Consider the following 57,671-nt stretch of genomic DNA (forward strand, 5'->3'; position numbering starts at 1 on the left):
GAGTAGGGGAGTAGGGGAGTAGGGGAGTAGGGGAGTAGGGGAGTAGGGGAGTAGGGGAGTAGGAACGAATGGCCGAAAAAACAGGCTCCTACAAGGACTTGCTGGTTTGGCAGCAGGCGATGGACCTTGTAGTGGCTATTTACGGCGCAACGAAATCTTGGCCAAAGGAAGAACTTTATGGACTGACCAGCCAAGCGCGACGCGCTGCAAGCTCGGTGCCGGCAAACATAGCGGAGGGGTATGGCAGAGAAATTCGAGGCTCTTATCTGCAGTTTCTCCGTATTGCCCAAGGATCATTGAAGGAACTGGAAACTCAGCTTCTGATTGCTGAACGCACCGGCATCGCGCCGAAAGCGACGACGGCCTCGTTGTTGGCGAACACCGAAAGTGTGGGAAAGCTTCTTCGACTTCTCATCCGTAGACTTGCAACCGGATAGCCTCCCCTACTCCCCTACTCCCCTACTCCCTGCGAGCATCATGCCCTACCAATCCCCGATCTCCCCCGGCCGGTCCTGGTATGAGGACACAGCCGGTCCGAGACCTGAATACCCGGCGCTGGATGGCGACCGGGCATGCGATGTCGTCATCGTCGGCGGCGGCTTTACCGGTTTGTCGGCGGCGGCGCATCTGGCCAAGGCAGGCACCAATGTCGTGCTGATCGACGCTTACCGCTTCGGCGATGGCGCCTCCGGGCGCAATGGCGGGCAGCTCGGCACCGGCCAGCGCGTCTGGGCCGAGGACCTGGAAGCCGAGTATGGCTTGGCCCGCGCCAAGGCGCTGTTTGATCTTGCCGAAGAGGCCAAGGCGCATCTCCTCGAATTCACTGCCGCCAACCAGATCGATATCGACTATATGCCGGGCCAGCTCTCGGTGGCGCACAAGCCGCGCTATGTCGACGACTACAAGGCGCATGCCGAGATCATGGCGAGCCGTTTTTCCTACCCGCATATCTCGTTCATGGATGCCAGGGAGACGGCGGAGCGGTTGGGCTCGACCGCCTATTTCGGCGGCACGCGCGACACCGGCACCGGCCACATCCATCCGATGAAGCTGGTGATCGGCACGGCGCGGGTGGCAGCGCTTGCAGGCGCGCAGCTGTTCGAGGGGACGCCGTCGACCGGCATCATCTCCAGCGGCGGCAAGGTCAAGGTTTCGACACCGAGGGGGACGGTGACGGCGCAGAAATGCCTGATAGCGGTCAACGCCTATGGCGGCGCGCTCGAGCCGGTTAGTGCGGCGCACATCATGCCGATCGGTTCCTTCATCGGTGCGACCGTGCCTCTGGGAGCGGACTCGAACGTTTTGCCGGGCGGCGAGGCGGTCGACGATTCCCGCTTCGTCGTGCGCTATTTCCGCAGATCGAAGGACGGACGGCTGCTGTTTGGCGGACGCGAGGTCTATGGCGTCAACGATCCGAAGGATATCCACATTCACATCCGCCGCCAGATCGCGGAACTCTATCCGGCGCTCGGGGATGTCGAGATCACGCATGGCTGGGGCGGCTATGTCGGCATCACGGTGCCGAGAAAGCCTTTCGTGCGCGAAGTGATGCCCAATGTGATCTCGGCCGGCGGCTATTCCGGCCACGGCGTCATGCTGTCGAACTACTTCGGTAAACTCTATGCCGAAACCGTTGCCGGCAACCGCGACCGGCTGAAGCTGATCGAGGATCTGAAAATCCCGCCGTTCCCCGGCGGTCGGCGCTTCCGCACGCCGCTGCTGTTCCTGGCGCTCAACTGGTTTGCGTTGCGGGACAGGATCTAGCCGACCGACCTGGTGTAATATTGTAATATTCATTGTAACATTTGTTGCCCGTGCGACGCATTGCGCAATTTCCCGCAAAGGCGCAGAATCCCCTATAATGGCGTACTGATGCCACAATCGCAGGCGAAAGCTGCCGGTTCTGGGCGATTGTTCGGGGATTGTTGCGGGACTGCCCGCGTTGTTTTTTTGACCTATGCGGATCAGACGCCGGACTTCCGGCACCGACCGATAGAACGTCGGCCCGCTTATGGAGGTGGCAAGAGTGAGAGAGCCCTTCAGTTTCGGTACGCCGGAACGTCGGCGCTTTGCCATGCAGTTCGGATACGACATGCGGCCGTCCTTCTGGCAGGAAATCCGTTCGAACTCGCATCTGGTGATCGCCGCGATCGGCACCGCCGCACTGCTTGGCGTCGCCGCCGTGGCGCTGTGGCTGGCATTGCCGGCCAGCGACAGACAAGCGGCAGCGAGCCCCGAGCAGACCATTCCAACGGTTCCGGTGAAGACGACGAAAATAACCCCGGTTGGGGCCGCGGTCGCCGCGGCAGCCGTGCCGCAGGCGCGCAAGTCCGACGCTATTCCGACAACCGTGGCGGCCGCGCAAGCCAACATCCCCGCACTCGCCGCCAACGATCCGCGCTGGACCGGTTCGCAGCCGAAGGACGCCGCCACTTCCGATTCGACTGCTCCCAGCCAGGCAGCGGACAAGCAAGCTGCGGCATTCGCACAGCCGGCAGCCGATACCGATGCCGCCACCGAACTTGCCAAGGTAGCCGCGCCCAGCGCAGCCGCGGGCAACCACCCCGACGGCGCACAAACCGCCGCCATCCCCGCGGTGCAGCCGCAAGTGCCAGCGGCGGAAGGCGATGACAGCCAGGCCAAGGCGAAGCCCAGGAAAGCCGCAGCCGCCGGAACAGGGCGCATCCTGAGGGCCGTGACCATGCGAAGCGGCCCGAAGAAAAATGCCGCCGCCATCGGTACGGTGCCAGCCAAAACCTCGGTGCAGGTGATGAGCTGCAAGAAATGGTGCCAGATCACCTACAACGGCAAGACCGGCTGGATCTACAAGAGTTACATCAAGACTGGCGCGTGACGTACCCCGCTCTGCGTGAGGCAGGCCTGTTGTTCTGATGCATGTCGTTCTCCCAAACCGGGGCCGCTTTCGAGCGACATACATCAGGCTTTCAGATGCAGCGGCCGCCATCGACCTCCAGCGCCACGCCGGTGATGAAGGCGGCCTCGTCCGAGGCCAGCCAGAGTGCGGCGTTGGCGATGTCGAGCGGCGTCGAAAGCCGGCCGAGTGGGATCGATGCGCGGAACTTCTCGCGGATCTCGGGCGTGTCGGCGCCCATGAATTTCTCCAGCATGCCGGTCTCGCCGGCAACCGGGCAGAGGCAGTTGACGCGGATGTTCTTCGGCGCCAGTTCCACCGCCATCGATTTGGTGGCGGTGATCGCCCAGCCTTTCGACGCATTGTACCAGGTGAGGCCGGGGCGCGGCCGCAGACCCGCGGTGGAGGCCGTGGTCAGGATGACGCCGCCGCCCTGCCGCTCCATGATCGGCACCACGGCAAGTGCCGCGTGATAGATCGCCTTCATGTTGACGGCGGTTATCAGGTCGAAGGTGTCCTCGTCGACGTTGAGCATGTCGCCGTTGCGATGGGTGTAGCCGGCATTGTTGACCATGATGTCGATGCGGCCGAAGGCGCTTTTCGCGGCATAGATCATCTCGTCGAATTCGGAGCGTAGCGAGACATCCGTCTGGGTCCAGATCGCCGCTTCTCCGATCTCGCCGGCGACGCGCTCCGCGCCCCTGGCGTTGAGATCGGCGACAACGACCCTGGCGCCCTCCTGCGCAAAACGCCTGGCAATGCCCTCGCCAAAGCCCGACGCAGCGCCGGTGATGATCGCAACCTTGTTTTCCAGACGCATTTTTTTCCGCTCACTATTGGTGACGATCAACGGGCACGTCATTGGCGCTCATCCGCGCAAGCCACGGCTTCTGACCGGATTGGCCGAAAGATGTGGGTCCATCGCCGATTTCTCCTTTGGCTTTCGCGTCGATCCCGCTCTATGCTGCAACTGCGAAGGCTTCCGGAGCCGCGCCTTCGACAAGCCTCCGGGTCATCGGACTGTCAAGGGGCAGGCGCATACACCCAGATGTGACACCATGGCACTGGAAAATTTAAATCGATTAGATTATATCAGCCGCGTCACAGCGACCGGCGTCAAAGCGGACAGACCATGACCAGCCAGATCATCCCCGTCGAGCCTTTCGACTTCATCATTTTCGGCGGCACCGGCGATCTGTCGGAACGCAAGCTTCTGCCGTCGCTCTATTATCGCCAGCGCGACCATCAGTTTTCGGAGCCGACACGCATCATCGGCACGTCGCGCTCGAAAATGAGCGACGAAGAATTCCAGGCCTTCGCCAAACAGGCGATCTCCGAGCACGTCAAACCGGCCGACATCGACGCCAAGGAACTGAAGACTTTTCTGGCGCGGCTGTCCTACGTCTCCGCCGATGCGACGAGCGGCGCCGGCTTCGACAAGCTTAAGAAGGCGATCGGAGACAGCGACCGCATCCGAGCCTTCTACCTGGCGGTGGCGCCGGCGCTGTTCGGCGACATCTCGCACAAGCTGAAAGAGCACAATCTGATCACGCCGAACTCGCGCATCGTGCTGGAAAAGCCGATCGGCCGCGATCTCGATTCGGCACGCAAGCTCAACGACCTGGTCGGCGACGACTTCCACGAAAGCCAGATCTTCCGCATCGACCATTATCTAGGCAAGGAGACGGTGCAGAACCTGATGGCGCTGCGCTTCGCCAACGCGCTCTACGAGCCGTTGTGGAATTCAGCCCACATCGACCATGTCCAGATCACAGTGGCCGAGACCGTCGGTCTGGAAGACCGCGTCACCTATTACGACAAGGCCGGCGCGCTGCGCGACATGGTGCAGAACCATATGCTGCAGCTGCTGTGTCTCGTCGCCATGGAAGCGCCGTCATCGATGGATGCCGACGCCGTGCGCGACGAGAAGCTGAAGGTGCTGCGGGCGCTGAAGCGCATCAACGGCAACGAGGCGCCAAAGCACACCGTGCGCGGCCAGTACCGCGCAGGCGCCTCGGCCAGCGGAGCTGTAAAGGGCTATGTCGAGGAGCTTTCCCACGACAGCAATACCGAGACCTTCGTCGCCATCAAGGCCGAGATCGGCACCTGGCGCTGGGCGGGCGTTCCGTTCTACCTCAGGACCGGCAAGCGGCTGGCAACCCGGGTTTCGGAAATCGTCATCGAATTCAAGCCGATCCCGCATTCGATCTTCGGCGACAGCGCTGGTCCGATCTTCGCCAACCAGCTGGTCATCCGGCTGCAGCCCGACGAAGGCGTCAAGCAGTTCATCATGATCAAGGATCCGGGTCCGGGCGGCATGCGGTTGCGCCAGATCTCGCTCGACATGAGTTTTGCGCAGTCCTTCGATGGCCGCGCGCCGGACGCCTATGAGCGGCTGATCATGGACGTCATCCGTGGCAACCAGACCCTGTTCATGCGCCGTGACGAAGTCGAGGCGGCGTGGAAATGGATCGACCCGATCCAGAATGCCTGGGAAAGTGCCAGGCAGGAGGCGCAGGGCTACACGGCGGGCACCTGGGGCCCATCGGCCTCGATAGCACTGATCGAACGTGACGGGCGGACATGGCACGAGAGCAATTGAACAGCGCCGCCTATAGCTGGAACGGCTTCGCTGAGCGCCAGGAACTGGCGGCAGCCCTTGCCGGCCATGTTGCAGGCAGACTGACCAAGGCGATCGCCGAGCGCGGCACGGGGCTGCTCGCCGTCTCCGGCGGCACCACGCCGGCAAAATTCTTCGCCGCCCTTTCGGCGATACCCATCGCTTGGGACAAGGTGATCGTGACGCTGGTCGACGAGCGTTTCGTGCCGGCCTCTTCGCCACGCTCCAATGCCGGGCTGGTAGCCGCCAATCTGTTGCAGAACGCGGCCAAGGCGGCTCGTTTCGTGCCGCTCTATCACGAAGCCACCAGCATCGAGGATGCGGCCTCGTCCGACGATGCAGCGCTCCGGTCCTTGCCATGGCCGCTCGATGTCGTCGTGCTCGGCATGGGGCCGGACGGCCACACCGCCTCGTTCTTTCCCGATGCCGACGATCTGGCAACGCTGCTCGACCCGTCTTGCGACAGGATCGTGCTGCCGGTTCATGCGGCAAGTGCGGGCGAGCCGCGGCTGACCCTGTCGCTGGCGCGCATCGTCGAAGCCGGCTTCATCGCGCTGCACATAGAGGGTGAGGACAAGCGTGTCGCCTTCGACGGCGCGGTTGCGCCCGGGCCGCGAAAGCCAATCCGTGCCGTGCTCGACGCAGCACATAAGCCCGTAGAGGTTTTCTGGGCCCCCTGAATCTCGATTTACTCTGGTCCCGGCAAACGGCGGGAGGATGTTTCCGGGACCTCGCCTGAAAGGACCGACCGCCATGACCGCCAGACGCGACATCGAAGCCATCACCGAACGCATCCGCCAGCGCTCAAAGCCAGGCCGCGAGCGTTATCTCGGCCGCATCGCCGAGGCATCGAACCGCACCGCCAACCGGGCCGTTTTGTCGTGCGGCAACCTCGCCCATGGCTTTGCGGTGTGCAGCCCCTCGGAAAAGCTCGCGCTGGGCGCCGACAAGGTGCCGAACCTCGGCATCATCACCTCCTACAACGACATGCTGTCGGCGCATCAGCCGTTCGAGACCTTCCCCGCGCTGATCAAGGATGCGGCCCGCGAAGCCGGCGGCATTGCCCAGGTGGCAGGCGGCGTGCCGGCGATGTGCGACGGCGTCACCCAGGGCCAGCCCGGCATGGAGCTGTCGCTGTTTTCGCGCGATGTCATCGCCATGGCCGCCGCGATCGGCCTGTCGCACAACATGTTCGACGCTGCCGTCTATCTCGGCGTCTGCGACAAGATCGTGCCGGGCCTGGTGATCGCAGCACTGACCTTCGGCCATCTGCCGGCGGTGTTCATTCCGGCCGGACCGATGACGACCGGCCTGGCCAATGACGAAAAGGCCAAGGTCCGCCAGCTCTACGCCGAGGGCAAGGCCGGACGCGCCGAACTGCTGGAGGCCGAGTCCAAATCCTATCATGGGCCGGGCACCTGCACCTTCTACGGCACGGCGAATTCCAACCAGATGCTGATGGAGATCATGGGCCTGCACACGCCGGGCGCTTCCTTCGTCAACCCCGGCACGCCGCTGCGCGAGGCGTTGACCCGCGAGGCGACGAAGCGGGCGCTGGCGATCACCGCGCTCGGCAACGCCTATACGCCCGTCGGCCGGATGATCGACGAGCGCTCGATCGTCAACGGCGTCGTCGGCCTGCACGCCACCGGCGGCTCGACCAATCACACCATCCACCTGATCGCCATGGCGGCGGCGGCCGGCATAGCCATCACCTGGCAGGATATTTCCGACCTGTCGGAAGCGGTGCCGCTGCTGGCGCGGGTCTATCCGAACGGCCTCGCCGACGTGAACCATTTCCACGCCGCCGGCGGGCTCGGCTTCCTGATCCGCGAACTGCTCGACGAAGGCATCCTGCATGAGGATGTGCAGACGGTGTGGGGCGAAGGCCTGCGGCCCTATGCGGTCGAGGCAAAGCTCGGCGCCGACGGAGGCGTGGTGCGCGAGGCCTCGCCGAAGGCAAGCGGCGACGAAAAGGTGCTGGCGCCGTTCAGCAAGGCATTCCAGGCGACCGGCGGCCTGAAGGTGCTATCAGGCAATCTCGGCCACGCCGTCATCAAGACTTCCGCGGTGAAGCCGGAGCGGCGTATCATCGAGGCGCCGGCCAGGGTCTTCGACAGCCAGCAAGGGCTGAACGATGCGTTCAAGGCGGGCACGCTGACCGGCGATTTCATCGCCGTCATCCGCTTCCAGGGGCCGAAGGCCAATGGCATGCCGGAACTGCACAAGCTGACCACGGTGCTCGGCATCCTGCAGGATCGTGGCCAGCGCGTGGCGCTGGTCACCGACGGGCGCATGTCGGGAGCCTCCGGCAAGGTGCCGGCGGCTATCCATGTCACACCGGAAGCGGTCGAGGAGGGTCCTATCGCCAGGATCCATGAAGGCGACATCATCCGGCTCGACGCCGAAGCCGGAACGCTGGAAGTGCTGGTGCCGGCCGGGGAGTTCGCTTTGCGCCGGACGGCGGATGCCGATCTCATCGGCAACGAGTTCGGCTTCGGCCGCGAGCTGTTTGCCGGCTTCCGGCAACTGGTCGGCCGCGCCGATCATGGCGCCAGCGCCTTCGGCACGACATGACGGCAATTCTGCGTAGTTCATGAAAAAGGGCGGCACATGGCCGCCCTCTGGCGGTTGTGCATACGCTTCTAGTGCACGGTTAGCTCCGCTCGCTCGCCGGCCTTGACCGTCACGTTGCCTTCTTTGGAACTGTTATCGGATTTCTCCGAGACGACGGCATAGTCACCCGCCGGGATCGCTGCCTGATACTTCTGGTCGAATGCATAGCCAAGCGACTTGCGGTTGCCGTTGATGTCCTTCTTGGCCTCGAAAATCTCGATCTTCGAGGCTCCGGGCGCGGTGATCGCCAGCACGCCGGCATTCATTGCGACCTTCAGATCCTGAAATTCGCCCACCTTGACAGTGAACGGCTGCTCGACGACGGCGAGATCAACCGCCGCAATCAACACATAGTCATCGGGTGGCAGATCGAATTTGCTGTCGGGTCCGTAGGCATAGGTCACCTCGTCCCTGGTTCCATCGATCTTCTTTTTTGCCTTGAGCACCTTGAAGCCGATGCCTGAACCGTCCGCCTTGTCGCCGCCGGCAGCATAGTAAGCATTGGCAACGACATGGCCGACACCGGCAATCATGTCCTTTTCCACGGTCTTGCCGGCAGCCAGCGGAATCGTCTCGGTAGCCGCGCCCTGCCCGATCGTGACAGTCACCTTCTGGTCGCCGGCCGGCAACACGGCTTTCGTCGTCCCATAAAAGGTCGCGGGCATGTCTGCACCCGGATAATCGATGACGACAGCCGCGCCATCGACGACATCCGCCCCCGCGCTCGGTCGCGGGTGGATGATGAGCGTGCCGGCATTCAAGTTGAAAAGCGGCTTGTAGACCTGGCCGGCCTCGATCTTGACCTTCTGCTCGGTTTTCGCCTGGCCGTCACTGGCCACGACGATATAGTCGCCCGGTTCCAGATTGGCCTTATAGGCACCGTATTCGGTGCTGACGTAGTCGCCGCGCGTACCGTCGGGTTTGGCCTTGTAGATTTCCCAGGCGTTGCCGTCAGTGACGGGATCGCCGCCCTCGGCAAGCACCGCTATCGGCAGGAAATTGAATTCCGCTTTGGCCGGCTCCGGCGCGGGCGCAGGTGCCGGAGCCGGTTCAGGAGCAGGCGCCGCCACTGTCTCGACAAGCGCCTCCTGCAACGCCTTCTCGTCGGAGGCCTGGATGTATTTGCCGCCGGTGTTGTCGGCGAGGCAGGCGATCTGCTTGCCCTCGTCGGCGGTGAGGCCGAAACCGACGACATCGGCGGTGAAGTCGACGCCGGATGCCTCGAGCTCCTTGCCAAGCGCGCAGGGATCGCCGCCGCATGTTTCGAGCCCGTCGGTGATGAGCACGACGGTCGCCTTGTCCTCGGTGTATTTCAACGCCTCGGCCGCCTGCTTGACGGCAGCGGTCAGCGGTGTCTTGCCGAGGAATTTCAGGCTGTCGGCGGCGGCCGAAATGGCGCTGCCCGAACCTGCCTGCGGCGGCACGATCAGCTGGATGTCGTCGCAGCTGCCCTTTTCACGATGGCCATAGGCCATGAAGCCGATCTCGTCGTCGGTGGGGACCGATTGAAGCACGGTTCGAAGCGACTCTCGGGCGATTTCGAGCTTGGGCTTGCCGTCGATCTGCGCCCACATCGAGCCGGACGCATCGAGAATGATGATGACCTTGTTTGCGGCGAAGCCTAACGTCGTCATCGACAAAAGGAGGATCGCCGCAGCGACGCCCCGTGCAAGTCCCGCCATCGAAATCTCCTAAATCCGCCCCTGATCCGGGCGGCAAGCTATTTGACGCGGCGCCGGGACACAAGTCCGGGCGCCCGGTGCGTAGGGCTGCGGACCCAGCTTAACAAAAATACTGGCGACAGCCAGTTCGGCGGTGTCGGCAGCCTTTTTCCCCGGTAATAGGAATTTTTTCTTGACACCATGCCCTCAGCTAAGGTACATATTTGGCTATGGTGCTGATTTGCACCGGTGGCCCGCCGCAATAGGCGGGTTTTTTCGTTTGATGCACCCGTCAGCCTACGCGCGGCGAAGGCTCCGAAAGAACCCATTAACCCGAATTCATGGCCCTGGCCCAATGCGCCGGGGCCGAATGCCGCACTTTTCAACGAAAACGAAACCCGCTCAGTAAGTCGTGCGGCGCTCTTCCGAGGGCGGCCTGCCGAATTGCAGCCGGTAGCTCTGGGCGAAGTAGGAATGCGAGGTGAAGCCGGTCGCGATCGCCACGTCGAGGATCGGCATGTTGGTCTGGCGCAGCAGTTCGCGCGCCCGCTCCAGCCGCAACCGCATGTAATAACGGCCGGGCGTGACGCTGAGATGGCGCAGGAACAGGCGCTCGACCTGGCGCACCGAAAGGCCGGCGGATTTGGCCAGCTGTACCGCCGACAGCGGCTCGTCGAGGTGGTCGGCCATCAGTTCGACGATACGCCTAAGCTTCTCCGACTTGCCGGTCAGGTCGCGTTCCGGCCCGACGCGCTGACGGTCGCCGGCCGAGCGGATGCGTTCGTGCTGGAACTGGTTGGCGACGCCATTGGCGAGGTTCGAGCCGAAATCGCCGCGCACGATCTCCAGCATCAGGTCGATCGAAGTGGTGCCGCCGGCACAGGTGTAGCGCTTGCGATCGATCTCGAAGACGTTGCCGGTGCAGTTGATGTCGGGGAAGCGTTCGACGAAGCCGGCACGGTTTTCCCAATGGATGGTGCAGCGATAGCCTTCGAGCTGGCCGGCCTCGGCCAGCAGATAGGAGCCGACCGACAGGGCACCCAGCGCATTGCCGCGCCGGCCCCAGCTTCGCAAAGCCGCCAGCACCTTGCTCTTGCCGGGGAATTCCGTCGTCAGCCCAACCGAGACGAACAGGATATCGACCGGCGGCAGGTCGGCAACGGCATAGTCGATCTTGAGCGGCAGGCCGTTGGAAGCCATCACCGGATCGCCATCGGCCGACACCGTCGTCCAGCCGTAGAAGTCACGGCCGAGCAACCGGTTCGCCGACCGGAACGTATCGATCGCGGCAGCCAGCGAGAACATGGAGAACTTGTCGACCAGCAGGAATGCGAACTGCCGGCCACCTTGAACGGGGTCCGCGATGACCGGCCGTTCTGAGGGAACACTGGGGTTCGGCAAAGCTGCGGCTTTCTGGCGGGTCAGAAGGACGGCCGTTTCAATCCGGCCGCAAGGTAGGCCGAGGCTAACGTATTGGCCATCAGCATGGCAATGGTCATAGGCCCGACACCGCCAGGCACCGGCGTGATGGCGCCGGCGGCCTTGGCCGCTTCGGCATAGGCGACATCGCCGACGAGGCGGGACTTGCCCTCGCCCTTCTCGGGTGCGGGAATGCGGTTGATGCCGACATCGATGACGGTAGCGCCTGGCTTCACCCAATCGCCCCTGATCATCTCCGGCCGGCCGACGGCCGCGACCAGAATGTCGGCGGTGCGGGCAAGTGCCGGCAGGTCTTTGGTACGGCTGTGAGCGATGGTGACGGTGCAGTTGGCGGCGAGCAGAAGATTGGCCATCGGCTTGCCGACGATGTTGGAGCGACCGACGACGACGGCATTGAGGCCGGACAAATCCTTGCCGCGCACACGTTCGATCAAAAGCATCGAGCCGGCCGGTGTACAGGGCACGAAGGCAGTCTCGAGTTCACCGGTGCCGAGCTTGCCGACATTGATGAAGTGGAAGCCGTCGACGTCCTTTTCCGGCGCGATGGTCTGGATGATCTTGCCGGCGTCGATATGGGCAGGCAGCGGAAGCTGCACGAGGATGCCGTTGATGGCGGGATCGGCGTTGAGGTCGCCGATGATCTTCAGCAATGCCGGTTCCGAGGTTTCGGCCGGCAGCGTGTGCTGGACGGAATGAAAGCCGCATTCCTTGGCGGTGCGCGACTTGGACGCGACATAGACCTGGCTGGCGGGATCCTCGCCGACGATGACCACGGCAAGACCGGGCTTGGGCTTGCCCTTGGCGACAAGCTCGGCCGTCAGGGACTTGACCGTCCCCACAACGTCCCCGGCAACGCTCTTGCCATCAATCACTTCAGCCATGGACCACCCTCAACACCAGAATGCCCAAGCGCGTCGCTTCCGGAAGCGCCGCGCTTTTCGATCTTTCACCGCGTGGCATTTTCACGAAAATTCCATCATGCAATCCCGCCAAAGCGCCGTCCCATGCCGTTTACGCGAAACCGGCATGTTTTTGTACGGCACCGCGCAGATTTTTGTGGCTCAGAAGTAGCGGCGGCGCGCGCGGCTCTCGGTCAGTTCGCGAACCGCTTCGCGGAATTCGCGCAGGCTGGCGCGGATTTCCTCGATTGGCGCTTGCTGCTCGGCATCCTCCGCGGCCCGCGACGGCTCCGCCGATTGCTGATGAGGCTGAGGCGCCTGTTGCTGCTGGAGGGGCGGTTGTGGATAGGACTCGGAAGCAGGCTGAGCCGGATCGGGCTGCTGCCCGGCGTTGGCGGCCGGCATCGATGGCAAATAGGGATAGCCCGGCGGCTGCGCGTAGCCCAATGGCTGCGCGTAGGGATAGAGCTGCGGCCCGGAATATGGCCGCTGCGTCACCATGGGAGGCGGCAGTGGCGGCTGCGCCGTCTGCTGCGGATGGCCGCCGGGCTGGAAAGGCGGCGCCGGGTATGCTGTCGCGGCCGCCTGCCGAGGCTCGAAGGCCGGCGCCGACTGGGGATAAGCGCGGTATTGCGGATCCTGCATTGGTTTCGCGTTTTCGGCAGAGGCCCATTCAACGGTATCGAACGGCTCCTCCCGGGATGGCCTGCGGGAGACGGACTTATGCAGTCTCGACAGCAAGGCACCGATCCGGCCGGGACCTTCGGCCGGCGAGACCTCGGCTTGCTGGACAGGCGGTGGCGCGGCCGGCGGTGGTGATGCAGGCGGGGGTGTCGATGGCTGCGGCGCTGGTGTTTGTGGCGGCGCCGGCGGCGCTGCCCGATATGCCTTGTCTTCGTAAGGCGTCCGGCGTTCGTCCGTGCCATGGTCGCGGCGCGAGCGCGAATTGGCGGTGTCACGCAGGCTCTCATAGGCGCCACGCATGGCTCCGAGGCCAATGCCGGAGGCAAAGCCCAGCAACAGGCCGCCGAGCGCGACCACGACCCGCGACGGCCCGTTTGCCTCGAGCGGCGCGAAGGCCTTCGAGATCACGTTGATGTTGGCTGTGTTGATGTCCTTCTGCTCGCCGGTTTCCTTGGCGCGCAGCAGATACTGTTCGTAGACGGAACGCTTGGCGGTCGCCTCGCGCTCCAGTTCGCGCATCGACACCAGGTCGCTGTTGACGTCGCCGCTGCGGACCTTCAGCTGCGCCAGGCGAGAGGCAAGGTCCTGTTCGAGCTGGACCGCGCGCTTGAGGTCGACCTGCAGCGACGAGCCTATACGGCGCAGCTCCGCGGCGATGCGGTCGCGTGCGCCGGCAATCTGGGCATTGAGCGCCTGGAGTTCGGGATGACGCGGGCCGAACCGGATGGCGGCGCGGTCAGCCTCCTGCTTGAGCGACGCATATTGCGAACGCAGATCGCTCATCGTGTTGGAGTTGATCTCCTCCGGCAAGGTGCCGGTGAGGACCGAATTGACGTCGACCGACCGCGCCGAAGCGGCCCGGGCATTCAGCTCCAGCGTGCGGGCGCGGGCAATCGACAGTTGCTCGTTGAGCTTCAGCATCTCGTCATCGCTGATGAGATGGCCCTGCGCGTCGACAAGGTCGTGCGTGGCCCTGAAATCTTCGACCTTGCGCTCGGCGGCCTCGACTCCCTTGCGCAACTCGTCAAGCCGGGCCGTCAGTTCGTCGGTGGCGCGGCCTGCGGTGTCCGACTGTATCTGGCCGAAAGTCTGCAGAAAGACATCCGTCATCGTGTTGGCGATGAGGGCCGATTTCTCGCCATTCTGCGTGGTGGCACTGACGGTGATGACGAAGGTCTTGCCGCCGCGCTCGACCGAAAGGCTCTCGGCCAGATTGCCGACAGCAAGCGCGCGGCGGCGGGCGTCGTCGACACCGCCCGGCCCGTCATTGCGGGACAGGACGGAGCGGATGAGCGACATGACGCTGAGGCCGCCGCCGTCTTGCCCATTGAATTCCGGATCATTGACCAGATTGAGCTTGTCCACGACCTTGTTGAGAACGGTGCCTGATGTCAGCACCCGGACCTGGTTCTCGACGATGGCCAGCGTTGCATCGGAAGCCACGACCGACTGGGTGAGGTCGCGATCGGTGAGCTTCAGGTCGCGTGGGTCGACGATCAGTTCGGTGGTGGCTTCGTATTTCTTCGGCGTCGACAGCGCGATGGTGATGCCGAGCGCGGCGCCCAGTATCGTCGTCGTCACGATCAGCAGCTTCGACTTGCCGACACCGCGCACGACCTGCATCGGGTCGATCAGCGGCTTCCACTGCTGGCTGTCCATGCCGTCGTTTCGGGATACCGACGCGTCGCCTGCAGCGTAAGGGTCCGATGCACGATCGGCGCGACGGGCGCCAGCGGTTTCGGCGGCACCAATTTGTGTCCGTGGCGTGGTTTGCGCGCGGTGCGGCGATGAAGCCCGCTCCTGATGCCCGTCGGTCGCGACCGGATCCGACAGTTTCGGGTTGCGCGCCTCGCGCTGCGAACGGGCGAGGCGATGACGTGTGGCGGCATCCTCGCGCCATGACGGGTCTGCCCGGTCGCCTATCGAGACCAGCGACGCGTCGGGTTCGTCGCCGCGCACAGCCTGGCCAAGCGCCAGCAATGAGCGCTCGCGCTTCCAGTCTTCGCGGTTTTCCCTGTCGACCATCGTCTGGAACTTTACCTTTGGCGACCTGCAAACGGCGATTGGCCATTCGTTAAGCCACGCTAAACAGGCATGGAAAACAAAAGGTTAATTTTCCCGCGCCGAAGCGTCGGTTTCTCGCTTCGGTTGCATCTATTTTCGACACAAGCCCAAGCTCCAGAACGGCACGTTAAGTTTTCCGGCCTAGGCTCTCCTCGAGACATGACGCAGGCCAGTGACATACCGCAAAGGCGGCCCCTCGCCCGGATCGGCAGCTTTTTGGCCGAACGACGGGGGCTGCTTCGCGACTATTTCTCGGCGATCAGCGGCGCCGGCGGGCGACTGGTGTTTTCGCTGGCCTATTTCATCGCGTTGGCCAACACGCTGTCCATTTCCGAATTCGGCATGTTCGCCACCGCATCGGCGGCCGGTGTCATGCTGTCGCGCATCCTCGCTTTCGGGTTCATCTCGGCGCTCTACCGCACCGCCACCATCCGCCCCAATCTGATCGGCACCTTCTCCGCCGGCTTCCTGCTGCTCGGCGTGCTGTCGCTGCCGCTGCTGGCCGCGGCCTCGTTCGGCGTCTATCTGCTTTTCTTCGCCGACACCGTGCCGCTGTCGGTGTTTGCGGCAATCGTCTTTGCCGAAGCGCTGTTGTGGCGGCCGGTCGAGGTAGCACTGATCGTCAACAACGGCCTGGGCAAATTCGGCCGCGCCGCGCTGCTGGCCATCCTGGCGACCGCGCTGCGGGCGCTCGGCGCGGTGCTGTTCATGTTCTCAGCACAACACAGCGTCTGGATATGGTCTTGGTTCTATATCGGCGCCAATGCCGCCTCGCTGCTGATTGCCTTCGGCTTCTTCTACCCGCGCCAGAGGCTGCGGCTGCGGGTCGCTCTGTATCTTCGGCGATTGGCCGATTCCATCTATGTGGCCGGCGCCGAAGTGCTGTTCTACCTGCAGATGGAGTTCGACAAGCTGCTGGTGCTGGCGATCGGCGGCCCGCGTCTGGCTGGCATCTACGCCATCATCATGCGGCTGGTAGACCTGACGGCCATTCCGATCCGCACCTTCTCGATGATGCTGGTGCAGCGCATGATGCGCGCACCGGAACTGTTGTCACGGCTGGCGGTCAAGAGCGGCATCGAAGGCGGTGTGTTCGCGGTCTCCACGGCAGCGCTGCTGACGCTTGGCATCGTGCTGCACTTCTTCCCCAACGCACTCGGCAAGAATGTCGCCGAGGCTGCCCCGCTGGTGGTGCTGGCGATCTGCGTGCCGGGACTGCGCAATCTTGTCGAATACCAGGCCGAACTTTTGTTCGCGCGCGGCCAGACGCTGGTACGGGCGCTCAATCTCGGCCTGCTCGCCGCGCTGAAGGCACTGTTGCTGACCTATGTGCTGACGACCATCCTCGACACGCCGAATCTGGTGCTATCGCTCAATGTCGTCTTCCTGCTTCTGTATCTCGCCTCGACGCTGCTCACCTATTCGGCGATGCGCAAGCCGGCGAAGGCGATTTAGCACTAAGAGCGGTCTAGCCCGATCAGACGGCGGATGCGGCCGATGTCGGTGCCGATGAAGGACTGCATGCCGATCGCCACCTGCTCCGGCGCCATGGCGGCAACGAAGCGGCGGAACTCGTCATCCGAAAGCGCTTCGCCGGTCCAGTGCACACGGCAGAACTCTTCGGAACCGTGGAAGTGGCCGGCTCCGTCCAGCAGATCATCGACATAGCGGCCGTAGATCATGCATTCGGAGAATTTGCGCGCCCAGCCGACGACCTCGACCCAGTCGCGGCCATGGACCTTCTCGATCTCGCCGCACATGGCCAGCACGCTGTCGCGCCGCCACGCGATCAGCGTCGAGATATAATCATGGATCGACGTCCGGGACGGGTCGATGCCGAGTGCCGATCCCGCATTGCGCGACCAGATGCGATGCTCCTCATGACCTTCGTCCGCCAGGACACCGTCGCGGCGAAACAGGCGCACCTTGCCGTCGCGCCAGAAGGCGCCGCAGTCGAAAGGTTTGAGGAAAGCGACGTCTGAATCGCAGAAGATGAGCACGTCTTGAGATGCATGCCCCGAGATGGCGATGCGGCGCAATTGCTGCACATGCCAGCCGCGCAGCGGCTGGGTCTTCAGGCTGAGCCAGACGCGCCGGCGAAACAGGCTGAGCGGATCGTCGACGGCGTGCAGCCAGCGCGGCAGCAATTCACGCTCGTCGACGACCGTGCGGCGGCCGGTTTCCAATTGGCGAAACAGACTGACGTCGCGATGTTCGACCAGGATGTAATGGTGCGCCGCGCCCGAAACGTGGCGATCAAGTGTCTCGCACAGCAGGCGGCAGCGCTCGAAGTCGGGCGCGTAGCTTGCCGTCACGATTGCCGCCGTCGGTGTCTGCCGCAGCGGGCTTGGCTCGACAGCGGCACCTGGCACGAACCTGCTGTTCACTTGATATCCCTCGCTGCTTCGGGTGTCCGCGAGAATTTCTGCCTGACGACGCGCAGCAGGAACAGGGGGTTGCCGACCACATAGCGGCGCCACAGGCGGCTCGGTTCGACAGCCAACCGGAACAGCCATTCGAGCCGCAGCCGGCGCATCCACAAGGGCGCGCGGGGCACCGCGCCGCTCAGGAAATCAAGCAACGCGCCGACGGCGATCGGCAGCGTGCAATGGCGCGCGTCGATGTGGCGTTCGATCCACAATTCCTGGCGTGGCACGCCCATGGCGACGAGCAGCACGTCGGGCCGAAGCGCGGCGATCCGGTCGACGATTTCCTGCTCCTGCGAAGCAGGGAAATAGCCGTCATGGATCACCACGAAGCTGTGCTGCACCGCCAATGCGGCCAGCTTGACCGACGCCGCTTCGGCATTGACGCGCGTCGCGCCGAGCAGGCCGACGGTGAGCGGCGTCGTTGAGGCCTGCAGGAAGGCCGGGACGAAATCGGTACCGTTCAGATTGTCGGGAAATGGCGCCCCGTAGAGGAGTCTCGCCGCCAGATCGATACCGATGCCGTCGGGCAGGATGAGGAAATCATCGAGTGCCTCGGCGAACACCGGGTCGGTATAGGCGATGTTGGCGTTGTGGGCGTTGAGGAAACTGACCTTGGTGAAGCGCCGCTCGGCAATCAACCGGTTCAGCAGGGCGATGGCATCGTTCCAGCGGACCGCAACCACCGGGATGCCAAGGATCGTCTTCAGCTTGTCGAGCCCGGACGCGGCGCGGGCGGAATGCATGTTCACGCAAACGCCTCCTGCCTGACGGGAGCGAGTTTTTCGAGGCCGAGCCGGATGGCGGCGTCGAGCGCCTTGACCTGCGAGCCCCGGAACGCGCTGCCGTCAACGTCGCGGATGTCGGCCGCCGCGGCCTCGAGTGCCCTGGCGAAGGCGGCGGGATCGTCGGTGACGACGCAATTGGACGGACGGTGGTCGATGCCGCGCAGCGAACGGCTGGTGGCGACGGAAGGCAGGCCGAGCTCGAAGGTTTCGATTGTCTTCAACTGGACGCCGCTGCCTGCGGTGCTGATCAGCGGAATGACGGCAGCACCGCGCACGAACGCCTGCGCGTCGGGCACGCGGCCGACAAATTCAACACCCGGATGCTTCGACGTGACGCCCGAAGGCATGTGGCCGGCGATGCGGATGCGAAAGTCGGGCCGCAGATGCGGCACGACTTTGCCCAGGAACCAGTCGAGGCCGATGCGGTTCGGCTGCCAGGTCCAGGTGCCGATCAGGGCGGCGTCGCAGTCGATGCGGCGCGGGCCTTTCAGGGTTGGCGCGTGGGCACCGGTCACCAGTGGCAGCACCGCCGAGCGGTCGTGCGAGGCGACACCGAGGGCGGCGCGGTCTTCTTCGGCCAGGGTGAAGACGAAGCGCGCCCGGCGGCAGAGACGCTCTTCGACGATCTTGAGCAGCCTCGCCTCGCGGCGAAACAGCAGGCGCTGGAAGAGGCTGCCAGCGGCAGCGGCATTCTCCCGCGCCGAAAGATGCTCGACATTGTGGGCAACGAAGATCGAAGGCCGGTCGGTGAACAGTTTTTCGAAGGCACCGGCGAACTGCACGGAATTCAGGACATAGCCATCAACCGGTCCAGCGCGCTCAATGGCAGCGAGAACATCGCTGTCGGACACGGCGCGCAGCTTGGCCGAGGCGAAGGTGAGGCCCGAAAGCAGCGCCTTGCCGACCCAGGCCAGCTTTTGCCGCGCGGAGGCATTGTCCGTGCGCACGTCGATGGCACCCAGAACCACGGTGTTTTCGGGGTCGGCCGCGGGTTTTCCCGGCCAGGTGAAGCCGATGACGGTTACGCGCGCGCCAGCGCGCCGCAAGGCAGCGATGATCGCAGCGTTGGCGATCTCGTAGCCCGAGGCGAGAGCGCCGTCAGGCACGATCGATGTGGCGAACAGCAGATGCATCTCACCTATCCTGTGGTGTAGCCGGTAGCAAAGTGCGGTGAACCCTTGATTAAGCCAGCACATTCGACGGCCGAAAGTCCCTGTCTGGCGGGCTTCTCCGTGGAAGGTGATTAACGAAACCTTATCAACCGTGGTGCTACCAGAGCCCAACTCACCATGTGGCTGGACGCGGATGATCCCTTTGCCATCGGACGGTTCGGTATCGATCGCTGGACGCACGCCGCGGCTCGACGTCGAGGCCGTCGAAGCCGTCGTCACCTTGCCGACCTTCAAGCGCCCCGAGCAGGTGCTGGAAACGCTGGCGTCGCTGCGCGCGCAGCAAACCGGCAGGCGCTTTGCCGTGATCGTCATGGAAAACGAAGCCGAGGCGCGGGCCGGCGCCAAGGCAGCGCTGCCGCTGTTCGAGCGGGGCGAAATGTCGGGCCTGGTGATCATCGCGCATGAGCGCGGCAATTGCAGCGCCTACAATGCCGGCTGGCAGACGGCCATCCTGCAATTCCCGAACTTCAGGCATCTGCTGGTCATCGACGATGACGAGATCGCCGATCCGCAATGGCTGGAACGGATGTGCCAGGCTGCCGAAACGCTTGGCGCCGATATTGTCGGCGGCCCGCAGGTGCCCATGTTTGCCGACCCTGCCCATGCGCGATGGGCCGAGCATCCGGTGTTCGCGCCGCCTTATCGGGAAACCGGACGCGTGCCGGCGCTCTATTCGTCCGGCAATCTTCTGGTCGGGCGCAACGTGCTGATCGCCATGGGTCCGCCCTTTCTCGATCTCAGATTCAACTTCATGGGCGGCGGCGATTCCGACTTTCTCAGCCGGTCGGCGCAAAAGGGCTTTGTTCTGGGTTGGTGCGCCGAGGCCAAGGTGCTGGAAACCGTTCCGGCGCGGCGTATCGAAGCCGACTGGATCCGTGCCCGCAGCCTGCGCAACGGCGTGATCTCGACACTGGTCGAAAAGAAGAAGCGTGCCGGCACGCCAATGGCCGGCGCCAAAGTGTTGCTGAAGAGCCTGGCACTGCTTGCCGCTTCGCCCTTTCGCGGCCTGATCCGGCTGGCGCGGACCGGATCGCCTGATATCGCCATCTACCCCGTCCATGTGGCGCTGGGCCGCGTGCTGGCCGAATTCGGATATGCCAATGAGCAATACCGCCAGCCTGAGAAAAACTGAGCACGCGCCGCTCAGCGCCGCGTTCACGCGCGAAGGCGTGGCCACCGCCATTGCCGCGCTGCTGTTCACCGTCATCATGGTGTCCTTCCGGCCGTTCCAGCCGGGCGGCGCAGAACTTACCGGTCAAGGCGGCGACATCGTCAACCAGCTTGGCTTCGGCTCGCTCGGCGCCATGTCGATCTTCTCGCTGATGGCCTTTGCCGATCCGCGCGTCGTGCGCTCGCTGCTCAGCCCATCCTGGGTGCTGATGCTGGGCTTCTTTTTCCTGTCGGTGGTCCTGTCGACCGATCCGCCTTCGGCGATGCGCGCCGCCTCCTTCACCCTGATCGGCATCCTGACGATGGCGACGATCCTGGTGCTGCCGCGCGACGCCGAAGCCTTCTCGAAGGTGATCATCTTCACCGCCGTCGTGGTCATGGGCCTTTCCTATCTCGCCCTCATCGTCTTTCCGCACGAGGCGATGCACACCGCCGACTCGCAGGAGCCCGAGCATGCCGGCCTGTGGCGCGGCGTGTTTACCCACAAGAACATCGCCGGGCCGATCATGGCCTGCCTCAGCTTCGCAGGCCTCTATCTCTACCGGCGCGGACAGCGCTACTGGGGCGCCGGGATCTTCCTCGCAGCGATGATCTTCATGCTGCACACCGGCTCCAAGACGACTGCCGGCCTGGTGCCGTTCTCGATCCTGATCGTGATGTTCCCGAGCCTGATAGGCATGCGGCTCGGCACGCCGATCCTGTTTGCGCTGGCGATCGTCGCGACAGCGGTCGGCACGCTGGGCATCGTCTTCCTGCCGCCTGTAAAACATCTGGCGGCGATCTATTTCCCCGGCATGACCTATACCGGCCGCACGACGCTGTGGGAGTTCGCCGGCAGCATGCTGGCGAGGAAGCCATGGACCGGCTACGGCTATGAAAGCTTCTGGGGCACGCCGCTCTTGCTCAACCAGGACCAGCCCTTCGACCGGCCGTGGGACATCAGGACCATCGTGCACGGCCATGACGGCTATCTCGACATCGCCGTGCTGATGGGCATTCCGGCACTGTGCGTGGCGGTCTACACTTTCCTCATCGCGCCGCTGCGCGACTACATGCGCATTCCGTTGCGCAGGGAAAACATCTTTCTCGGCGACTTCTTCATGATGGTGGTGCTGTTCACGGCGCTGAACGCCTTCCTCGAAAGCTTCTTCTTCCATCGCGGCGACCCGGTCTGGCTGTTCTTCGTGCTCGGCGTGCTTGGCCTCAGGCAAGTGTCGCTGCGGCCAATCGCGGTACGCGATCCCGATCGTGGCTCGCGATCCTGACAGGGCTTCCCCAGGGAAGCGCCAGCGTCTATGTGATGGCTTCCTTCGGAGGGCTTTCGATGACGATCAGACTTGTTCTCGCCGGCTGCGGCAATATGGGCTACGCCATGCTCTCGGGCTGGCTGAAATCCGGCAAGCTTGCGCCGTCGGCGGTCTTCGTGGTCGAGCCCAATGCCGATCTGCGCAATCGCGCGGCAGCGCTGGGCTGCGCGACATCAGCCGATGCCGATGGCATACCGGCCGATGCCGTGCCCGATCTCGTCGTCATCGCGGTGAAGCCGCAAGTGATCCGCAACGTGATTGCCGCCTACAAGCGCTTCGGCGACGGCCGCACCACCTTCGTCAGCATCGCCGCCGGCACGCCTGCCGCCACCTTCGAGGAAATCCTCGGCAACCGCGCGCCGGTCGTGCGCTGCATGCCCAACACGCCCGCGGCGATCGGCAAGGGGATGATGGTGGTGTTCTCCAACAGACTGGTGTCCGACGATACCAAGCGTTTCGTCGCCGACCTTTTGTCGGCGAGCGGCGAAGTGGCCACCATCGACGACGAGGGCTTGATGGATGCGGTGACCGCCGTGTCCGGATCGGGGCCGGCCTATATCTTCCATTTCATCGAGGCGCTGACCGTGGCCGCCGAGAAGGCCGGGCTGCCAGCCAAAACCGCCAAGCTGCTCGCCATGCAGACCGTCTACGGCGCTGCCTCGCTTGCCGCAGAAAGCAGCGAAGAGCCGGGCGTGCTGCGCCAGCAGGTGACCAGCCCCAAAGGGACGACGGCCGCGGCGCTGGAGGTGCTGATGGGCGAGGACCGGCTGACAAATCTGCTGACGCAGGCGGTGGAGGCGGCGCGGTTGCGGTCTGTCGAGCTGGGGAAATAATCCTCAGCTTGCCCCGTACAGCATCTCGTCCTGCAGCCGGCGCAAGGCGAACAGCCTCGTCGTCTGGTCGGGCGATGCATTGTCGGCGGTCAGCAACTCGCCTTTCCTGACCGGTTTCAGCACCCTGCCGCCCTCGAGCAGACCGACCGGCACGGCGCGCTGGGCACGGGCTTCGCCGACGGTCATGGTCCAGGAACGGTAGCAGGTCTCGCCGATCGCATCGAAGGTCTCGGCGGCGGCAAGGTCGCGCTTGGCGACGGCGCACACTTCGGCCACCGGCCTCGGCAACGGCACCATGTCGGGCTTGCCGAAAAGCACGATGCGGGCGGCGGTCAGCGGCACCTCCAGCGACGTCAGATGATAGGGCCGGAACAGGCTGTAATAGGGGCCGTGGCCGATATGCAGATCGTCCATGCGCTCGATGATGCGCGGATGCGTCGCCTCGACGATGACGAAGACGCCAGGCGCGACGCCTTTGCCGACCGTGTAGTCGACGACGCCTTTCTTCAACAGCAGACCGCCATCCTCGCGCGGAATGAGCACCTTGGCGAGGTCGTCGCGGTCGGCCTTGGGGCCGTGCATGCCGGGCACATCGGGCACCAGCCCGGTGGCGTTGGCGATGGCGCACATCTCGACCATGGTCTTGGAGCCGTCGACGAACTCGACCAGCATGCGCGGGTTCATGTTGCGGCGGATCGCTTCGGCGCGATAGTCGTCCGGCACGGCATCGTGGTTGAGCGGGTTGTTCTTGCCCTTGCCGGCCGAGACGATGGTCAGCCCGAGTGCCGACGCAAACTCGATCAGTTCCATGCAGCTCGACGGCTCGTCGCCCGCACCCACCGAATAGACGACGCCAAGCCGGTCGGCCTGCTGCTTCAGATAGCAACCGATGGTGACGTCGGCCTCGACGTTCATCATCACAAGATGCTTGCCGTGCTCCATCGCCATGAGGTCGAAGTCGGCGGCGACACCCGGCTTGCCGGTGGCGTCGATGACGACGTCGATCAGCGGATTGGTGACCAGCATCTCGTTCGAGGTGATGGCGATCTTGCCGCTCTCGATGGCGCCGGTGACTTTCGACGCGGTGTCGGCTTCGACCGCCATGGCTTCATCGCCATAGGCGATGCGGATGGCATCGCGCGCGGTGTGCGGGCGGCGCGTCGAGACGGCGCAGATCGAAATGCCTGGCATCAGCATGCCTTGCGTGACCAGATCGGTGCCCATTTCGCCCGAGCCGATGACACCAATGCGCACCGGGCGGCCTTCGGCGGCACGCCTGGCGAGATCACGGGCAAGGCCGGTCAGGGCGACGTTGATCATGCAGGAATGTCCACAGCTTCGTGATTTGGGATCGGATAGCAGGGAACGGGTTCTATTTGCCAACGAAACCCGGTCGCGACCGGCAATTTCCACGAAATCGTCTCGGAAGGGACGTCCTTCGGGGCTCGATTGGCCGAAGCGCAACCAATTGACATCGCAGCGAACAACCCCAATAAAACATTCGTTTGTCAACAAAGGCAAATGTTCACCGACGCGACAGTCGGGAAGCATTCGCCTCTGGCGCAAATTGGGGAGTGTCTTTGCGCCACGGCGTCAAAGGCTGGATGGAGCATCATTGCGAGGCGTCGAGCGAAGGCTCGCGGCTCCAGGGGAGGAAAAATGGATACTGTTCTCGCGGGCCTCAAAGGGGCCATCGATACGCTTGGCCCGACGATCCTGCTGCCAATTGTCATTTTCATCATCGCCGTGGCTCTGGGCGCCAAGGTCAGCAAGGCTTTTCGCGCCGCCGTCACCATCGGCGTCGCCTTCATCGGCATCAATCTGGTGCTTGGCCTGATGTTCACGTCGATTGGCGATGTCGCCAAGGCCATCGTCACCAACACCGGCATTCATCGCGACATCATCGATGTCGGCTGGCCCTCCGCGGCCGCGATCGCCTTCGGCTCGTCGGTCGGCCTCTGGGTCATTCCGGTCGGCATCCTGGTCAATATCGTGCTGTTGCTGACACGCATGACGCGCACGCTCAATGTCGACGTCTGGAATTTCTGGCACTTTGCCTTTGTCGGCTCGCTGGTGGTCGCCGCAACCGACAATCTGGCCTATGGCATCGCGGTCGCAGCACTTGTCGCAGCACTCTCGCTGCTGTTCGCCGACTGGTCCGCGCGCGCGGTACAGCAGTTCTACGGCGTGCCCGGCATTTCGGTGCCGCATCTCGCCTCGGCACAGATTCTGCCGATCGCCATTGTGCTCAACTGGATCATGGACCGCATTCCCGGGATCAACCGCATCAACATCAACACGGACACGATCGAGCGCAGGTTCGGCGTGTTCGGCGAACCTGTCGTGATGGGCCTGATCATCGGCCTCGTGCTTGGTGCGATCGCCTTCTACAATGCGGGTGATCTCAGTGTGGTGCTGGCAAAGGTTCTGGGCACCGGCATGACGCTGGCCGCGGTGATGCTGCTGCTGCCGCGGATGGTCAAGATCCTGATGGAGGGGCTGATCCCCGTTTCCGACGCCGCACAGGCGTTCGTGCGCAAGCGCACCGGTGACCGAGAGCTTCTCGTTGGTCTAGATTCGGCGATCCTGATCGGCCATCCGGCCGCGATCTCGTCGTCGCTGATCCTTGTGCCGATCGCGATCATCCTGTCCATCATACTGCCGGGCAACCGCGTCATCCTGTTCGCCGACCTCGCGGTCATCCCCTTCATCGTCGCGATGACCGCGCCGCTGGTCAAAGGCAACGTGTTCCGCATGGTGGTGATCGGCACGGTGACGCTGGCCATCGGCTTCTACGTCGCCAACGCGCTGGCGCCGCTGTTCACAAGCGCTGCTGTCGCATCGGGCTTCAAGTTGCCGGCGGACGCGCTGCAGATCACCTCGGTGGTCGACGGCTTCCTGTGGGTGCCTTACGTGGTCATCGAGGCGATCCAGGGGATGGGGCTTGTCGGCATCATCGTGATCGCGGTGGTCATCGCGGCATTGTTTGTCCTCTACCGCCGCAATCCGCTCGGCTGGGAGCGGGCCGCGGGCGCCGAGGACGAGCCGGCCGAAGAGACGGCCTGACCTGATAGCGTCCACCCTTTAAACCGATCGTGCGCCCTTTCCGGGGCGCACGATTTCATCGACGGAGCAAAGAATGTCCGACGGCCTCATGCAGCTTCTGGACCCCGACGCGATCGTGCTCGGATCCGATGCCTCGACCAATGAGGAGATCATCCGCATCCTGGCGGGCCGGCTGGAGAGACTTGGCTATGTCAAAAGCAGCTATGCCGACGCGGTCGTGCGCCGCGAATTGACCATCCCGACCGGACTGCCGCTGGAACGCTCCGACAATGTCGCGGTGCCGCACACCGATCCGGAGCATGTGCTGAAGCCTGGCATCGCGATGGGCACATTGAAGCAACCAGTCACCTTCGCCAACATGGAGGATCCCGACGAGATGCTGCCGGTCGGCTTCGTCTTCCTGCTTGCCATCAACGACAAGGACAAGCAGATTGAGGCGCTGCAGGCCGTCATGGCCACCATCCAGAACCCGCAAGCCTTGGATGATTTGAGGTCGGCCAGAACCCTCGAAGACGTGCGAGCCGTACTCGGCTGAAACAAGGAGAAGCAGAGATGTCCAGACAGAAAACCATTCTCTTTGCCTGCGGCACGGGCATCGCCACCTCGACCGCGGTCAATGTCGCCGTCACCGAGGAAATGAAGAAACGCGGCCTCACCTTCAACGCCCAGCAGGCAAAGGCCACCGAAGTGCCTGGACTGGCCGACAATGTCGACTTCATCGTCGCAACCACACCGATCTCCGCTTCGGTGACCAAGCCGGTGATCAAGGGCCTCGCCTTCCTCACCGGCATCGGCAAGGACAAGGTGCTGGACGAGATCGAGGCGCAGTTGCGCAAATGACGGCACAGACGCTACGCGCAGGCTGACGCGGCTTCACACCACCCTGACATAGCTCGTCATTCCCGATTTCTGGTGCTCGATGATATGGCAGTGCAGCAGCCAATCGCCGGGATTGTCGGCGACGAAGCCGAGCTGAACCTTCTCGTTGGGCTGGATGAGATAGGTGTCGGAAATCGCAGGCTGAACCTGGCGCGTCGAGGATGACAGCACCTTGAAGCTCATGCCGTGCAGATGCATCGGATGGGATTGCGGCGTCAGGTTCTCCATGTCGATGACGTAGCTTTGGCCAAGCTTCAGTTCGGCCAGAGGCGCGGTCGGATCCTTGGTGTCGCCGGGCCACGGCACTTTGTTGATGGCCCAGAAACTGTAGCCAAGCGAACCGCAGATGCCATCGCTCGGGACGTTTTCCGCCGTGGCGCTCAGTGCCAGGGAAATATGCCTGGCGCTGGCGAGATCCACTTCCGCCACCGGATTGAGCTCCAGCGGCGCGAGATCGCGAATGTCCCGTTTGAGCGAGTTTCCAGTCGCACGCAGGGTCGCCAGGATTTTTGGCTTGGTGCCCCTGACGTCCCTCAAGCTGACGATCGCACCTTCCTCGTCGGGCATGCGTATGGCCAGCTCCATGCGCTGGCCGGGTCCAAGCAGCAAGGCATCGGGCGAAAAACGTTCAGGCACCGGATTGCCGTCGAGCGCCATGACACTCGCCTCCGCACCGTCGACGCGAAAAGCGTAGATGCGCGTGACGTCGGTGATGGCGACCCTGAGCCGCACCAGCCCTCCCGCCGGCGCGTCATATTGCGGCTGATCCAGCCAATTGGCGGTGCGCACCGTGCCGTAAGTGCCGGTTCTCGCGGCATCGCGCGGCCGGAACTGGTCGATGAACTGACCGTCGTCGCCGAGGCGCCAGTCGCGCAGGTTGAGGACGATTTCGGCATCGAATTTCGGGTCGTTGGGATTCTCGACCACGATCACGCCGGTCAGGCCATGGCCCATCTGCTCCAGTGTGTTGCAATGCGGGTGGTACCAGAAGGTGCCGGCGTCGGGCGGCGTGAAGGCGTAGTCGAAATGATCGCCGGTATAGACGTAGGGCTGGACCAGGAACGGCACGCCGTCCATCTTGTTTGGAACGCGAATGCCGTGCCAGTGGATAGTCGTCGGATCGTCGATCGCGTTGACAAGGCGTGCAGCGAAGGGCTCGCCCTTTTTCATTCTGAGCACGGGCGGCATTCCGGCGTTACCATAGGTCAGCACATCCCTGGTCTGGCCGACATCCATCAGCTTCGCCTGGATCTTTGCCGTCTGCAAAACCACCGGCTCAGTTGTGGCAGCTGCCAAGCCGCCAAGCCGACCCATGGCCGAAAGCCCGACCCCGCCCGCGCCGGCTATCGCTGCCGTTTTCAAAAGCCTGCGGCGTGTGAGTAAGGTCATTCGGCGCTCCAACTGCAAAGGCGACTGCCCGCGAAGGTGTAACCGCCGCGCCATGGATCACAAGCCGGGAACCCGCGCAAATTCTGTTGAGGGCATGCCGTCGCTATTCAGCCGCCTCGGCGTAGTGTGCCGGCACGTAGTTGAGGATGGGGCCAAGCCAGCGCTCGACCTCGGCCAAGGGCATTGCCTTGCGGCGTGCATAATCTTCGACCTGGTCGCGTTCGACCTTGGCGACGCCGAAATAGTAGCTTTCGGGATGCGACAGATAGATCCCCGACACGGACGAGCCCGGCCACATCGCATAGCTTTCGGTCAGGCTCACGCCCGCATTGCCCTCACCGTCAAGCAGCCGGAACAGCGTCGCCTTCTCGGTGTGATCCGGCTGCGCCGGATAGCCGGGCGCCGGACGGATGCCGCGGTAAGGTTCGCCGATCAGCTCGTCGGGCGCCAAGGCTTCGTCGGGAGTATAACCCCAGAATTCCTTGCGCACCTTCTCGTGCATGCGCTCGGCAAAGGCTTCGGCGAAGCGGTCCGCCAGCGCCTTGACCATGATCGACGAATAGTCGTCGTTCGCCCGCTCGAACCGTTCGGCGATCGCCACCTCCTCGATGCCGGCGGTGACGATGAAGCCGCCGATGTAGTCGGGCTTTCCGCTGTCGGCCGGCGCGACAAAATCCGACAGCGCGACATTGGCCTTGCCGTCGCGCTTGGTCAGTTGCTGGCGCAAGGTAAAGAAGGTCGCCAGTTCCTGCGACCGCTTTTCGTCCGTGAACAGCCTGATGTCGTCGCCGACGGCATTGGCCGGCCAGAAGCCGATGACGCCGCGCGGGGCGAACCATTTTTCGGCGATGATCTTTTTCAGCATCGCCTGCGCATCCTCGAACAGCTGGCGCGCGGCGGCGCCTTGCGCCTCGTCTTCGAGAATTTTGGGATAACGGCCCTTCAGCTCCCAGGTCTGGAAGAACGGCGTCCAATCGATGTAGCGCGCGAGTTCGGTGAGATCCCAGTTCTCGAACACCTTGACGCCGGTAAAAGACGGCTTCGGCGGCTCGTAGGCAGACCAGTCGATCCGGTGCGCATTGGCCCTCGCCTTGGCCAGCGGCAGCCGTTGCTTGTCGGCTTCGGAGCGGGCATGTGCATCCGCGACCTTCTTGTATTCGGTGCGCACCGTGTCGACATAGCCGCCCTTGCTCTCGTTCGACAGCAAGGACGACACGACGCCGACCGCCCGGCTGGCGTCGGTGACGTAGACCGTCTGCCCCTTGCTGTAGCGCGGGTGGATCTTCACCGCCGTGTGCACGCGGCTGGTCGTCGCGCCGCCGATCAGCAGCGGAATGTCGAAGCCTTCACGCTCCATCTCGGCGGCCATGTGCACCATTTCATCGAGGGATGGCGTGATCAGGCCGGACAGGCCGATGATGTCGACATTTTGGTCGCGCGCCGTCTGCAGGATTTTCGCTGCCGGCACCATGACGCCGAGATCGATGATCTCGTAATTGTTGCAGGCCAGCACGACGCCGACGATGTTCTTGCCAATATCGTGGACATCGCCCTTCACCGTCGCCATCAGGATCTTGCCCGCGGTCTGGCGTTCGCCATTGTCGATGCCGTTGGCGGCGTTGGCCACCTTCTCGGCCTCCATATGCGGCAGCAGCCCGGCCACCGCCTGCTTCATCACACGCGCCGACTTAACCACCTGCGGCAGGAACATCTTGCCCGCGCCGAACAGGTCGCCGACGACGTTCATGCCGGCCATCAGCGGGCCTTCGATGACATGGAGCGGGCGCTCGGCGGCAAGCCGCGCTTCCTCAGTGTCGGCGTCGATGAATTCGGTGATGCCGTTGACCAGTGCATGGCCGATCCGCTGTTCGACAGTCCATTCGCGCCAGGCGAGATCGCGCTCCTGCGCTTCCTTGCCGGCCGTGCCCTTGAAGCGTTCGGCGATCTCCAGCATGCGTTCGGTGGCGGTGCCGCCGGCCTTGGGCATGCGGTTGAGCACGACATCCTCGCAGGCTTCGCGCAGTGCCGGCTCGATCGTATCGTAGACGGCGAGCTGACCGGCATTGACGATGCCCATGTCCATGCCGCGCTGGATGGCATGGTAGAGGAACACGGCATGCATGGCCTCCCGCACCGGCTCGTTGCCGCGGAACGAGAAGGAGAGGTTCGACACACCGCCGGAAATGTGGACATGCGGCAGCGTCGCGGTGATCTCGCCCGCCGCCTCGATGAAGTCGACGCCGTAATTGTCGTGCTCCTCGATGCCGGTGGCGATGGCGAACACGTTCGGATCGAAGACGATGTCCTCGGGCGGGAAGCCGGCCTGTTCGGTCAAAAGCTTGTAGGCGCGGGTGCATATCTCCACCTTGCGCGCTTTGGTGTCGGCCTGGCCATCCTCGTCGAACGCCATGACGACCACGGCGGCGCCATAAGCGCGCACGAGCCTTGCATGATGCAGGAATGCCGCCTCGCCTTCCTTCATCGAGATGGAGTTGACCAGCGGCTTGCCCTGCACGCATTTCAGGCCAGCCTCGATGATCTCCCATTTGGAACTGTCGACCATGACCGGGACACGGGCGATGTCCGGTTCGGCGGCGATCAGGTTGAGATACTCCACCATCGCCTTCTTCGAATCGATCAGGCCTTCGTCCATATTGATGTCGATGATCTGCGCGCCATTGGCGACCTGGTCGCGCGCCACGTCGAGCGCGGCGACATAGTCACCCGCCGTGATCAGCTTCCTGAACTTGGCCGACCCGGTAACATTGGTGCGCTCGCCTACATTGACGAAGGGAATTTCGTCCGTCAGCGTGAACGGCTCCAACCCGGACAGGCGCATCTTGCGCTCGATGTCGGGAATGGCGCGTGGGGGATACTTTTTCACCGCCTCGGCGATGGCGCGGATGTGCTCGGGCGTCGAACCGCAGCAGCCGCCGACGACATTGACCAGTCCCTCGCGGGCAAACTCCTCGATCTGCGCGGCCATGAAGTCCGGGCTCTCGTCATACCGACCGAATTCATTGGGCAGGCCGGCATTCGGATAGGCGCAGGTGAAGGTGTTGGCGACGCCTGAAATCTCGGCCAGATGCGCGCGCATGGCGTTGGCGCCGAGCGCGCAGTTGAGGCCGATGGTGAACGGGCTGGCGTGGCGCACCGAATGCCAGAAGGCCGTCGGCGTCTGGCCCGACAGCGTGCGGCCGGAGAGGTCCGTGATGGTGCCCGAAATCATCACCGGCAGGCGCACGCCCTTCTCGATGAAGATCTCTTCCGCTGCAAAGATCGCCGCCTTGGCGTTCAGCGTGTCGAAGATGGTCTCTATCAGGATGATGTCGGCGCCACCGTCGATCAGGCCGCGCAGCTGCTCGCCATAGGCGAGGCGCAGATCGTCGAAGGTCACGGCGCGATAGCCGGGATTGTTGACGTCGGGCGACATCGAGGCGGTGCGGTTGGTCGGCCCGAGTGCACCGGCGACAAAGCGGCGCTTGCCGTCCTGCTGCTCGGCCCGAACAGCGGCGCGCCGCACCAGCCGCGCGCCATCGCGGTTCAGCGCGTAGACGGCATCCTCCATGCCGTAATCGGCCTGGGCGATCGAGGTCGAGGAGAAGGTGTTGGTTTCGAGGATATCGGCGCCTGCGATGGCGTATTGATAGTGAATCTCCTCGATCGCCTTCGGCTGCGTCAGGATCAGAAGATCGTTGTTGCCTTGCTGGTGGCAGGCGCAGCCGGCGAAGGCCTCGCCGCGAAACTGGTCCTCGTCAAAGCCGAGGCCCTGGATCTGCGTGCCCATGGCGCCATCGAGGATGAGGATGCGTTCGCGTGCTGCTGCCGTCAGCGCGGCAAGCACTTCCGAGCCGTCCGGTTTTGCCGCGACGGGGCCGAACAAATCGTCCAGCGATGCAGAATTCTGCGACATTTTTTATCCCTTTGGCGACAGGCCTTTTCATGTCACATAAGGATATCTTTATGTCAATATACGGTAGGTGCACGTGATTGTCACCCACCTGTCTCGAAGGCGGGGTCTGTGGCGCCGGTTTTCCGACGGACCTACGCTCTGTCGAAGCTTGCCAGGAAGCGGGCGAAGACCGGATTGAAGCGATCCGGCGAATCCCAGAACGGCGCGTGGCCGGATTTGTCGAGCAGATGGGCCTTGCCTTCCCATAGATTGGAGAATTTCACAGCGGAGACGAAATCGGTGTTGACGAATGGCTCGTCGATGCCGTTCAGAACGGCGATCGGCGGCGTCTTGCCGGCCACGATCTCGCGCTGGTTCCGCCCGGTGCCGGCCGCGAACTTTTCGAACATCAGGCGCCGCGCCCTTCCATCGGTGCGCGCCACCGTGTCGATGAGAAACGGCTCGAACGGCTCGCCGCAGGTGCTGCGCGCATAGGCCTGGACATCCGCGTCAGTGAAGGTTTCCTGCCCGGCAAGGTGCATATGCGGGCTCGGCTTGAAGCCGTTGCCGACCTCCTCGGGCGAGACGGGCGGCGTGCCGGTGATCATCAGGCCAAGCAGGCCGGGAAAGCGGTCGATCATCTCAAGCCCGATATGGCCGCCGAGCGACCAGCCGAAGACGATGGCCTTGTCGATGCCGAGCAGCCCGAGCACTTCGGTCATGGCGTCGGCATAGCCTTCCATGCTGTAGGAACGCTCCGGATCGATCGCATCGGCGGACGCTCCATGGCCGGGCAAGTCGGGAGCGATGAGATGGTAGCGCTCGCCCAACATGCTGTCCAACTGGTTGCGGAAAACGGCGCTGGAAGATGAATTGCCGTGGATCAGCATGACAGCGGTGCCTTCGCCACCGGTCTGGCGAACAGCGATCTTGCCGTGGCTGGTTTCAAGGGTCTTCTGCGAGATCGTCATTGTCCGCTCCGTCGGGAATTGCCCTGTTTTAACGCAGTTGCGCAGCAAAGCGCCACGGCTTCCATACCTTTGCGGGAACCATCTTCCCGGCTAGGTTGCGTTGAAAAATCCTTTTCAAATAAGAACAATTATGCGTAGATTGTCAATTATCCAACTCCCGATGAACGGGAGGAAAACAGGGAACAGCACGATGAAGCCCAAATCCGCCGCAAGTCGAATCCGCCATATGCTGATGAGCACGACGCTGATCGGCATGTTTGCCGTGTCAGGCGCCCCCGCCTTTGCCGAAATCGTCAAGATCGGCCTGCTTGCGCCGCTGACCGGCCCTGCCGCGGCGGACGGCCAGGAATTCCAGCGCGGCGTGCAGATGGCCATCGACGAGGCCAACGCAGCCGGCGGCGTTGCCGGGGATACGTTCGAACTGGTGGTCGGCGACGTCAAGGATCAGTCCGCCGGCAACGTCACCAGCGCGGTCGAGCGCCTGCTTGGCGATCCGGGCGTGCACTTCATGCTGACCGGCTATGCCAGCCTGACCAATTTCGAGATCGACAACATGGCCGAAGCGGAAATGCCTTACATGCTGGCGGCCACCTCGCAGCAGACCAGGGACATCATCGCGCCGAGCCCCGATAAATACATGTGCTGCTGGTCGCTGACGCCTTCCTTCGACGCCTACAACACCGACGTCACCCTGTTCGTCGAGAAGCTCGCGGCCGACGGCAAGATCACCTTGCCGACCAAGAAGGTCGCCATCATCTCGTCCGACAACGCTTATTCGAAGACCATCTCCGAAGGCATGAAGAAGACCTTCAAGGAGAAGGGCTGGACCATCACCGTCGACGAGATCGTGCCCTTCGGCGAAGTGACCGACTGGCGTTCGATCCTCGCCAAGGTGCGCGAGAACGTTCCCGACGTCGTCATCAACACCGACTATCTGCCGGGCAATTCGGCGTCCTTCCTGAACCAGTTCCTCGAGCAGCCGACCAAGAGCCTCGTCTTCCTGCAATACGCACCGAGCGTTCCGGAATTCGTCGAACTGACCGGCAAGAAGTCGGATGGTGTCATCTACAACCTGCTCGGCGGCGCGCTGACGACGCCGAAGAACCCGCGGGCCGACGAGGTGGCAGCCAAGTTCAAGGCAAAATACGGCGTCGAGAGCGGCACCTACGGCATCGGCCTCTACGAAATGACCAATGTCTATTTCGACGCGGTCAAGAAGGTCGGCGGCGCATCCGACCATGCGGCGATCATGAAGGCGCTGTCGGAGACCGACAAGCAGGTCGCCGAAGGGCGGCTGAAATTCGATCCCGCCACCCACCTTGCCACACAGGGCGACGACTACATCCCGATCACCTTCTTCCAGATTTGGGACGGCCAGCGCACGCTGATCTCTCCGGAGAAATACGCCACCGGCGCCTTCAAGCTCCAGCCCTGGATGAAGTAGGGAATGGCCCTGCTTGAACTGGACGACGTGTCGAAGGCCTTCGGTTCGCTGAAGGCCGTCGACGGCGTGTCGTTCAAGGTCGAGGCCGGCGAGATCTTCGGTATCGCCGGCCCGAACGGCAGCGGCAAGAGCACGCTGTTCAACATCATCACCGGCATCCCGTTCGGCCCCGACCGGGGCAACATCCGCTTTGACGGCATTGCCATAAACGGCAAATCGGGACACGCCATCGCGCGCCTCGGCCTCGCCCGCACGTTTCAGCGCGAGACCAGCTTCGACGGGCTGACCGTGTTCGAGAACGCGCTGATCGGCGCCAGTTACGGCAAGCAGGAAAAGACAGCGGCCACGGCCCGCAATGCCGCCGCCGAGGCGCTGGAGTTCGTCGGTCTGGGATCTCAGTCGTTCGGCCGGCTTGCCGGCGAATTATCCGTGTTCGAGCGCAAATGCCTGATGCTTGCCACCGCGATTGCCATGCAGCCGCGCATGCTCTTGCTCGACGAGCCGGCATCGAGCCTGACCAAGCCCGAGATCGAGACGTCGATCGGCCTGATCCGCCGCACCGCCGAGCGCGGCATCACCATCCTTCTGATCGAGCACGTGCTGACCTTCCTGATGAGCCTTTCGCAGCATCTGCTGGTGCTCAACAATGGCCGTGTCCTGGCCGCCGGCGATCCGGCAGGCGTAATCGCCGATCCGCGCGTCATCGAAGCCTACCTCGGCACGAGGAGGTCGGCGGCGTGAACCCCATTCTCAGCGTCGAAGGCGTCACCGCCGGCTATGGCCGCGTCACCGTGCTGCACGATATCTCGCTGGAGGCCGGCCGTTTCGGCAATGTCGGCCTGTTCGGCCCCAACGGCCATGGCAAGACGACGCTGCTGCGCGCAGTCTCCGGGCTGCTGCAGCCGAAGAGCGGCCGCATCCTGTTCGACGGGCAAGACATTGCCGGCCGCAGCGCACGCGCCATCGTCGGCGCCGGCCTGATCCATGTGCCGCAAGGCAACCGGCTGTTTCCCGATCTCTCGATCGCCGACTGCATGGCGCTCGGAGCCTATTCGCCGCGGGCCCGGCCGCATGAGGCGGAGAACCGCGAGAAGGTGATCAAGCTGTTTCCGAAACTGGCGGAACGCTGGCGCCAGCGCGTGCGCACATTGTCGGGCGGCGAGCGCCAGATGGTGTCGATCGGCACCGCGCTGATGAGCCATCCGCGCCTGCTGATCCTCGACGAGCCGACGCTGGGGCTGGCACCCAAGATCAAGGACGAACTCTGCGCCTCCGTCATGGACATTTCGCGCGGCGGCGTGCCGCTGATCGTCGTCGAGCAGGATATCGAATTTCTGCTGGAACTGACGCAGCAACTCTACCTCGTCAACCATGGCGCCGTTGCGACCGAGATCAAGCCGGGCGAAAGCCTCGACCACGGCGAGATCATGTCGATGTATTTTGGCCATTAGGAAAATCCGAAGATGAGCGCATTGGCGGAAATCCTGTTCGGCGGCCTGTTCCAGGGCTCGCTCTACGCCATGATGGCGGTTGGGCTCGCTCTCGTCTGGACGACGATCGGCGTGTTCAATTTCAGCCATGGCGTGTTCATGATGCTGGGCGCCTACATCGCCTGGCAGCTGGTCGAACTCGGCCTGCCGGCGGCGGTCGCCTTTCCCATCGCCGTCGTCGTCATGGCCGGCGTCGGCTGGATCCTGCAGGCGAGCGTCGTGCGGCCGCTGATCGGCCGACCCAACATCGTGCTGGTCGTCGTCATCACCACGCTGGCAGCCGGGTCGCTGATCGAGAACGGCGCGCTGACCATCTGGGGACCGCGCTCGAAGCAGATCCCGGCGCTGATCGCCGGCAACACCACCATCGGCGGCGTCGGCGTCTCCCTGCACCAGATCGCCATCATCGTCATCACGCCGCTGATCCTGACCGCACTTTGGATGTTCCTCAACCGCACGCGGCTCGGGCTGGCGCTGCGCGCCGTGGCGCAAAACGAAGATGCCAGCCACCTTGTCGGGCTGAACGTCACCGCGCTCTATGGGCTGGCCTTCGCCATCGCCGCTTCGCTCGCCGGGCTCGCCGGCATCTTCATGGGCGGCTACCGTTTCATGTCGCCGGTGATGGGCAGCGACCCGCTGCTCAAGGCGCTGATCGTCGTCGTCTTCGGCGGCATATCGAGCATATCGGGCCCGATCTTCGCCGCCTATCTGATCGGCTTCTTCGAGGCAGCCTGCAGCTATTATTTCGGCTTGTACTGGACGCCGGCGCTGCTGTTCGGCGTGCTCATCCTGACCCTGATGGTGCGCCCCGAGGGCATCTTCGCCAGCCGCTCCCGAGGCCTAGCATGACCGACACGACATCGCTGATCGCGCCTGGCCACGCCGAGGCGGCAACCCCGATCGCTCCAGGCCGCACGCCGTGGAAGCAGGAGGCCATCGGCTTCGTGCTCGGCTTCGCGCTGCTGGCGCTGCTGCCGCTGATCTTCGGTGACACCTATGCCCGCCACATCCTGATCATGGCCTTCATCTATGCGATCGTCGCCTCGAACTGGGATCTTAGCCTCGGCTATGGCGGCGTTTTCAATTTCGGCCATCTGGCGCTGTTCGGCATCGGCGTCTATGCCTACAGCCTGCTGACCAAGCTGGCCGAATTCGACCCGTGGATCGCGCTGTTTGCCAGCGGTGTCATCGCCACGCTGGCGGCGATCCTTGTGACCATCCCGATCCTGCGGCTGAAGGGCATCTACATCATCCTGGTCACTTTCGGCTTCGCGCAGCTGGTCATGCAGGTGATCATCAGCCAGTCCGCCATCACCGGCGGCACGCAAGGGCTGGTGCGCATTCCCGGACTTTACGTGTTCGACCACAATATGGTCCGTGACGGCAAGTCAGCCTATTTCTACATCGCGCTGGCGCTGCTGGTGGCGAGCACGCTGTTCCTGCGCGTGTTCGTGCGCTCACGCGCCGGGGCCAGTATCGTCGCCTTGCGCGACAATGAGGAATACGCCGTCAGCCGCGGCGTCTCGATCGTCCGCCAGCGCATGCTGACGCTTGCCGCGAGCGCCTTCTTCACCGGCATCGCCGGCGCCTTCTACGCCGCCTACCAGCGCAATGCCTCGATCGACGTCTTCGGCATGAGCCTGGCGACCATCATCCTGTCGATGGTGCTGCTCGGCGGCACCAGCACCATTTACGGCGCCATCATCGCTTCGTTCGTGCTGACGATCTTCGCCGAATGGATGGCCGATTTCGGTGCGTGGCGGCCGATGATCACGGCGGTGCTGATCATCGGCGTGATGCTGGCCTACCCGAGCGGCCTGGTCGGCATGATCAAGGCTTCATGGGGCGCCGTCGCCGGACGCCTGAAACGCCCGGCCTGACCGTTTCGGAATAGCGGCTCCGCCTCAGCGGATGCCGCACCAGTCGATGACCGAAGCAGCGATCACCTTGGCGGTCTCGACCACCGATTCGACCTCGACATATTCGTCGGAACCGTGAAAACCGTCGCCCGACGGGCCGAAGATGACACCGTCGACGCCGGCGCCGGCATAGTGCGCGGCATCGCACACAGCGACGAAGCCGCGCGCCTGCGGCGCCTTGCCGACCATGGCCTTGCGCTTCATCAGCGAGGTCACCAGCGGATGATCGACCGGGGTGTTCATCGGCGGGAAATACAGCCCGCCGAGCTCCCATTGGATCGCAGGCGGGTTGTCGCGCAGCCACGCATCGGTCTGGGCGAAATGGTGGACGAACGTCTCGAAATCGCGGCGGTAGTCGGCCGAGTTCTCATCGGGCAGGAATTTCATGTCGAGATCGAGCACCGCGACGTCGGGAATGATGGCCGGGTTGGTCATGACGGTCGGCAGGCCGTGTTCGCCAAGGCCGGTGCCGCCATGCATGACGCCGATGTTGATCGTGTTCATACCGAGCGGCAGCAATGGATGCGATTTCGCCCGCGTCCGGTCCAGTTCATACTGGCGCACGGCGGCGATGAAGCGAGCGGCGATCTCGATGGCGTTGACGCCCGGCTCGAGCCGGTCCTTGTCGTGGCGCTGCGGATAAATCTCGTTGTAGCGCAGCGCCGAATGGGCGTTGCGGCCGCGGATCGTCACCCGCGCCCATTCGAGCCCGCCTTCGACGGGCAGGACATCGCCCCAGGTCGGTTCGGCGACCAGCACCGCCTTGGCGAGCTTGCCCTTCTTCACCGCGTCCATGGCGCCGAAGCCGCCGGCTTCCTCGTCGACGACGGAATGGATGGCCAGCCGGCCCTGCAGCGTGATGCCCGCCTTGCGGATCGCATGTGCTGCGGCGACGCAAGCGGCGACGCCGCCCTTCATGTCGACGGCGCCGCGGCCATAAAGGCGGCCATTGGTGATCTCGCCGCCGAACGGATCCACCGACCAGTCCTTCATCGCGCCGACCGGCACGACGTCGATGTGGCCGCACAGGATCAGGCTGCGGTCCTCGTCTCCCGCCCATTCGCCGACCAGATTGGGCCGGCCGGGCAAGGCATCCCATTGCTCGGTCTTGAACCCGTCCTGCCTGAGGATCGGTTCGAGCAGCGCCTGGACATCCGCCTCGCGGTTGATCGCCGGGTTGGGCTCGAATTTGGGGTTGACCGAAGGGATGCGAACCATGTCGCGGGTCAGGCCGATCAACCAGTCGCGATCGGTCTCGATCTCAGCCTGCACGGCATCGATGATGGTCTGGTTGTCGGGCATTGTCGCTTCCTTCTCTGCGTCGCGGCGCTTTGCAATCGCTGCACTGGGCGCAACGACACTATTTCCTTGTGGTTTTGGATTTGGCGGCGTCGTCGGCCGATGACGACAGGGCGGTATCGAGCGTGACCGCATTGGCGCTGCGGATCCTTTCGATGTCCTCGATGCGCTTGCGCACCCCGGCGCCGTGGCTCTCCAGCGCGTGGGCAAACACGGTTTCCATCTGGGCAACGGCCGTCGCCAGCGTGTCGAACGGCGAGTTGGCGTCGATCGCGGCGACCATGGTCAGGTCCGCTATGTCAGATATCGGCGACAGCCAGACATCGGTGAACAGCAGGATGGAGACGCCGCGCTCCTTGGCCTGCTGGGCAAAGCTCACCACGTCCGACTGGTAACGCCGGTAGTCGAACACGACGAGGAGGTCGCGCTTGCCAAGGTCGATCAACAGGTCGAAATCGGCGGGGCTCAACGAACCGATGTCGCGCACGCCGGAGCGGAACTGCAGGAGGTAGCCGGCCAGCATGGAGGCGATATGCCGGCTGAACCGGCCGCCCAGCAGCACGACCTGGCCCTTGCTCTCCAGCAGCATGTTGACGGCCCGCGTGTAGGCCTGCACCGGCACTGCCGTGCGGGTGCGCTCCAGGCTGTCTGAAACCGAATGGAAATAGGTAAGTGCGGTGCCTTCGCTGGAGCCGCCCGGACGCTTGGCCTCCATCATCAAAAGCGGCGAATGCAGCCTGGATTCGACTTCGGTGAGCAGGCGTGCCTGGAAGTCGGCAAAGCCGACATAGCCAAGCTTGGTCATCAGCCGCGTCACGCTCGGGTCGCTGACGCCGGCGCGCCGTGCCAGCCGGGTCGCGGTGCCCAGCCCCGACATCGGATAATCGGCGAGCAGGACCTGGACGATCTTCTCTTCCGCGGAGGTGAACGCCACGGTCGTATTGGCCAGTTCTTCGCGGATCGACATTGTCATCGCCTATCGTCGACGGAAAGACAATTATCTTACAATTTCGCACATGTTTGTCAAATTTGGAACTTTTCTTACAGAACCATCGAGAGTTCGGCATGACTTGCAATCCCATGACAGCCAAGCCAGTCGTGCAACACATCCACGTCGGCTCGAACGAGGGCTTGCGTCTATCTGAAGCTGGCGATGGGCAGGAACTTGACCGCTGAACCGGTGAAGCGTCGGTGATCGGAGGTCTGTCCTCGCGGCTGGAATCCATCGAGATAGATGTGCTCCGGCGCTGTGCGGATGAGATTGGCGGCAATGACGGACGCCGCCGCAGGGCTAGCTCCGCCGGCGATGCCACGACCCGTCTCAATCAGCCGGCCGGACAACGCTGCCGGCACGATGACCGCGGTGGCTTCGGGATCGAGATTTGGCTGGACACGGTCGGCCTTCGGGCTGGTCCTGACGCGATCTTCGGGCTTCGATTGGGCAACCGAGACCCGCTGGCCGGCCAACCCATTGTGGCCGTCATCGGCGTGGTTCAAGGCCAGCAAGGCAGCGACCGCATCGCCGGCTTTGTCTGCTTCAGGCTGGCGCATCGGGCTTGTCAAGCTTTCCGGTCGCCATGTCGGCAACGGGATGTTGAGCGCCACAAGGTCCGGCGCGCCGCTCGCGGGGCCGGCATCCGACTTGCCCGAGGGAATTTCAGCATCGGTTGCCGCTGGATTGGCCAGTTCGGCCCGCGCCGTGGAAGCGTTGGCTGTTGCAAGTTGCGCGATTTGCGGGGTCGGAATGCTGGTCGTTGGCCCGGTGCGCGGGGCGAAGGCTGGCAGCGGCACTGAGCCCGGCGCCATCGCCATGACGATCGCTTCAGGCGTCTTTCCTTCCGGCCCAATCGACGATTCTTCGACCCGATCGACGGAAGCCATCTGGATGTCAGCGCGCTGGGCATCCTGCGGCGGCACGATCGCGATGCCGGCGGGCCTGGGTTCAACGGACTTGGCCGGCTTGCGTGGCGCCGGCACCGCTTCGGCGACATCATCGGTCTCGTCCGCGCCGCGCCCGCCCAAAAGCGTCGCCAGCAGGCCGCGCGGCCTGCGTTGGCCGCCGTCGGCACTTGCCAGGTCGATGTTGGGCGCGCCGGTGCCCTTGCGCGACTTGTAGGCGGCAAACGCCTGCCCATAACCGGGCAGCGGTTTGCCGTCGCTCGGCACATGCAGCGTATTGCCGTTCGGGAATACCCTTGCGAGTTCCTGGCGGCTGATGCCAGGCCAATGCCGCACATTGCCGACATCCATATGTATGAAAGGCGAGCCGGAGGTCGGGTAATAGCCTACGCCGCCGCCCTGCATCTTGAGGCCGATGTCGCGCAGCTTCTTCAGCGGCACATCCGGCAGGAAGAAGTCCATCGCGCGGCCAACCATGTGTTGGCTTTCCCGAGCCACGCCCTTCGAGCGGCTGCGCAGCATGGCGTTCGTCGCTGGCGACCGATAGGCGCTGACCACGTGAATATAGGCTGTCGAGCCGCTGGCGCGATAGGCCTGCCAGACAAGATCGAGCAGGCGCGGATCCATCTTCGTCGGTTCGTTGCGACGCCAGTCGCGCAGCATCAAATTGATCTTCTTCAATCCCGCCGGATCATAGCGCCCATTGCGCTTGAACACGATTTCAGCCTTCTCGCCCGTATGGAGATGTTGAATCTTCAAAGCACGCGTCTCCGCGAACGCGCCGGTAACGAACAGACATAAGAACGCTGCCATGATGGCCGGCAGTGTCCAAAGACGGGAAGCACCGGGGGCGTTTTGCACGTTTTCGCTCACGTTCATGCCTTGCACGTTCTTTTGTTTCGGGCGGTTTTAGGTTCCGCCCAGATCAGGAGCCTTTCGGCCCTCTTCCTGACAAGCATGGACTTGACCGACGCAGACGGGCATCCATGCCACAATACGTCATGTCGATGAACAGCATCTTGGTTAACGAATCGTGTCTTGCCGGGAATGCGCTTCGGCTGGAGTTGCCTGTGGCAGCCATTTTCTGGAGCAATGCACCGCTGATGAGGTCCGCCAGCACGACGGCCGCGCCGTTCCCGTGTAGCCGCCTCGCCCTTGCAAATGCAGAGGACGAATGTGCGGCAACAAGGATGTTGGAAACTGGTGCTGCGAGAGAGGATTGAACTCTCGACCTCTCCCTTACCAAGGGAGTGCTCTACCACTGAGCTACCGCAGCCGCTGATGGCGGGGCTTCTGCCATATCGAACCGGCAAGCGCAAGGCCAAGCGCAACGCTTCTGTGAAAGCCTTTGCCGGATAGCTTTTAATGACATGGGGGCGCCACAATGTTGGCTATCCCTGAATGGCGGGCTGGCTGCTCACGGGCCAGAGCGGGACAATGGATGACAAGGCAATTCCAGTGAAAAAGGATGGTCCACCGAATAACAGCGCAACAATCCGCAAGGATCGGCTGGCAGAGCAATTGCGCGCCAATCTGCAGAAGCGCAAGGCGCAGTCACGCTCGCGGCGCACCGGAGATGCAGATCAACGGCCGGACGGGCTCGCTGCATCGAAGGAAATACAAAAAGATTAACTCAAATCGGCCACTCTTGGCCCGGGGTGGGCGAAATCCCATTTCTTGAACCAGCGTAATTCTTGAACCAGATCGGCCAATGGTCTAGACGGGCCGCTACTCAAACGATTGAACCGGCCCTGTTTGGCCGAGAGGGACTTTCTTCCATGGATCGCATCAGAATTGTCGGGGGCAACCAGCTCTCCGGAAGCATTCCGATCTCGGGCGCGAAAAACGCGGCGTTGCCTTTGATGATCGCCTCGCTTTTGACCGACGACACGCTGACGCTGGAAAACGTGCCGCATCTGGCCGATGTCGAGCAACTGATCCGCATCCTGGGCAACCACGGCGTCGATTATTCGGTCAATGGCCGCCGCGAGAAGCAGAATGAGGGCTATTCGCGCACCATCAACTTCTCCGCCCGCAACATCGTCGACACCACAGCGCCCTACGAGCTGGTGTCGAAGATGCGCGCCTCGTTCTGGGTGATCGGCCCGCTGCTGGCCCGCATGGGCGAAGCCAAAGTGTCGCTGCCGGGCGGTTGCGCCATCGGTACGCGGCCGGTTGATCTGTTCCTCGAAGGCCTGCAGGCGCTGGGTGCCGACATCGACGTCGACACCGGCTATGTCATCGCCAAGACAAGGAATGGCCGCCTTGTCGGCAACCGCTATATCTTCCCGAAGGTCTCGGTCGGCGCCACCCATGTGCTGATGATGGCCGCGGCGCTCGCCAAGGGCGAGACGGTGCTGGAAAACGCGGCTTGCGAGCCCGAGATCGTCAACCTCGCCGAGTGCCTCAATGCCATGGGTGCGAAGATTTCCGGCGCCGGCACGCCGACAATCACCATCGACGGCGTCGAATCGCTCTCCGGTGCGCGCGTACGCGTCATTCCCGACCGCATCGAGACCGGCACCTATGCCATGGCCGTCGCCATGACCGGCGGCGACGTCGTGCTCGAAGGTGCGCGTCCGGATCTGCTGCAGACCGCACTGGACGTGATCGCCCAGACGGGTGCGGAGATCACGCCGACCAATTCCGGCATTCGTGTGAGGCGCAACGGCGCCGGCATTGCGCCGGTCGACGTGACGACGGCGCCGTTTCCGGCCTTCCCGACCGATTTGCAGGCGCAGTTCATGGGCCTGATGACGATGGCCAAGGGCAAGTCGCGCATCACCGAGACGATCTTCGAGAACCGCTTCATGCATGTGCAGGAACTGGCGCGGCTCGGCGCTCACATCACCCTTTCGGGCCAGACGGCGATCGTCGACGGCGTGCCGAAACTGAAGGGCGCGCCGGTCATGGCGACCGATCTTCGCGCCTCTGTCTCGCTGGTCATCGCCGGCCTGGCGGCGGAAGGCGAGACGACGGTCAACCGCGTCTACCATCTCGACCGCGGCTTCGAGCGGCTGGAAGAAAAGCTATCCAACTGCGGCGCGGTGATCGAGCGGATTTCCGCATAGGCCAATCGCAAGGCCTCGCGGTGCGGTTGCGCGGACGGGAAAGACCGCCTAACAGAAGGTTCAGTTATCAACCTTCAGGTGCGAAATCCGCATGACTGCCCTTAAGCTTATCGCGCTCGACGATCAGGATCTGAGCATCGTTTCGGCCCATGTCCAGGATGCCGTGATGAAGGTCAGCGACCTCGAATTCCTGCCTGCGGCCAAGCGTTTCCTGCTGACCATGAACCGTTTCGTCTGGGAGGCCAAATCCGGCCTGTTTCGCCAGCACAATGAGCGGCGGCAGGCGGTGCTGCATTTCGACCGGGTGCTCGGCGCCAAGACCAACGGCATCGCCCGCGACAAGCCCAATGAGGTCCTGTCGCTGCTGGCGATCAGCTTCATCGAGATCAGCAAGCCGGCGGGCATCGTCGAGCTGATCTTTGCCGGCGGCGGCACGATCATGCTCGACGTCGAATGCATCGAGGCGCGCCTTGCCGATATTGGCGGGGCGTGGGAAGCCACCTCGCGCCCCATCCACAAGGCCTGAGCGTCCGATGGCCATCAAGCTTCGTCAGTCCGACGCCGATTTCGAGCAGCGTTTCGCCGCCTTCCTGTTGACCAAGCGGGAAGTGTCCGCCGACGTTGATGCCGCGGTGCGCGACATCATCGCGCGCGTGCGCGCCGAAGGCGACGCGGCGCTGATCGACTATTCACAGAAATTCGATCGCGCCGATCTGACTGGATTGGGCATCGCCGTCTCGAAGGACGACATCGCTCAAGCTTACAAGGCTGCCGACTCAAAGACGATCGAGGCGCTGGAATTCGCGCGAGACCGTATCCGCTCCCACCATGAGCGGCAGCGGCCGAAGGATGATCGCTATACGGATGCCGCCGGCGTCGAGCTCGGCTGGCGCTGGACGGCGGTCGAGGCGGTCGGGCTCTATGTGCCGGGCGGCACGGCGAGCTATCCAAGCTCGGTGCTGATGAACGCCATACCGGCCAGGGTGGCCGGGGTCGAGCGCATCGTCATGGTCGTGCCGGCGCCCGGCGGCATCATCAATCCGCTGGTGCTGGTGGCGGCCGACATATCAGGCGTGTCGGAAATCTACCGTGTCGGCGGCGCCCAGGCGATCGCAGCCCTCGCCTACGGCACCCGGACTATAAAGCCGGTCGCCAAGATCGTCGGCCCGGGCAATGCCTATGTCGCGGCGGCCAAGCGCCAGGTGTTCGGCACCGTCGGCATCGACATGATCGCCGGGCCGTCGGAAGTGCTCGTCGTGGCCGACGGCAGCAACGATCCGGACTGGATCGCGGCCGACCTGCTGGCCCAGGCCGAGCACGATGCATCGGCGCAATCGATCCTGGTCACCGACGATCCGGCCTTCGGCATCGCTGTCGAACAAGCGGTCGAGCGCCAGTTGCAGAGCCTGCCGCGGGCCGAAACGGCTGCGGCGAGCTGGCGCGATTTTGGCGCCGTGATCCTGGTTCCAACCATTGAATCCGCGCTGCCGCTGGTCGACCGCATCGCCGCCGAACATGTCGAACTGGCCATCGACGATGCCGAGGGTTTCCTGGCGCGGATGCGCAATGCCGGTGCCGTCTTTCTCGGCCGCCACACGCCGGAAGCCATCGGCGACTATGTCGGCGGCTCCAACCATGTGCTGCCGACGGCACGCTCGGCGCGCTTCTCGTCGGGCCTGTCGGTGCTCGATTTCGTCAAGCGCACGTCGATCCTCAAGCTTGGACCGGAGCAGTTGCGTATCTTGGCGCCGGCGGCGATTGCGCTCGCCAAGGCGGAAGGCCTTGAGGCGCATGGACGCTCCGTCGCCATACGGTTGAACATGTAGGCGGCGATGTCTGGCCCCGATCAAACCCGCGCCAGGCTGATCGATGTCGAACTCGATGAATCGATCGGCCGGTCGACACCCGATGTCGAGCATGAACGCGCGGTGGCGATCTTCGACCTGATCGAGGAGAACAGTTTTCAGCCCGTCAATGACAGCGGCGACGGCCCTTACCGGCTGAAACTGTCGCTGGCCGAGCAGCGCCTGGTGTTTGCCGTGGCGCGCGAGGATGGCACCGCCGTCGTCACTCATATCCTGTCGCTGACGCCGCTGAGGCGCATCGTCAAGGATTACTATATGATCTGCGAAAGCTACTACGACGCCATCCGTTCCTCGACGCCGAGCCACATCGAGGCGATCGACATGGGCCGCCGCGGCCTGCACAATGAAGGTTCGCAGACGCTGATGGACCGGCTATCCGGCAAGATCGACATAGACTTCGATACGGCGCGCCGGCTGTTCACGCTGGTCTGCGTGCTGCACTGGCGGGGCTAGCCCTGGCACCCGGCGCCCTACCCCGTTCGATCCTGTTCCTGTGCGGCATGAATGCCGTGCGCTCGCCAATGGCAGAGCAGCTGGCGCGCCGCATGCTGCCCGCGGCCATCTTTGTCGCTTCGGCCGGCGTTCGCGCCGGCGAGCGCGATCCGTTCGTCGATGCGGTGCTTGCCGAGGAAGGCCTGTCGTTGGGCGAGCGTCACCCACGGACCATGGACGATCTCGAGGACGATTATTTCGACCTCATCGTCACGCTGGCGCCGGAAGCGCACCACGCCGCACTTGAACTCACCCGCTCGCTCGCTGTCGAGGTCGAATACTGGCCGACGCCGGACCCGACCGACGCCGCCGGCACGCGCGAACAGATCATGGCGGCCTACCGGGACGTGCGCGAGCGCCTGAAAGCGCGGATCGGGCGTCGATTCACACCTCCGGAGGCCGCCGATTAAGCGTGTTCACAAGCGGACGATTATCATATAGGTTCCGCCGAAATTCCGGCCAGGGCGCTGGAACTACCATCCAAGCAAAGGTATCGAATGCCGAAGGAAGAAGTCCTCGAGTTTCCGGGTGTCGTGACGGAATTGTTGCCGAACGCGATGTTCCGGGTAAAGCTCGAAAACGAACACGAAATCATCGCCCATACGGCCGGCCGCATGCGCAAGAACCGCATCCGCGTGCTGACCGGCGACAAGGTTCTGGTCGAGATGACGCCATACGACCTGACCAAGGGCCGCATCACCTATCGTTTCAAGTAAGCAAAGCCCGACTGGTCCGCGATGAGCATTTTGCAGAAGCTGGTGCTTGCCTCGGGTTCGCCGCGCCGAATCGAGCTCTTGCAGCAGGCCGGCATCGAGCCGGACCGCGTGCTGCCGGCCGATGTCGACGAAACGCCGCTGCGTGCAGAGCATCCGCGCTCGCTGGCCAAGCGGCTGTCGAAGGAAAAGGCCGAGAAGGCGTTCGCGTCGCTGAAAACCGAAGCCGACTACGCGCCGGGCTTCGTGCTGGCCGCGGATACGGTCGTCGCCGTCGGGCGGCGCATCCTGCCCAAGGCAGAAACCCTCGACGACGCCGCCAACTGCCTCGGGCTGTTGTCGGGCCGTTCGCACCGGGTCTATTCCGGCATCTGCCTGATCACCCCGGGCGGCAAGCTGCGTCAGCGGCTGGTCGAGACGCGGGTGCGCTTCAAGCGGCTGCCGCGCGAGGAGATCGACGCCTATGTCGCGTCGGGCGAATGGCGCGGCAAAGCGGGTGGTTACGCCGTCCAGGGCCTCGCTGGTGCCTTCGTCGTCAAGCTGGTCGGTTCCTACACCAATATCGTCGGGCTGCCGCTCTATGAGACCGTGGCGCTGTTGAGCGGCGAAGGCTTCAAGGTGCATGGCGGCTGGCTGGCGGGAACCCGGCTGTGAATTCCGACTCCAAAGTCACGCCCTTACGCCCAAAGCGCCCCTGCCCCGAATGCGGCAAGCCCTCGGCGCGCGACACCTTTCCGTTCTGCTCGACGCGCTGCAAGGACATCGACCTCAACCGCTGGCTGAAGGGCGCCTATGTCATCAAGGCCCGCGATGACGAGGAAGAGACGGACCCCGACGCTCCGAATTAAGGCTGGGCGCCGCCGATCAGGCGGCGGCCTCGTTCTTGCGCTTCAAGCGCGCCCAGGCAGGCAGCCATTCACCATGAGCAGCCAAGAGATCATCGACCAGTGACCAGATCTGGTCGAGATCGAGTTCGGCCGCGGTGTGCGGATCCATCATCGCCGCATGGTAGATGTGTTCGCGGTTCTCGCTCATCAGCGCCCGCACCGTCAGTTCCTGCACGTTGATGTTGGTGCGGATCAGCGCGGTCAATTGCGGCGGCAGGTCACCGATATAGGTCGGCTGGATGCCGGAGGCATCGACCAGGCACGGCACTTCGGCGGCGCAATCCCGGGGCAGCGAGGTGATGCAGCCATTGTTGCGGACGTTGCCGTAGATCACCGAGGGTTCGCCCGTCCACACCGAATTCATGATCGATGAGGCATATTCCCGGGACTGCTCGACCTCGATGCGATCGGCCGAGCGATAGGCCTCAGCCTGTCCCTTCCAGCGCTCGATCTGTTCGATGCAGCGCTTGGGATACTCATCCAGCGGGATGCCGTACTTCTCGATCAGGTCCGGGCGGCCTTCCTTGATGAAATAGGGCGTGTATTCGGCGAAATGTTCCGAGCTCTCGGTGACGAAATAGCCGAGCCTGGTCAGCATCTCGTAGCGCACCTTGTTGGGGCAGCGCGGGTTCCAGCCGGGCTTGGGCGCGCGGCCTTCGCGATAGGCGCGCACGAGATCGGGGTAGAGGTCGCGGTACGAACCGTCCGGCTGGCGATGCTCGAACTTCAAATAGAAGGCCATGTGGTTGATGCCGGCCGAGCGATAGCGGATCTCTTCGTAGGGAAGGTCGAGATCGTGCGCCAGCTCCATTGCCGTACCCTGCACCGAATGGCAGAGACCGACCTGCCTGATGTCAGGGTATTTCTCCGCTATCGCCCAGGTGTTGATCGCCATCGGGTTGACATATTGCAGCATGATCGCCTGCGGGCAGACGGCGAGCATATCTTCGCAGACCTTCCAAAGATGTGGCACGGTTCTCAAACCGCGCATGATGCCGCCGACGCCCAGCGTGTCGGCGATCGTCTGGCGCAGGCCGTATTTCTTCGGCACCTCGAAGTCGGTGACCGTGCAGGGCTCATAGCCGCCGATCTGGAAGGCGACGACGACGAAATCGGCGTCGGCCAGCGCCTTGCGCTGGTCCGAATGGGTCTCGGTCTTCGCCTTGACGCCCAACGTCGCGATCAGCTTGTTGACGACAATGGCGCTCTCTTCCAGCCGTTGCGGATTGATGTCCATCAGCGCGATCGTCGCGCCGGAAAGCGACGGGCGCTGCAGCACGTCGCCGACAATGTTCTTCATGAACACCGTCGAGCCGGCGCCGATGAACGTGATCTTGGGATTTCTTGCCATGCTAACCTCCGGCATATGTTCAGGCCACGTCGAAAGCGGCCCTGACGAGCCGTTGGGTGTAGGCGGTCTTGGGATTGGACAGGACGTCGTCGACAGGCCCCTGCTCGACGATCTTGCCGTTCTGCATGACGATGACGCGGTGGCACAGCGCGCGCACCACCTTGAGGTCGTGCGAGATGAAGAGGTAGCTGAGGCCGCGCTCGTCCTGAAGCCTGCGCAAGAGGTCGATAATCTGCGCCTGGACGGAGAGGTCGAGCGCCGATGTCGGCTCGTCGAGCAGGATGAATTCGGGTTCGAGCGCTATGGCGCGAGCGATGGCGATGCGCTGCCGCTGGCCGCCGGAGAATTCATGCGGAAACCGCGACAGTATATCGCCCGGCATGCCGGCGCTGACCAGCGCGTCGCGCACCCGTTCGACCCGCTCGCGCCGCGTCGCCCCTATGCTGTTGACGATCAGCCCTTCCTCGATGATCTGGCCGATCGTCATGCGCGGGTTGAGCGAGGAGAACGGATCCTGGAAGACGATCTGCATGCGCGAGCGCAGCGGCCGCATCTCGGCACGCGATAGGCCATGGATCGGCTTGCCGTCGAAATGGATCTCGCCGCGCTTGGCGTCGATCAACCGGAGCAAGGCCTGGCCGAAGGTGGTCTTGCCGGAGCCGGATTCGCCGACCAGCCCCAGCGTCTCATGGCGACAGAGTTTCAGGCCGAGATCGTCGACGGCGACCAGCTCTCGCCAGTCCGGTTTCAGGAAGGTGCCGTGCCGCAGCATGAATGAAACGCCCACGCCGCTGGCCTCGAGAATGATGCCGCAGCCCTCCGGCAGCGGCTTCGGCTGCCCGCGCGGCTCGGAAGCCAGCAGCCGTCTCGTATAGGGGTGCTGTGGGTTGGCGAACAGCCGTTCCGTGACGTTGTGCTCGCACATTTCGCCATGCTGCATGACATAAACGTAGTCGGAGAACTGGCGCACCACGGTCAGGTCGTGGGTGATCAGGATCACCGCCATGCGCAGCTCTTTCTGCAGGCTGCGGATCAGGTTCAGGATCTGCGCCTGGACGGTGACATCGAGCGCTGTGGTCGGCTCATCGGCGATCAGCACATCGGGATTGTTGGCCAGCGCCATGGCGATCATCACCCGCTGGCGTTGCCCGCCCGATAGCTGGTGCGGGTATTGCTTGAGCCGCGCGGCGGGATCGGGAATCTGCACATGCTGCAGAAGTTCCAGTGCGCGCGCCCAGGCCTGCTTGCGGCTGACTTTGCGATGCACCCGGATCGCCTCGACGATCTGGCTGCCGACCGTATAGATCGGATTAAGCGAGCTCATCGGCTCCTGGAAGATCATCGAGATGCGGTTGCCGCGCAGCTTGCGCCGGGCGCTCTCGGGAAATTTCAGGATGTTTTGCCCGTCATAACAGACGCTCGACCCGGGCGACACCGTGGCGCGCCGCGACAGCAGGCCCATGACGGTGCGCGCCGTCACCGACTTGCCCGAACCGGATTCGCCAACGATGGCGATCGTCTCGCCGCGATAGAGCTGAAACGAGATGTCCTTGACCGCGTCGACGACGCCATGCTCGACCTTGAAGGCCACGGCGACGTTGCGGGCATCGATGATCGGCTGGCCCTGGCGTCCGTCATGGTCGTGACGGACGGTTGGTGCGAAGGATTCGGCGAGCGCGACGGACATCTCAGGCACCTCAATAAGGGTCGACGGCGTCGCGCAGGCCATCGCCCAGCGCGTTGAAGGCAAAGACGGTGACGAGCACGAAACCGACCGGCGACAGGATCCAGGGATAGGTGCCGATGACGGAATAGGTCGCGGTGTCCTGCAGCATCAGACCCCACGAGATCAGCGGCGGCTTGACGGCGAAGCCGAGGAAACCGAGGAAGGATTCGAGCAGCACCACCGTCGGGATCGCCAGCGTCACGGCGACAATCACATGGCTCATCACATTGGGGAAGATGTGCTGCATGATGATGCGACGGTCGGTGGCGCCGACCGCCATGGCGGCGCGCACATACTCGATCCGCGCCAGCGCCAAAGTCTTGCCGCGCACCTCGCGAGACATCTGCGCCCAACCCAAGGCCGACATGACGATGATGACGAAAGCGAGGAAGACGTTGGTGGGAGCGGTGACCGGGATCAGCGTCGTCAGCGCCAAATAGAGCGGCAGCTGCGGGAAGGCGAGCACCAGTTCGACGAAGCGCTGCATCCAGACATCGAACCTGCCGCCAAAATAGCCGGAGACCATGCCGACGGTGGTGCCGATGACGGTGATGATGAAGACGACCGTCAGCGCGATCATCAACGAGACGCGCGAGCCATGGATGGCGCGCGACAACACGTCACGACCAAACTTGTCGGTGCCCAGGAAATGCACCGGCTGGCCGTCCAGCGAGCCGAACAGATGCCGGTCCGCCGGCAACAGCCCGAAGAGCTTGTAAGGCGCGCCATGCACGAAGAAACCAAGCAGCCTTGGATGATCGTAGTCGGGACCGACGACGGGCTGGAAAGTGACCGGATCGAGGTCCGCCGAATCGGCCAGCGCATAGACCCTCGGCCGCGCGACGAAACCGCCATCTCTGTCATGGAAAACAGGCACCTGCGGAGGCGCGAAGCCGACATCCGTCACCTTCGGGTCCATTGGCGCGATGAACTCGGCGAACACGGCCATCACCAGCAGCAGCACGACGAGCCAGAGCCCGGCCATGCCGGTCCAGGAGCGCTTCAGCCGGCGCCAGACAAGCGCGAGGTAGCTTTCGTTACCGCGCGCCGGTTTGGCTACGATGCGACCTTCGGCCGGCAGCGGTGGAGGGGATGGATCGCGCGCCAGCATCTCAGCGCTCCCCGAACTGGCGCACGCGCGGATCGAGCAGGACGAGCAGCATGTCGGCGATGATGTTGCCGACGATCAGCGTCGCCGACAGCACCATCATGAAGGTGGCGGTGACATAGACATCGCCGACAGCCATGGAGCCGACGATCGCCGGGCCGACAGTCGGCAGCGCGAAGATGATCGCCGTCTCGATTTCGCCGGTCAACATGTAAGGCAGCACCACACCCTGATACATGATGAGCGGGTGCAGTGCGTTAGGCACGGCGTGGCGCATGACGACGGCGGCGCCGGTCAGCCCCTTGGCCCTTGCCGTCTCGACATATTGCGCGTTCAGCGTATCGAGCAGATTGCCGCGCATGACGCGCATATTGTAGGCGAGCCCGCCGAAAGTCGCGATCGCCACCACCGGCCAGACATGCTTGACCAGATCGACGAATTTGGCCCACGACCACGGCGCGCCCCCATATTGCGGCGAGAAGAATGAGCCGATCTCCGACACGTTGAATTGGAAGACCAGGAGATAGACGATGATCAACGCCATCAGGAAGCGCGGCACCGTCATGCCGAGGAAGGAGATGGCCGACAGCGCCGAGTCGATCCAGGTGTATTGCCGGGTCGCCGCCCATATGCCGAATGTTATGCCCAGCACCGAAGCCAGCAGATGGCAGACCAGCGCCAGGAGAAGCGTGCGCGGCAGGCGCTCGCCGACCACGTCGGCGACCGGTTTGTTGTAATAGAGGCTGTAGCCGAAATCGCCTCGGGTGACGATGCCGCCGATCCAGTTGAGATACTGGAGGGGAAGCGGCTTATCGAGACCATGCTCGATGCGGTAGGCCTTTGCCTGCGCGTCGGCCTCGGCGAAGGAGGCTCCACCCTGGTTGATCGCCTGCGAGCGGATGTAGTCGGCATAATCGCCCGGCGGCGCCTGGATGATGGCAAATGTGGCCAGGCTCAAAATGGCGAGGACCGGGATTGCCGACGCTATTCGCGTGAGCAGGAATCGCAGCATGGACGGTTCGTTTCCTCGTCTCGCCGATCGCGCCCTTGGTTGCGTCCGGAGGTTGGTTTGTCCGGCCGCGCCAGCGGCGCGGCCGGAGGTCTCTCAGTCAGGGAGGTAAACCTAATTCATCGGCCCCTTCTCTCCGGGTTTGCCGGGCAGTTCTTGCGGGAACAATTCGTATTTCGCCTGCTTGTCGGCCGCGACAAAGACCCGTTCGCGGATGATCGAATCCTCGGCCCAGTTGAACATGAAGATCGGCGTGCCCTGTGGGATGTTCGAGAAACGCTTGTTGACGATCAGCGCGCCGGGATACTCCGTCAGGCCGACATTGTAGACGTGCTCCGTCGAGATCTTCTGGAATTGTTTCATCAGGCTGGCGCGCTGGTCATTGTCCTGGGTGGAGACGAACTTGTTGACGATGTCGACGAGGTCCTTTTCGAACGGCATCACATCGACCTCGCCGTTCTCCGGCGCACGATGGTCCCAGCTGGTGCGCGGACCGACCGGGGCAAGCTGCACGGTGTTCTGCACCACCGACGTCAGTTCCTGTTCGTTGCGACGGACCAGCCAATCGAAGCGGCCGGAATATTGCGAAGCGTCGCGTTGGGTCCCGTTGAGGCCGTTGAGCACGACCCGAAGCCCGAGCTTTTCCATCTGGGCGACGACGCCTTCGGCAAGGCTCTTGTCGGTCGTGTAGTCGTTGTTGACCAGCATCACGATCTCGACATTCTTGCCGCCGGCGGTGCCGGAAGGGAAATTCACGAAGCCGTCGCCGTCCGTATCCGTGAGGCCGGCCTTGGCGAGTTCGGCCTTGGCGCCCTCGAGGTCGAAGGGGTAGTAGACCGTCGAAGCGCGGTCGTAGAAGCTGGTTCCTGACGACAGGCCGCCGGGATAGATGGCGGTGAACGGTCCCTTGACCAGCGAGTCGCCGAGCGCCTTGCGGTCGAGCGCCATGGTGACGGCCTTGCGGAAATCCTCGTTGCGGTTCAACTCGCGGATCGCCTGGCCGCGTTCGTCCGGATTGCCCCAGCCATTGGCAGAAAAATTAAAGCGCAGATTGTAGCCGATGAGCCGCGGGCCGAAAGCAAGACGGGCCGGCGCGTTCGCCTCTGCCGCACGCTTCAGCGAGGCGACGAAGTTTTCCGGCTGCTCCAAATTGGAAAAATCGGCCGCGCCGGCCACCGCCTGGACATCGCGGTCGGCCCAGGTCGACAGCTTGTAGTGCAGTTCGTTGAGATAGGGCAGTTGATTGCCCTTTTCGTCGACCTTCCAGTAATAGGGATTGCGGCGCATGACGATGATGTCGTCCGGCCGGTATTCGACCGGCACCCAGCCACCCATCACCGGCATGTTCATGAATTCCGGCGGGAAGGCATTTTTGAACTGATCATAGGTATTCTTCGAGTATTTCGGATGCTGCGGCTTCAGGATGTGCGCGGGGCCCGGACAGAAGGTGCCGTAGGCCATGGCGTACAGGTACTGCTTCGGGAAGGCATCCTTGAAGGTCCATTCGACGGTGTAGTCGTCGATCTTCTTCAGCGTCGTGCCGACGCCGAAGGTTTCCGGCGTCGCACCGTTCAGCGGCGAGACGTTAGGATCGACCACCTCGTCGTCCCAGTAGAACATGACGTCGTCGGCATTGAAGGGCACGCCGTCCGACCACTTCGCTCCTTCGATGAGGTGCATGGTCAGCCTGTGGCCATCGCTCGACCAATCCCAGCTCCTGGCCAGGTTCGGCAGCGGCTCGGTGTCCTTGGCCTCGACCTGGAACAGCGGGGCGGTGCGCGTCAGGCATTCGGAGAGGCCGATGTCGATGCCGCCCCAGCCTTGCGTCTGACCGGCGCCGTAGTTCCAGCCTTCCGGCCGCCCGCCGATGACGTGGCGCATCGTATCGCCATAGACGCCGATGCCGTCCTGCATGTTGCCCGTCTTGTAGACCAGCGGATCTTTCGGCAGCCTGTCTTTCACCGGCGGCAGCTTGCCGGTCTTGACGTATTTCTCGGTGACCCAGTCGGGCTCGTGATATTCGGGAAGCGCCTTGAACTCCAGGATCGAGTCTCGCGCGACATAGTTGATCTTGCCCTCGGCGGGAAACGGTGTCGGCGCCGGCGGAACCGTCGGCTCGGAAGCGTAAGCACTGAGTGCCGAGACCGAGACGCTCAGCGTCAGTCCGGCAGCAAGGCCGATATTGCGTAAATTCCTCACGGTCTCTCTCCCTCTTGTTTGTCCGGAGCGTTTGCACCCGCTCCGCCTCTCCTCGAATTCAAACGGCTTCGTGGCAATGAATCCGCCTCCCATGGATCCACCATCACCGCATGAATTTTCAGCCGGCCCGCCTCAGCCGGCTTGCTTCAGCGCGGCTTTTTCGGCGCGCAATTCCTCGATCGAGCGAACGCTGCGCCGTGCGGCGCCCGCCCACTCGCGGGTCTTCACCTGAGATGTCGACAGCCGCTCCCTGGCGGCCGGAACCGCATGGGCATATTGCGGCAGCCAGGCTGCCTGGGCGACGACCATTTCGTCGACCATCTGCCAGACCTCCTCCGGCGTCGAAACCGCGCCGACCAATGGGTCATGCAGCACGGCGAGCTTCAGAAGATCGATCTCGCCTGATATCGCGGCATGCACCGACATGCGCTGGACGTTGATCGAAGCGATGCAGGTGGCGGCGCAGGCTTCCGGCAACGTGATGCCGGCGGCCATGTTGATGCCAAAACGGTCGACGAAGCCCGGCGACTCGATGATGGCGTCCTGCGGCAGGTTGGTAATCACGCCATTGTTCTTGACGTTGAAGTGGCCGCGATAGACCCGGTTGGTCTCCAGCGCCTCCAATATGTGGCTGGCATGCTCGTTGGAGCGCTTCTCCCGGTCGATCGGCTTGGACGCCGCTTCGAGGAACTGCGGATATTCCGTCTCGAACCAGTTGCGGGTTTCGGTGGAGTAACGGAGATAGCCGCCAGTCTCGCCATGGATCCAGTCGGACATATCGATCCAGCGCGTGATCTCGTCGGGACGTTTGCGGTACCAGGGCAGATATTCGGAAAGATGGCCGTTGCTTTCGGTCGAATAGACGCCGAAGCGCTTCAGGACATCGATGCGCAGTTTCTCCTGCCTGGAATAGACGGGATGCGCCTCGAAGGCAGCCACCAGTTCGTCCTTGCCGATGGAGCGGCCGTTCAGGCGCAGGCCGATGAACCAGGTCTGGTGGTTGATGCCGGAACAGACATAGTCGAGCTCCTGCGTGGACTTGGCGCCAAGCACCTCGGCGATCTGCTCGGCGCCGTGCTGGACGCCGTGGCAGAGCCCAACAGTGTCGACCTTGCCGTATTCGATCGCCGCCCAGGTGTTCATCGCCATCGGGTTGGCGTAGTTCAGGAACTTGACGTTCGTCTCGGCGACCTCGCGCATGTCCTTGCAGAAATCCAGGATCACCGGGATGTTGCGCTGGCCATAGAGAATGCCGCCGGCACAGATCGTGTCGCCGACGCATTGGTCGATGCCATATTTCAGGGGAATGCGGATATCGTCGGCATAGGCTTCGAGACCGCCGACCCGCACGCAGCTGATGACGTAGCGAGCGCCTTCGAGAGCCTGGCGGCGGTCGGTCGTCGCCGTCACCCTGGTCGGCAATCTGTTTGCCTCGACGATCTTGTCGAGGATCGCCTTGATCATCTGAAGGTTGTGCTCGCTGACATCGGTCAGCGCGAATTCGATGTCCTCGAATTCGGGCACGCACAGGATGTCGGTGAACAATTTCTTGGTGAAGCCGACGCTGCCCGCGCCGATGATAGCGATTTTGAAACTCATCAGCCGCACCTCATTCCACTTCGAATTGCAGGCAAGGAATGACAATGGGAAGCTGTAGCCACATGCCGACATGTATGCAGGACAAGCCGGAATCGGGCTCGCCAACCTCCCCGTCCGCTCCTCGACTGCGGATCTCTCTCGCTTTTCGACGGGGATTATGCGCTTATTCGCGAGCGCGACCAGAGAAGGATTATGCTTTCGGGGGTAATTTTGTGCTGCAGGATTTGATACAAAACGGACAGTCCATGCGCACGATCTCGCTGCCGCGCGGCCGCCAGCGCCTGCATGCCATGCCGACGAGCACGGGCTATGAAGTGCGCGAGGACGAGATCTACGACTGGGATGGGCGAAAGCGCGGCCAGACGCCGTTCACCGTGCTCCAGCACACGATCAGCGGGACTGGCCGGCTGCGCTACGAGAACCGCAATTACCGCCTGCAGAAGAACGACACATTGCTGGTGCTGGTGCCGCACAACCACCGCTACTGGCTGGCTGAGGACGAGCGCTGGGAGTATTTCTGGATTTCGATGAACGGCGAGGAGGCGTTGCGCATTCACAAGTCGATCCTCAGCGTCTCGGGTCCTGTATTTCGGCTGCAGCCGGCGACGATCGATCATCTTGCCGATTGCAGCCTGCGCCTGATCAAAGGCGCCGCTTCGCCGGGTGCTGCTTCGGCGGTCGCCTACGAGGCTGCGATGGCGCTCTATGACGATGTCTTCGGCTCCCATGCCTTTGCCGAAAAACAGAGCGCCATGCAGCCGGTCATCGATCACATCAACGCAAATCTCGACAAGCCGCTGCCGGTGGCGGACCTTGTCCAGATCAGCGGCCTCAGCCGGGCCCATTTCTCA

General features: G+C 63.4%; 49 protein-coding genes and 1 tRNA gene (1 of these 50 running past the window's edge). 28 read left to right on the forward strand and 22 right to left on the reverse strand.

Annotated elements, in window-relative coordinates:
• The first annotated feature begins 68 nt into the window (after positions 1–68).
• The 3 genes from NKH06_RS16065 (at position 69) to NKH06_RS16075 (ending at position 2,854) form a co-directional block, all read left to right on the forward strand.
• A complete protein-coding gene (locus NKH06_RS16065; protein ID WP_352440791.1) occupies positions 69–437 on the forward strand; it encodes a four helix bundle protein in 369 nt (122 codons plus the stop codon).
• Positions 438–477: 40 nt separating this feature from the next.
• The gene (locus NKH06_RS16070) at positions 478–1,764 is read left to right on the forward strand and encodes an NAD(P)/FAD-dependent oxidoreductase (protein ID WP_352441043.1); all 1,287 of its coding nucleotides are present in this window, start codon (positions 478–480) and stop codon (positions 1,762–1,764) included.
• A gap of 262 nt (positions 1,765–2,026) precedes the next feature.
• A complete protein-coding gene (locus NKH06_RS16075; protein WP_352866431.1) occupies positions 2,027–2,854 on the forward strand; it encodes an SH3 domain-containing protein in 828 nt (275 codons plus the stop codon).
• A gap of 91 nt (positions 2,855–2,945) precedes the next feature.
• Here NKH06_RS16075 and NKH06_RS16080 read toward each other — a convergent pair whose 3' ends face one another.
• Positions 2,946–3,692, reverse strand: coding sequence for an SDR family oxidoreductase (locus tag NKH06_RS16080; RefSeq protein WP_352441046.1), 747 nt, complete (start codon positions 3,690–3,692; stop codon positions 2,946–2,948).
• Between the two features lie 312 nt (positions 3,693–4,004).
• Between NKH06_RS16080 and zwf the strand changes: the two genes are divergently transcribed.
• The 3 genes from zwf to edd all read left to right on the forward strand — a co-directional run bounded on the left by zwf (position 4,005) and on the right by edd (position 8,069).
• Positions 4,005–5,474, forward strand: coding sequence for a glucose-6-phosphate dehydrogenase (gene zwf, locus NKH06_RS16085; RefSeq protein ID WP_023809187.1), 1,470 nt, complete (start codon positions 4,005–4,007; stop codon positions 5,472–5,474).
• Positions 5,456–6,172: a 6-phosphogluconolactonase gene (pgl, locus tag NKH06_RS16090; protein ID WP_023809188.1), complete on the forward strand. Its 717-nt coding sequence runs from the start codon at positions 5,456–5,458 to the stop codon at positions 6,170–6,172. The genes zwf and pgl overlap by 19 nt, the downstream gene beginning before the upstream one ends.
• 73 nt (positions 6,173–6,245) lie before the next feature.
• Positions 6,246–8,069: a phosphogluconate dehydratase gene (gene edd / locus NKH06_RS16095; RefSeq protein WP_352553680.1), complete on the forward strand. Its 1,824-nt coding sequence runs from the start codon at positions 6,246–6,248 to the stop codon at positions 8,067–8,069.
• A gap of 68 nt (positions 8,070–8,137) precedes the next feature.
• Here the strand turns inward: edd and NKH06_RS16100 are convergent, their stop codons facing one another.
• From NKH06_RS16100 to NKH06_RS16115, 4 genes are all read right to left on the reverse strand, one after another.
• Positions 8,138–9,790 carry a vWA domain-containing protein gene (locus tag NKH06_RS16100; protein ID WP_023809190.1) on the reverse strand — a complete coding sequence of 551 codons (1,653 nt, stop codon included), beginning with the start codon at positions 9,788–9,790 and terminating at the stop codon, positions 8,138–8,140.
• Between the two features lie 381 nt (positions 9,791–10,171).
• Positions 10,172–11,170 (reverse strand): GlxA family transcriptional regulator, encoded by a 999-nt coding sequence (locus NKH06_RS16105; protein ID WP_032908654.1) that lies wholly within the window; start codon positions 11,168–11,170, stop codon positions 10,172–10,174.
• Positions 11,171–11,190: 20 nt separating this feature from the next.
• Positions 11,191–12,090, reverse strand: coding sequence for a bifunctional methylenetetrahydrofolate dehydrogenase/methenyltetrahydrofolate cyclohydrolase FolD (gene folD / locus NKH06_RS16110; protein WP_023809192.1), 900 nt, complete (start codon positions 12,088–12,090; stop codon positions 11,191–11,193).
• Between the two features lie 180 nt (positions 12,091–12,270).
• On the reverse strand, positions 12,271–14,817 hold the full coding sequence (locus tag NKH06_RS16115; RefSeq protein WP_023809193.1) for a GumC family protein: 2,547 nt from the start codon (positions 14,815–14,817) through the stop codon (positions 12,271–12,273).
• 198 nt (positions 14,818–15,015) lie between these two features.
• On the opposite strand from NKH06_RS16115, the gene NKH06_RS16120 reads away from it, so the two are divergent.
• Positions 15,016–16,311 (forward strand): lipopolysaccharide biosynthesis protein, encoded by a 1,296-nt coding sequence (locus tag NKH06_RS16120; protein WP_352893419.1) that lies wholly within the window; start codon positions 15,016–15,018, stop codon positions 16,309–16,311.
• Between the two features lie 2 nt (positions 16,312–16,313).
• On the opposite strand, the gene NKH06_RS16125 is transcribed toward NKH06_RS16120, so the two are convergent.
• From NKH06_RS16125 to NKH06_RS16135, 3 genes are read right to left on the reverse strand one after another with little or no spacing between them, the layout of a single operon-like run.
• Entirely contained in the window at positions 16,314–17,243 is a 930-nt protein-coding gene (locus NKH06_RS16125; RefSeq protein ID WP_023809195.1) for a DUF6492 family protein, read from the reverse strand.
• Positions 17,240–18,034: a WecB/TagA/CpsF family glycosyltransferase gene (locus NKH06_RS16130; protein WP_023809196.1), complete on the reverse strand. Its 795-nt coding sequence runs from the start codon at positions 18,032–18,034 to the stop codon at positions 17,240–17,242. Before NKH06_RS16130 ends, NKH06_RS16125 begins: the two co-directional genes overlap by 4 nt.
• Entirely contained in the window at positions 18,031–19,203 is a 1,173-nt protein-coding gene (locus NKH06_RS16135; protein WP_352722960.1) for a glycosyltransferase family 4 protein, read from the reverse strand. The genes NKH06_RS16130 and NKH06_RS16135 overlap by 4 nt, the downstream gene beginning before the upstream one ends.
• Before the next feature lie 172 nt (positions 19,204–19,375).
• On the opposite strand from NKH06_RS16135, the gene NKH06_RS16140 reads away from it, so the two are divergent.
• From NKH06_RS16140 to proC, 3 genes are read left to right on the forward strand one after another with little or no spacing between them, the layout of a single operon-like run.
• Entirely contained in the window at positions 19,376–20,374 is a 999-nt protein-coding gene (locus NKH06_RS16140) for a glycosyltransferase family 2 protein (RefSeq protein ID WP_023809197.1), read from the forward strand.
• Positions 20,343–21,677 carry an O-antigen ligase family protein gene (locus tag NKH06_RS16145; RefSeq protein WP_352893420.1) on the forward strand — a complete coding sequence of 445 codons (1,335 nt, stop codon included), beginning with the start codon at positions 20,343–20,345 and terminating at the stop codon, positions 21,675–21,677. The genes NKH06_RS16140 and NKH06_RS16145 overlap by 32 nt, the downstream gene beginning before the upstream one ends.
• 59 nt (positions 21,678–21,736) lie before the next feature.
• Positions 21,737–22,552: a pyrroline-5-carboxylate reductase gene (gene proC / locus NKH06_RS16150; RefSeq protein WP_023809199.1), complete on the forward strand. Its 816-nt coding sequence runs from the start codon at positions 21,737–21,739 to the stop codon at positions 22,550–22,552.
• A 3-nt stretch (positions 22,553–22,555) separates the two neighbouring features.
• Here proC and NKH06_RS16155 read toward each other — a convergent pair whose 3' ends face one another.
• Positions 22,556–23,872 (reverse strand): NAD(P)H-dependent oxidoreductase, encoded by a 1,317-nt coding sequence (locus NKH06_RS16155; protein ID WP_352461267.1) that lies wholly within the window; start codon positions 23,870–23,872, stop codon positions 22,556–22,558.
• Between the two features lie 339 nt (positions 23,873–24,211).
• Here NKH06_RS16155 and NKH06_RS16160 point away from each other — a divergent pair, with 339 nt between their 5' ends.
• From NKH06_RS16160 to NKH06_RS16170, 3 genes are all read left to right on the forward strand, one after another.
• Complete coding sequence (locus NKH06_RS16160) at positions 24,212–25,618, forward strand: PTS galactitol transporter subunit IIC (protein WP_128302666.1); 1,407 nt, start codon at positions 24,212–24,214, stop codon at positions 25,616–25,618.
• Positions 25,619–25,691: 73 nt separating this feature from the next.
• Positions 25,692–26,153: a PTS sugar transporter subunit IIA gene (locus NKH06_RS16165; protein WP_127267974.1), complete on the forward strand. Its 462-nt coding sequence runs from the start codon at positions 25,692–25,694 to the stop codon at positions 26,151–26,153.
• A 17-nt stretch (positions 26,154–26,170) separates the two neighbouring features.
• Positions 26,171–26,458, forward strand: a complete 288-nt coding sequence (locus NKH06_RS16170; RefSeq protein WP_023809203.1) for a PTS sugar transporter subunit IIB — start codon at positions 26,171–26,173, stop codon at positions 26,456–26,458.
• A gap of 33 nt (positions 26,459–26,491) precedes the next feature.
• Here NKH06_RS16170 and NKH06_RS16175 read toward each other — a convergent pair whose 3' ends face one another.
• The 3 genes from NKH06_RS16175 to NKH06_RS16185 form a co-directional block, all read right to left on the reverse strand.
• Entirely contained in the window at positions 26,492–27,886 is a 1,395-nt protein-coding gene (locus NKH06_RS16175) for a multicopper oxidase family protein (RefSeq protein WP_128302668.1), read from the reverse strand.
• 103 nt (positions 27,887–27,989) lie between these two features.
• Entirely contained in the window at positions 27,990–31,799 is a 3,810-nt protein-coding gene (metH, locus tag NKH06_RS16180; RefSeq protein WP_352441058.1) for a methionine synthase, read from the reverse strand.
• 131 nt (positions 31,800–31,930) lie between these two features.
• The gene (locus tag NKH06_RS16185; RefSeq protein ID WP_352441060.1) at positions 31,931–32,749 is read right to left on the reverse strand and encodes an alpha/beta fold hydrolase; all 819 of its coding nucleotides are present in this window, start codon (positions 32,747–32,749) and stop codon (positions 31,931–31,933) included.
• Positions 32,750–32,939: 190 nt separating this feature from the next.
• On the opposite strand from NKH06_RS16185, the gene NKH06_RS16190 reads away from it, so the two are divergent.
• The 5 genes from NKH06_RS16190 to NKH06_RS16210 are packed head-to-tail and all read left to right on the forward strand — an operon-like array spanning position 32,940 to position 37,563.
• Entirely contained in the window at positions 32,940–34,193 is a 1,254-nt protein-coding gene (locus tag NKH06_RS16190) for an ABC transporter substrate-binding protein (RefSeq protein ID WP_352441061.1), read from the forward strand.
• A gap of 3 nt (positions 34,194–34,196) precedes the next feature.
• Positions 34,197–34,934: an ABC transporter ATP-binding protein gene (locus NKH06_RS16195; protein ID WP_352441062.1), complete on the forward strand. Its 738-nt coding sequence runs from the start codon at positions 34,197–34,199 to the stop codon at positions 34,932–34,934.
• The gene (locus tag NKH06_RS16200; protein ID WP_127269236.1) at positions 34,931–35,644 is read left to right on the forward strand and encodes an ABC transporter ATP-binding protein; all 714 of its coding nucleotides are present in this window, start codon (positions 34,931–34,933) and stop codon (positions 35,642–35,644) included. The genes NKH06_RS16195 and NKH06_RS16200 overlap by 4 nt, the downstream gene beginning before the upstream one ends.
• Positions 35,645–35,656: 12 nt before the next feature.
• On the forward strand, positions 35,657–36,532 hold the full coding sequence (locus NKH06_RS16205) for a branched-chain amino acid ABC transporter permease (RefSeq protein WP_352441064.1): 876 nt from the start codon (positions 35,657–35,659) through the stop codon (positions 36,530–36,532).
• On the forward strand, positions 36,529–37,563 hold the full coding sequence (locus tag NKH06_RS16210; RefSeq protein WP_352441065.1) for a branched-chain amino acid ABC transporter permease: 1,035 nt from the start codon (positions 36,529–36,531) through the stop codon (positions 37,561–37,563). The genes NKH06_RS16205 and NKH06_RS16210 overlap by 4 nt, the downstream gene beginning before the upstream one ends.
• A 24-nt stretch (positions 37,564–37,587) precedes the next feature.
• Here the strand turns inward: NKH06_RS16210 and NKH06_RS16215 are convergent, their stop codons facing one another.
• The 4 genes from NKH06_RS16215 to NKH06_RS16230 all read right to left on the reverse strand — a co-directional run bounded on the left by NKH06_RS16215 (position 37,588) and on the right by NKH06_RS16230 (position 42,076).
• Positions 37,588–38,904, reverse strand: coding sequence for a M20 family metallopeptidase (locus tag NKH06_RS16215; protein ID WP_352441067.1), 1,317 nt, complete (start codon positions 38,902–38,904; stop codon positions 37,588–37,590).
• 58 nt (positions 38,905–38,962) lie between these two features.
• Entirely contained in the window at positions 38,963–39,868 is a 906-nt protein-coding gene (locus NKH06_RS16220; protein ID WP_128302676.1) for a MurR/RpiR family transcriptional regulator, read from the reverse strand.
• Positions 39,869–40,038: 170 nt separating this feature from the next.
• Complete coding sequence (locus NKH06_RS16225; RefSeq protein WP_502895929.1) at positions 40,039–41,679, reverse strand: peptidoglycan L,D-endopeptidase MepK; 1,641 nt, start codon at positions 41,677–41,679, stop codon at positions 40,039–40,041.
• A gap of 322 nt (positions 41,680–42,001) precedes the next feature.
• A tRNA-Thr gene (locus NKH06_RS16230) sits at positions 42,002–42,076 on the reverse strand.
• A gap of 161 nt (positions 42,077–42,237) precedes the next feature.
• Between NKH06_RS16230 and NKH06_RS16235 the strand changes: the two genes are divergently transcribed.
• The 9 genes from NKH06_RS16235 (at position 42,238) to yacG (ending at position 47,789) form a co-directional block, all read left to right on the forward strand.
• Positions 42,238–42,432, forward strand: coding sequence for a hypothetical protein (locus NKH06_RS16235; protein ID WP_023809256.1), 195 nt, complete (start codon positions 42,238–42,240; stop codon positions 42,430–42,432).
• A gap of 146 nt (positions 42,433–42,578) precedes the next feature.
• Positions 42,579–43,871 carry a UDP-N-acetylglucosamine 1-carboxyvinyltransferase gene (gene murA / locus NKH06_RS16240; protein ID WP_023809257.1) on the forward strand — a complete coding sequence of 431 codons (1,293 nt, stop codon included), beginning with the start codon at positions 42,579–42,581 and terminating at the stop codon, positions 43,869–43,871.
• Positions 43,872–43,962: 91 nt separating this feature from the next.
• On the forward strand, positions 43,963–44,397 hold the full coding sequence (locus tag NKH06_RS16245; protein WP_023809258.1) for a DUF2948 family protein: 435 nt from the start codon (positions 43,963–43,965) through the stop codon (positions 44,395–44,397).
• A 7-nt stretch (positions 44,398–44,404) separates the two neighbouring features.
• Positions 44,405–45,697 carry a histidinol dehydrogenase gene (gene hisD, locus NKH06_RS16250; protein ID WP_352441082.1) on the forward strand — a complete coding sequence of 431 codons (1,293 nt, stop codon included), beginning with the start codon at positions 44,405–44,407 and terminating at the stop codon, positions 45,695–45,697.
• 6 nt (positions 45,698–45,703) lie between these two features.
• Complete coding sequence (locus NKH06_RS16255; RefSeq protein WP_013530198.1) at positions 45,704–46,189, forward strand: UPF0262 family protein; 486 nt, start codon at positions 45,704–45,706, stop codon at positions 46,187–46,189.
• Positions 46,177–46,638, forward strand: coding sequence for an arsenate-mycothiol transferase ArsC (locus NKH06_RS16260; protein ID WP_081734750.1), 462 nt, complete (start codon positions 46,177–46,179; stop codon positions 46,636–46,638). The genes NKH06_RS16255 and NKH06_RS16260 overlap by 13 nt, the downstream gene beginning before the upstream one ends.
• Before the next feature lie 87 nt (positions 46,639–46,725).
• A complete protein-coding gene (gene infA / locus NKH06_RS16265) occupies positions 46,726–46,944 on the forward strand; it encodes a translation initiation factor IF-1 (protein WP_006200926.1) in 219 nt (72 codons plus the stop codon).
• A 21-nt stretch (positions 46,945–46,965) separates the two neighbouring features.
• Positions 46,966–47,595 (forward strand): Maf-like protein, encoded by a 630-nt coding sequence (locus NKH06_RS16270; protein ID WP_023809261.1) that lies wholly within the window; start codon positions 46,966–46,968, stop codon positions 47,593–47,595.
• Entirely contained in the window at positions 47,592–47,789 is a 198-nt protein-coding gene (yacG, locus tag NKH06_RS16275; protein WP_023809262.1) for a DNA gyrase inhibitor YacG, read from the forward strand. Before NKH06_RS16270 ends, yacG begins: the two co-directional genes overlap by 4 nt.
• A 16-nt stretch (positions 47,790–47,805) precedes the next feature.
• Here the strand turns inward: yacG and NKH06_RS16280 are convergent, their stop codons facing one another.
• From NKH06_RS16280 to NKH06_RS16305, 6 genes are all read right to left on the reverse strand, one after another.
• On the reverse strand, positions 47,806–49,179 hold the full coding sequence (locus NKH06_RS16280; RefSeq protein WP_352893421.1) for an alpha-glucosidase/alpha-galactosidase: 1,374 nt from the start codon (positions 49,177–49,179) through the stop codon (positions 47,806–47,808).
• 19 nt (positions 49,180–49,198) lie between these two features.
• A complete protein-coding gene (locus tag NKH06_RS16285) occupies positions 49,199–50,866 on the reverse strand; it encodes an ABC transporter ATP-binding protein (RefSeq protein WP_352893422.1) in 1,668 nt (555 codons plus the stop codon).
• Positions 50,867–50,876: 10 nt separating this feature from the next.
• Positions 50,877–52,016: an ABC transporter permease gene (locus tag NKH06_RS16290; RefSeq protein WP_128302683.1), complete on the reverse strand. Its 1,140-nt coding sequence runs from the start codon at positions 52,014–52,016 to the stop codon at positions 50,877–50,879.
• A gap of 1 nt (position 52,017) precedes the next feature.
• The gene (locus NKH06_RS16295; protein WP_127296635.1) at positions 52,018–53,025 is read right to left on the reverse strand and encodes an ABC transporter permease; all 1,008 of its coding nucleotides are present in this window, start codon (positions 53,023–53,025) and stop codon (positions 52,018–52,020) included.
• Between the two features lie 111 nt (positions 53,026–53,136).
• The gene (locus tag NKH06_RS16300; RefSeq protein WP_352441085.1) at positions 53,137–55,221 is read right to left on the reverse strand and encodes an ABC transporter substrate-binding protein; all 2,085 of its coding nucleotides are present in this window, start codon (positions 55,219–55,221) and stop codon (positions 53,137–53,139) included.
• 132 nt (positions 55,222–55,353) lie between these two features.
• Positions 55,354–56,820 carry an alpha-glucosidase/alpha-galactosidase gene (locus NKH06_RS16305; RefSeq protein WP_352676229.1) on the reverse strand — a complete coding sequence of 489 codons (1,467 nt, stop codon included), beginning with the start codon at positions 56,818–56,820 and terminating at the stop codon, positions 55,354–55,356.
• A gap of 245 nt (positions 56,821–57,065) precedes the next feature.
• Between NKH06_RS16305 and NKH06_RS16310 the strand changes: the two genes are divergently transcribed.
• Positions 57,066–57,671: the 5' portion of an AraC family transcriptional regulator gene (locus NKH06_RS16310; protein WP_352676227.1), read on the forward strand. Its footprint extends 270 nt past the window's final position; only the first 606 of its 876 coding nucleotides appear in the window; the start codon lies at positions 57,066–57,068; the stop codon falls past the right edge of the window.

Source organism: Mesorhizobium sp. M1342 (assembly GCF_040317955.1).
Classification (GTDB): domain Bacteria; phylum Pseudomonadota; class Alphaproteobacteria; order Rhizobiales; family Rhizobiaceae; genus Mesorhizobium.

What these genes read in the sequence shown, in the direction of transcription:
- NKH06_RS16185 (WP_352441060.1), bottom strand. Translation starts at nt 32,749, where the DNA reads ATGACGATCTCGCAGAAGACCCTTGAAACCAGCCACGGCAAGATCGCT.
- murA (WP_023809257.1), top strand. Translation starts at nt 42,579, where the DNA reads ATGGATCGCATCAGAATTGTCGGGGGCAACCAGCTCTCCGGAAGCATT.
- NKH06_RS16065 (WP_352440791.1), top strand. Translation starts at nt 69, where the DNA reads ATGGCCGAAAAAACAGGCTCCTACAAGGACTTGCTGGTTTGGCAGCAG.
- NKH06_RS16255 (WP_013530198.1), top strand. Translation starts at nt 45,704, where the DNA reads ATGTCTGGCCCCGATCAAACCCGCGCCAGGCTGATCGATGTCGAACTC.
- infA (WP_006200926.1), top strand. Translation starts at nt 46,726, where the DNA reads ATGCCGAAGGAAGAAGTCCTCGAGTTTCCGGGTGTCGTGACGGAATTG.
- NKH06_RS16205 (WP_352441064.1), top strand. Translation starts at nt 35,657, where the DNA reads ATGAGCGCATTGGCGGAAATCCTGTTCGGCGGCCTGTTCCAGGGCTCG.
- zwf (WP_023809187.1), top strand. Translation starts at nt 4,005, where the DNA reads ATGACCAGCCAGATCATCCCCGTCGAGCCTTTCGACTTCATCATTTTC.
- pgl (WP_023809188.1), top strand. Translation starts at nt 5,456, where the DNA reads ATGGCACGAGAGCAATTGAACAGCGCCGCCTATAGCTGGAACGGCTTC.
- NKH06_RS16135 (WP_352722960.1), bottom strand. Translation starts at nt 19,203, where the DNA reads ATGCATCTGCTGTTCGCCACATCGATCGTGCCTGACGGCGCTCTCGCC.
- NKH06_RS16210 (WP_352441065.1), top strand. Translation starts at nt 36,529, where the DNA reads ATGACCGACACGACATCGCTGATCGCGCCTGGCCACGCCGAGGCGGCA.
- NKH06_RS16215 (WP_352441067.1), bottom strand. Translation starts at nt 38,904, where the DNA reads ATGCCCGACAACCAGACCATCATCGATGCCGTGCAGGCTGAGATCGAG.
- NKH06_RS16115 (WP_023809193.1), bottom strand. Translation starts at nt 14,817, where the DNA reads ATGGTCGACAGGGAAAACCGCGAAGACTGGAAGCGCGAGCGCTCATTG.
- NKH06_RS16270 (WP_023809261.1), top strand. Translation starts at nt 46,966, where the DNA reads ATGAGCATTTTGCAGAAGCTGGTGCTTGCCTCGGGTTCGCCGCGCCGA.
- hisD (WP_352441082.1), top strand. Translation starts at nt 44,405, where the DNA reads ATGGCCATCAAGCTTCGTCAGTCCGACGCCGATTTCGAGCAGCGTTTC.
- NKH06_RS16225 (WP_502895929.1), bottom strand. Translation starts at nt 41,679, where the DNA reads ATGAACGTGAGCGAAAACGTGCAAAACGCCCCCGGTGCTTCCCGTCTT.
- NKH06_RS16305 (WP_352676229.1), bottom strand. Translation starts at nt 56,820, where the DNA reads ATGAGTTTCAAAATCGCTATCATCGGCGCGGGCAGCGTCGGCTTCACC.
- NKH06_RS16235 (WP_023809256.1), top strand. Translation starts at nt 42,238, where the DNA reads ATGGATGACAAGGCAATTCCAGTGAAAAAGGATGGTCCACCGAATAAC.
- NKH06_RS16165 (WP_127267974.1), top strand. Translation starts at nt 25,692, where the DNA reads ATGTCCGACGGCCTCATGCAGCTTCTGGACCCCGACGCGATCGTGCTC.
- NKH06_RS16070 (WP_352441043.1), top strand. Translation starts at nt 478, where the DNA reads ATGCCCTACCAATCCCCGATCTCCCCCGGCCGGTCCTGGTATGAGGAC.
- metH (WP_352441058.1), bottom strand. Translation starts at nt 31,799, where the DNA reads ATGTCGCAGAATTCTGCATCGCTGGACGATTTGTTCGGCCCCGTCGCG.
- NKH06_RS16155 (WP_352461267.1), bottom strand. Translation starts at nt 23,872, where the DNA reads ATGATCAACGTCGCCCTGACCGGCCTTGCCCGTGATCTCGCCAGGCGT.
- NKH06_RS16080 (WP_352441046.1), bottom strand. Translation starts at nt 3,692, where the DNA reads ATGCGTCTGGAAAACAAGGTTGCGATCATCACCGGCGCTGCGTCGGGC.
- NKH06_RS16175 (WP_128302668.1), bottom strand. Translation starts at nt 27,886, where the DNA reads ATGACCTTACTCACACGCCGCAGGCTTTTGAAAACGGCAGCGATAGCC.
- NKH06_RS16220 (WP_128302676.1), bottom strand. Translation starts at nt 39,868, where the DNA reads ATGTCGATCCGCGAAGAACTGGCCAATACGACCGTGGCGTTCACCTCC.
- NKH06_RS16140 (WP_023809197.1), top strand. Translation starts at nt 19,376, where the DNA reads ATGATCCCTTTGCCATCGGACGGTTCGGTATCGATCGCTGGACGCACG.
- NKH06_RS16100 (WP_023809190.1), bottom strand. Translation starts at nt 9,790, where the DNA reads ATGGCGGGACTTGCACGGGGCGTCGCTGCGGCGATCCTCCTTTTGTCG.
- NKH06_RS16195 (WP_352441062.1), top strand. Translation starts at nt 34,197, where the DNA reads ATGGCCCTGCTTGAACTGGACGACGTGTCGAAGGCCTTCGGTTCGCTG.
- NKH06_RS16290 (WP_128302683.1), bottom strand. Translation starts at nt 52,016, where the DNA reads ATGCTGGCGCGCGATCCATCCCCTCCACCGCTGCCGGCCGAAGGTCGC.
- edd (WP_352553680.1), top strand. Translation starts at nt 6,246, where the DNA reads ATGACCGCCAGACGCGACATCGAAGCCATCACCGAACGCATCCGCCAG.
- proC (WP_023809199.1), top strand. Translation starts at nt 21,737, where the DNA reads ATGACGATCAGACTTGTTCTCGCCGGCTGCGGCAATATGGGCTACGCC.
- NKH06_RS16145 (WP_352893420.1), top strand. Translation starts at nt 20,343, where the DNA reads ATGAGCAATACCGCCAGCCTGAGAAAAACTGAGCACGCGCCGCTCAGC.
- NKH06_RS16120 (WP_352893419.1), top strand. Translation starts at nt 15,016, where the DNA reads ATGACGCAGGCCAGTGACATACCGCAAAGGCGGCCCCTCGCCCGGATC.
- NKH06_RS16285 (WP_352893422.1), bottom strand. Translation starts at nt 50,866, where the DNA reads ATGTCCGTCGCGCTCGCCGAATCCTTCGCACCAACCGTCCGTCACGAC.
- NKH06_RS16190 (WP_352441061.1), top strand. Translation starts at nt 32,940, where the DNA reads ATGAAGCCCAAATCCGCCGCAAGTCGAATCCGCCATATGCTGATGAGC.
- NKH06_RS16170 (WP_023809203.1), top strand. Translation starts at nt 26,171, where the DNA reads ATGTCCAGACAGAAAACCATTCTCTTTGCCTGCGGCACGGGCATCGCC.
- NKH06_RS16280 (WP_352893421.1), bottom strand. Translation starts at nt 49,179, where the DNA reads ATGGCAAGAAATCCCAAGATCACGTTCATCGGCGCCGGCTCGACGGTG.
- folD (WP_023809192.1), bottom strand. Translation starts at nt 12,090, where the DNA reads ATGGCTGAAGTGATTGATGGCAAGAGCGTTGCCGGGGACGTTGTGGGG.
- NKH06_RS16160 (WP_128302666.1), top strand. Translation starts at nt 24,212, where the DNA reads ATGGATACTGTTCTCGCGGGCCTCAAAGGGGCCATCGATACGCTTGGC.
- NKH06_RS16245 (WP_023809258.1), top strand. Translation starts at nt 43,963, where the DNA reads ATGACTGCCCTTAAGCTTATCGCGCTCGACGATCAGGATCTGAGCATC.
- NKH06_RS16295 (WP_127296635.1), bottom strand. Translation starts at nt 53,025, where the DNA reads ATGCTGCGATTCCTGCTCACGCGAATAGCGTCGGCAATCCCGGTCCTC.